General features: G+C 63.9%; 57 protein-coding genes (2 of these 57 cut by a window edge). 23 read left to right on the forward strand and 34 right to left on the reverse strand.

The annotated features are described in order from the left end of the window. The 4 genes from ACX4ZE_RS06030 to ACX4ZE_RS06045 form a co-directional block, all read left to right on the forward strand. Window positions 1–762, forward strand: partial view of a fatty acid desaturase family protein gene (locus ACX4ZE_RS06030; RefSeq protein ID WP_480272309.1) — the 3' portion only. It extends 756 nt beyond the left edge of the window; only the last 762 of its 1,518 coding nucleotides appear in the window; its start codon lies beyond the left edge, outside the window; its stop codon occupies window positions 760–762. Window positions 763–797: 35 nt separating this feature from the next. After that, window positions 798–2,057 carry a fatty acid desaturase family protein gene (locus tag ACX4ZE_RS06035; RefSeq protein ID WP_480272310.1) on the forward strand — a complete coding sequence of 420 codons (1,260 nt, stop codon included), beginning with the start codon at window positions 798–800 and terminating at the stop codon, window positions 2,055–2,057. Window positions 2,058–2,135: 78 nt separating this feature from the next. After that, a complete protein-coding gene (gene bluB / locus ACX4ZE_RS06040; RefSeq protein WP_480272311.1) occupies window positions 2,136–2,771 on the forward strand; it encodes a 5,6-dimethylbenzimidazole synthase in 636 nt (211 codons plus the stop codon). Between the two features lie 150 nt (window positions 2,772–2,921). Further along, entirely contained in the window at window positions 2,922–3,116 is a 195-nt protein-coding gene (locus tag ACX4ZE_RS06045; protein WP_480272312.1) for a hypothetical protein, read from the forward strand. 82 nt (window positions 3,117–3,198) lie between these two features. Here the strand turns inward: ACX4ZE_RS06045 and hpf are convergent, their stop codons facing one another. The 15 genes from hpf to cofD form a co-directional block, all read right to left on the reverse strand. After that, the gene (gene hpf, locus ACX4ZE_RS06050; RefSeq protein WP_480272530.1) at window positions 3,199–3,867 is read right to left on the reverse strand and encodes a ribosome hibernation-promoting factor, HPF/YfiA family; all 669 of its coding nucleotides are present in this window, start codon (window positions 3,865–3,867) and stop codon (window positions 3,199–3,201) included. Window positions 3,868–4,114: 247 nt separating this feature from the next. Further along, the gene (locus ACX4ZE_RS06055; protein WP_480272313.1) at window positions 4,115–4,759 is read right to left on the reverse strand and encodes a ComF family protein; all 645 of its coding nucleotides are present in this window, start codon (window positions 4,757–4,759) and stop codon (window positions 4,115–4,117) included. A gap of 139 nt (window positions 4,760–4,898) precedes the next feature. Further along, window positions 4,899–6,719, reverse strand: a complete 1,821-nt coding sequence (gene lpqB / locus ACX4ZE_RS06060; protein ID WP_480272314.1) for an MtrAB system accessory lipoprotein LpqB — start codon at window positions 6,717–6,719, stop codon at window positions 4,899–4,901. After that, window positions 6,716–8,635: an MtrAB system histidine kinase MtrB gene (gene mtrB, locus ACX4ZE_RS06065; RefSeq protein WP_480272315.1), complete on the reverse strand. Its 1,920-nt coding sequence runs from the start codon at window positions 8,633–8,635 to the stop codon at window positions 6,716–6,718. Before mtrB ends, lpqB begins: the two co-directional genes overlap by 4 nt. Before the next feature lie 120 nt (window positions 8,636–8,755). Next, window positions 8,756–9,433, reverse strand: a complete 678-nt coding sequence (gene mtrA / locus ACX4ZE_RS06070; protein ID WP_039800350.1) for an MtrAB system response regulator MtrA — start codon at window positions 9,431–9,433, stop codon at window positions 8,756–8,758. Between the two features lie 79 nt (window positions 9,434–9,512). Beyond that, entirely contained in the window at window positions 9,513–10,160 is a 648-nt protein-coding gene (locus ACX4ZE_RS06075; RefSeq protein WP_480272316.1) for a dTMP kinase, read from the reverse strand. 170 nt (window positions 10,161–10,330) lie between these two features. Further along, a complete protein-coding gene (ahcY, locus tag ACX4ZE_RS06080) occupies window positions 10,331–11,815 on the reverse strand; it encodes an adenosylhomocysteinase (RefSeq protein WP_480272317.1) in 1,485 nt (494 codons plus the stop codon). A 60-nt stretch (window positions 11,816–11,875) separates the two neighbouring features. Continuing rightward, the gene (locus ACX4ZE_RS06085; protein ID WP_480272318.1) at window positions 11,876–12,958 is read right to left on the reverse strand and encodes an alkane 1-monooxygenase; all 1,083 of its coding nucleotides are present in this window, start codon (window positions 12,956–12,958) and stop codon (window positions 11,876–11,878) included. 247 nt (window positions 12,959–13,205) lie between these two features. After that, window positions 13,206–13,826, reverse strand: a complete 621-nt coding sequence (locus tag ACX4ZE_RS06090) for a TetR/AcrR family transcriptional regulator (protein WP_480272531.1) — start codon at window positions 13,824–13,826, stop codon at window positions 13,206–13,208. Between the two features lie 40 nt (window positions 13,827–13,866). Continuing rightward, entirely contained in the window at window positions 13,867–14,049 is a 183-nt protein-coding gene (locus ACX4ZE_RS06095; protein ID WP_480272319.1) for a rubredoxin, read from the reverse strand. After that, entirely contained in the window at window positions 14,046–14,219 is a 174-nt protein-coding gene (locus ACX4ZE_RS06100) for a rubredoxin (protein ID WP_480272320.1), read from the reverse strand. Before ACX4ZE_RS06100 ends, ACX4ZE_RS06095 begins: the two co-directional genes overlap by 4 nt. 275 nt (window positions 14,220–14,494) lie before the next feature. Beyond that, complete coding sequence (locus ACX4ZE_RS06105) at window positions 14,495–15,808, reverse strand: alkane 1-monooxygenase (protein ID WP_480272321.1); 1,314 nt, start codon at window positions 15,806–15,808, stop codon at window positions 14,495–14,497. A 186-nt stretch (window positions 15,809–15,994) separates the two neighbouring features. Then, a complete protein-coding gene (locus tag ACX4ZE_RS06110; protein ID WP_480272322.1) occupies window positions 15,995–16,513 on the reverse strand; it encodes an NUDIX hydrolase in 519 nt (172 codons plus the stop codon). A 43-nt stretch (window positions 16,514–16,556) separates the two neighbouring features. After that, on the reverse strand, window positions 16,557–17,903 hold the full coding sequence (locus ACX4ZE_RS06115; RefSeq protein WP_480272323.1) for a coenzyme F420-0:L-glutamate ligase: 1,347 nt from the start codon (window positions 17,901–17,903) through the stop codon (window positions 16,557–16,559). Continuing rightward, window positions 17,900–18,898, reverse strand: a complete 999-nt coding sequence (cofD, locus tag ACX4ZE_RS06120; protein WP_480272324.1) for a 2-phospho-L-lactate transferase — start codon at window positions 18,896–18,898, stop codon at window positions 17,900–17,902. The genes ACX4ZE_RS06115 and cofD overlap by 4 nt, the downstream gene beginning before the upstream one ends. 490 nt (window positions 18,899–19,388) lie before the next feature. Between cofD and ACX4ZE_RS06125 the strand changes: the two genes are divergently transcribed. The 7 genes from ACX4ZE_RS06125 to ACX4ZE_RS06155 all read left to right on the forward strand — a co-directional run bounded on the left by ACX4ZE_RS06125 (window position 19,389) and on the right by ACX4ZE_RS06155 (window position 25,665). Further along, entirely contained in the window at window positions 19,389–19,622 is a 234-nt protein-coding gene (locus tag ACX4ZE_RS06125; protein WP_028477295.1) for a WhiB family transcriptional regulator, read from the forward strand. A gap of 201 nt (window positions 19,623–19,823) precedes the next feature. Further along, entirely contained in the window at window positions 19,824–20,228 is a 405-nt protein-coding gene (locus ACX4ZE_RS06130) for a metallopeptidase family protein (RefSeq protein ID WP_480272532.1), read from the forward strand. A 77-nt stretch (window positions 20,229–20,305) separates the two neighbouring features. Further along, complete coding sequence (locus ACX4ZE_RS06135; protein WP_480272533.1) at window positions 20,306–20,683, forward strand: DUF3499 domain-containing protein; 378 nt, start codon at window positions 20,306–20,308, stop codon at window positions 20,681–20,683. Between the two features lie 53 nt (window positions 20,684–20,736). Then, window positions 20,737–22,113 carry a phosphomannomutase/phosphoglucomutase gene (locus ACX4ZE_RS06140; protein WP_480272325.1) on the forward strand — a complete coding sequence of 459 codons (1,377 nt, stop codon included), beginning with the start codon at window positions 20,737–20,739 and terminating at the stop codon, window positions 22,111–22,113. A 121-nt stretch (window positions 22,114–22,234) separates the two neighbouring features. Further along, entirely contained in the window at window positions 22,235–23,428 is a 1,194-nt protein-coding gene (locus tag ACX4ZE_RS06145) for a tobH protein (RefSeq protein WP_480272326.1), read from the forward strand. Further along, complete coding sequence (manA, locus tag ACX4ZE_RS06150) at window positions 23,428–24,648, forward strand: mannose-6-phosphate isomerase, class I (RefSeq protein WP_480272327.1); 1,221 nt, start codon at window positions 23,428–23,430, stop codon at window positions 24,646–24,648. Before ACX4ZE_RS06145 ends, manA begins: the two co-directional genes overlap by 1 nt. 90 nt (window positions 24,649–24,738) lie before the next feature. Next, on the forward strand, window positions 24,739–25,665 hold the full coding sequence (locus ACX4ZE_RS06155; RefSeq protein ID WP_480272328.1) for a cation diffusion facilitator family transporter: 927 nt from the start codon (window positions 24,739–24,741) through the stop codon (window positions 25,663–25,665). A 14-nt stretch (window positions 25,666–25,679) separates the two neighbouring features. Here the strand turns inward: ACX4ZE_RS06155 and ACX4ZE_RS06160 are convergent, their stop codons facing one another. Together ACX4ZE_RS06160 and ACX4ZE_RS06165 are read right to left on the reverse strand one after the other, a co-directional pair. Beyond that, window positions 25,680–27,191, reverse strand: a complete 1,512-nt coding sequence (locus ACX4ZE_RS06160) for a phytoene desaturase family protein (protein WP_480272329.1) — start codon at window positions 27,189–27,191, stop codon at window positions 25,680–25,682. A 9-nt stretch (window positions 27,192–27,200) separates the two neighbouring features. Continuing rightward, window positions 27,201–28,565 carry a cation:dicarboxylate symporter family transporter gene (locus tag ACX4ZE_RS06165; protein WP_480272330.1) on the reverse strand — a complete coding sequence of 455 codons (1,365 nt, stop codon included), beginning with the start codon at window positions 28,563–28,565 and terminating at the stop codon, window positions 27,201–27,203. Window positions 28,566–28,686: 121 nt separating this feature from the next. Between ACX4ZE_RS06165 and ACX4ZE_RS06170 the strand changes: the two genes are divergently transcribed. Beyond that, complete coding sequence (locus tag ACX4ZE_RS06170; protein ID WP_480272331.1) at window positions 28,687–30,267, forward strand: sensor histidine kinase; 1,581 nt, start codon at window positions 28,687–28,689, stop codon at window positions 30,265–30,267. Then, window positions 30,264–30,959, forward strand: a complete 696-nt coding sequence (locus tag ACX4ZE_RS06175; RefSeq protein ID WP_480272332.1) for a response regulator — start codon at window positions 30,264–30,266, stop codon at window positions 30,957–30,959. The genes ACX4ZE_RS06170 and ACX4ZE_RS06175 overlap by 4 nt, the downstream gene beginning before the upstream one ends. Here ACX4ZE_RS06175 and ACX4ZE_RS06180 read toward each other — a convergent pair whose 3' ends face one another. The 3 genes from ACX4ZE_RS06180 to ACX4ZE_RS06190 all read right to left on the reverse strand — a co-directional run bounded on the left by ACX4ZE_RS06180 (window position 30,960) and on the right by ACX4ZE_RS06190 (window position 34,470). Next, window positions 30,960–32,279: a cytochrome P450 gene (locus tag ACX4ZE_RS06180; RefSeq protein ID WP_480272333.1), complete on the reverse strand. Its 1,320-nt coding sequence runs from the start codon at window positions 32,277–32,279 to the stop codon at window positions 30,960–30,962. It lies immediately after the preceding gene. 103 nt (window positions 32,280–32,382) lie between these two features. Continuing rightward, window positions 32,383–33,105 (reverse strand): TIGR03089 family protein, encoded by a 723-nt coding sequence (locus tag ACX4ZE_RS06185; RefSeq protein ID WP_480272334.1) that lies wholly within the window; start codon window positions 33,103–33,105, stop codon window positions 32,383–32,385. 3 nt (window positions 33,106–33,108) lie between these two features. Then, window positions 33,109–34,470, reverse strand: coding sequence for an LCP family protein (locus ACX4ZE_RS06190; RefSeq protein ID WP_480272534.1), 1,362 nt, complete (start codon window positions 34,468–34,470; stop codon window positions 33,109–33,111). A 301-nt stretch (window positions 34,471–34,771) separates the two neighbouring features. Here ACX4ZE_RS06190 and rfbD point away from each other — a divergent pair, with 301 nt between their 5' ends. The 4 genes from rfbD to ACX4ZE_RS06210 all read left to right on the forward strand — a co-directional run bounded on the left by rfbD (window position 34,772) and on the right by ACX4ZE_RS06210 (window position 38,054). Beyond that, window positions 34,772–35,650 carry a dTDP-4-dehydrorhamnose reductase gene (gene rfbD / locus ACX4ZE_RS06195; protein ID WP_480272335.1) on the forward strand — a complete coding sequence of 293 codons (879 nt, stop codon included), beginning with the start codon at window positions 34,772–34,774 and terminating at the stop codon, window positions 35,648–35,650. Between the two features lie 89 nt (window positions 35,651–35,739). After that, window positions 35,740–36,642: a glycosyltransferase family 2 protein gene (locus ACX4ZE_RS06200; protein ID WP_480272535.1), complete on the forward strand. Its 903-nt coding sequence runs from the start codon at window positions 35,740–35,742 to the stop codon at window positions 36,640–36,642. Window positions 36,643–36,687: 45 nt separating this feature from the next. Further along, window positions 36,688–37,767: a mannose-1-phosphate guanylyltransferase gene (gene manB, locus ACX4ZE_RS06205; RefSeq protein WP_480272336.1), complete on the forward strand. Its 1,080-nt coding sequence runs from the start codon at window positions 36,688–36,690 to the stop codon at window positions 37,765–37,767. Window positions 37,768–37,826: 59 nt separating this feature from the next. Further along, complete coding sequence (locus ACX4ZE_RS06210; protein WP_480272337.1) at window positions 37,827–38,054, forward strand: FmdB family zinc ribbon protein; 228 nt, start codon at window positions 37,827–37,829, stop codon at window positions 38,052–38,054. Window positions 38,055–38,076: 22 nt separating this feature from the next. Here the strand turns inward: ACX4ZE_RS06210 and ACX4ZE_RS06215 are convergent, their stop codons facing one another. The 5 genes from ACX4ZE_RS06215 to ACX4ZE_RS06235 form a co-directional block, all read right to left on the reverse strand. After that, entirely contained in the window at window positions 38,077–38,352 is a 276-nt protein-coding gene (locus tag ACX4ZE_RS06215; RefSeq protein ID WP_480272338.1) for an Rdx family protein, read from the reverse strand. Window positions 38,353–38,370: 18 nt separating this feature from the next. Beyond that, complete coding sequence (locus tag ACX4ZE_RS06220) at window positions 38,371–38,697, reverse strand: YchJ family protein (protein WP_480272339.1); 327 nt, start codon at window positions 38,695–38,697, stop codon at window positions 38,371–38,373. A gap of 106 nt (window positions 38,698–38,803) precedes the next feature. Further along, complete coding sequence (locus ACX4ZE_RS06225) at window positions 38,804–39,184, reverse strand: hypothetical protein (protein WP_480272340.1); 381 nt, start codon at window positions 39,182–39,184, stop codon at window positions 38,804–38,806. A gap of 94 nt (window positions 39,185–39,278) precedes the next feature. Next, complete coding sequence (locus tag ACX4ZE_RS06230; RefSeq protein WP_480272341.1) at window positions 39,279–41,723, reverse strand: AAA family ATPase; 2,445 nt, start codon at window positions 41,721–41,723, stop codon at window positions 39,279–39,281. A 102-nt stretch (window positions 41,724–41,825) separates the two neighbouring features. Then, on the reverse strand, window positions 41,826–41,990 hold the full coding sequence (locus ACX4ZE_RS06235) for a hypothetical protein (RefSeq protein WP_480272342.1): 165 nt from the start codon (window positions 41,988–41,990) through the stop codon (window positions 41,826–41,828). Between the two features lie 253 nt (window positions 41,991–42,243). On the opposite strand from ACX4ZE_RS06235, the gene ACX4ZE_RS06240 reads away from it, so the two are divergent. Beyond that, window positions 42,244–42,792, forward strand: a complete 549-nt coding sequence (locus tag ACX4ZE_RS06240) for a DUF5682 family protein (protein ID WP_480272536.1) — start codon at window positions 42,244–42,246, stop codon at window positions 42,790–42,792. A 505-nt stretch (window positions 42,793–43,297) separates the two neighbouring features. Here the strand turns inward: ACX4ZE_RS06240 and ACX4ZE_RS06245 are convergent. The 6 genes from ACX4ZE_RS06245 to ACX4ZE_RS06270 form a co-directional block, all read right to left on the reverse strand. After that, window positions 43,298–45,826, reverse strand: a complete 2,529-nt coding sequence (locus tag ACX4ZE_RS06245) for an ABC transporter permease (protein WP_480272343.1) — start codon at window positions 45,824–45,826, stop codon at window positions 43,298–43,300. Window positions 45,827–45,860: 34 nt separating this feature from the next. After that, window positions 45,861–46,637, reverse strand: a complete 777-nt coding sequence (locus ACX4ZE_RS06250) for an ABC transporter ATP-binding protein (protein WP_480272344.1) — start codon at window positions 46,635–46,637, stop codon at window positions 45,861–45,863. A gap of 73 nt (window positions 46,638–46,710) precedes the next feature. Then, the gene (locus ACX4ZE_RS06255) at window positions 46,711–47,661 is read right to left on the reverse strand and encodes a beta/alpha barrel domain-containing protein (protein ID WP_480272537.1); all 951 of its coding nucleotides are present in this window, start codon (window positions 47,659–47,661) and stop codon (window positions 46,711–46,713) included. Between the two features lie 205 nt (window positions 47,662–47,866). Then, complete coding sequence (locus ACX4ZE_RS06260; protein WP_480272345.1) at window positions 47,867–49,084, reverse strand: CaiB/BaiF CoA transferase family protein; 1,218 nt, start codon at window positions 49,082–49,084, stop codon at window positions 47,867–47,869. A gap of 152 nt (window positions 49,085–49,236) precedes the next feature. Continuing rightward, window positions 49,237–50,004: a deoxyribonuclease IV gene (locus tag ACX4ZE_RS06265; protein ID WP_480272346.1), complete on the reverse strand. Its 768-nt coding sequence runs from the start codon at window positions 50,002–50,004 to the stop codon at window positions 49,237–49,239. Between the two features lie 196 nt (window positions 50,005–50,200). Then, window positions 50,201–50,377 (reverse strand): hypothetical protein, encoded by a 177-nt coding sequence (locus ACX4ZE_RS06270; protein WP_480272347.1) that lies wholly within the window; start codon window positions 50,375–50,377, stop codon window positions 50,201–50,203. Window positions 50,378–50,766: 389 nt separating this feature from the next. On the opposite strand from ACX4ZE_RS06270, the gene ACX4ZE_RS06275 reads away from it, so the two are divergent. Continuing rightward, a complete protein-coding gene (locus ACX4ZE_RS06275; RefSeq protein WP_480272348.1) occupies window positions 50,767–51,105 on the forward strand; it encodes a hypothetical protein in 339 nt (112 codons plus the stop codon). Between the two features lie 107 nt (window positions 51,106–51,212). On the opposite strand, the gene ACX4ZE_RS06280 is transcribed toward ACX4ZE_RS06275, so the two are convergent. Next, complete coding sequence (locus tag ACX4ZE_RS06280) at window positions 51,213–52,337, reverse strand: acyl-CoA dehydrogenase family protein (RefSeq protein ID WP_480272349.1); 1,125 nt, start codon at window positions 52,335–52,337, stop codon at window positions 51,213–51,215. Between the two features lie 9 nt (window positions 52,338–52,346). Then, window positions 52,347–53,519, reverse strand: coding sequence for an acyl-CoA dehydrogenase family protein (locus ACX4ZE_RS06285; RefSeq protein ID WP_480272350.1), 1,173 nt, complete (start codon window positions 53,517–53,519; stop codon window positions 52,347–52,349). Window positions 53,520–53,724: 205 nt separating this feature from the next. On the opposite strand from ACX4ZE_RS06285, the gene ACX4ZE_RS06290 reads away from it, so the two are divergent. Then, window positions 53,725–54,441: a hypothetical protein gene (locus ACX4ZE_RS06290; RefSeq protein ID WP_480272351.1), complete on the forward strand. Its 717-nt coding sequence runs from the start codon at window positions 53,725–53,727 to the stop codon at window positions 54,439–54,441. Window positions 54,442–54,594: 153 nt separating this feature from the next. Here ACX4ZE_RS06290 and ACX4ZE_RS06295 read toward each other — a convergent pair whose 3' ends face one another. Then, window positions 54,595–55,479, reverse strand: a complete 885-nt coding sequence (locus tag ACX4ZE_RS06295) for an SMP-30/gluconolactonase/LRE family protein (protein WP_480272352.1) — start codon at window positions 55,477–55,479, stop codon at window positions 54,595–54,597. A 396-nt stretch (window positions 55,480–55,875) separates the two neighbouring features. Here ACX4ZE_RS06295 and ACX4ZE_RS06300 point away from each other — a divergent pair, with 396 nt between their 5' ends. The 3 genes in view from ACX4ZE_RS06300 to ACX4ZE_RS06310 are tightly spaced (each overlapping or abutting the next) and all read left to right on the forward strand, a layout consistent with a single transcriptional unit that may run on beyond the window. Beyond that, window positions 55,876–56,310: a hypothetical protein gene (locus ACX4ZE_RS06300; protein WP_480272353.1), complete on the forward strand. Its 435-nt coding sequence runs from the start codon at window positions 55,876–55,878 to the stop codon at window positions 56,308–56,310. Next, window positions 56,303–57,643, forward strand: coding sequence for a WXG100 family type VII secretion target (locus ACX4ZE_RS06305; protein ID WP_480272354.1), 1,341 nt, complete (start codon window positions 56,303–56,305; stop codon window positions 57,641–57,643). The genes ACX4ZE_RS06300 and ACX4ZE_RS06305 overlap by 8 nt, the downstream gene beginning before the upstream one ends. Beyond that, window positions 57,640–57,671, forward strand: partial view of an ESX secretion-associated protein EspG gene (locus ACX4ZE_RS06310; protein WP_480272355.1) — the start only. Its footprint extends 814 nt past the window's final position; 32 of the gene's 846 nt are visible here — the first part of the coding sequence; the start codon lies at window positions 57,640–57,642; the stop codon falls past the right edge of the window. The genes ACX4ZE_RS06305 and ACX4ZE_RS06310 overlap by 4 nt, the downstream gene beginning before the upstream one ends.

A 57,671-nucleotide genomic window follows, 5' to 3' on the forward strand; every position in this document is an offset into this window, starting at 1 on the left:
CATTTTCCCGACGGCGCGGAGAAGTTCACTATCGAGCAGCTGGAGAACGAGACTCCTGGCGAGTGGTACTTACGCCAGATGCTCGGCAGCGCCAACTTCGAGGCTGGGCCCGCTATGGCATTCATGAGCGGCAATCTCTGCTACCAGATAGAACATCACCTGTTCCCCGATCTGCCGAGCAACCGATACCCGGAGATCGCAGCACAGGTGCGCGCCTTGTGCGACAAATACGACTTGCCTTACACTACCGGCCCCCTTGGGAAGCAGTATCTGCTCGCCTTCCGCACCATTCACAAGCTGGCACTTCCGGACCGCTTCCTGACCGCAACCGCCGATGACGCCCCGGAGACCTCCTCTGAACACAAGTTCGCAGGCATCACACTGCCGTCACTGAGTGGCGTGACACTTCCTGGCATGGAGTCCAAGCACTGGCTGCGCATCGATCCGGAGACCGGCAAACGGCGTGGGCTGCGTTGGGCACTGCACGAAGCCAAAGTCGCGCTCCAAGAGAAGGCGCGACAAGAGAAAGAGGCGCTGCGCGAGGCAAAGGCGGCACTGAAGGAGAAGGCCGCGCATGAGCGGCGGATGCTACGCACGGCCAAGCTGGCGCTTCAGGAAAAGGCTAGACAGGAACGAGCCGTACTGCGTAAGAAAGCTGGGAAAAACAAGGCATTCCACTTCCGTCAACGTCGGCGTATCGTACCGAGTCAACACCAGGTTAACAATAAGGCGATCAACACATACCTACACTCGAGTTCTTAACCTACGGTCGCGTAACCTACGATAAGGTAACCAACATGGCGATCTCGGATGTCAAAGAATACGCGCATCTCACGGAGGCCGATGTGGCGGCACTCGGCGCGGAGTTCGACGCGATACGACGAGAAATCGAGGCCTCGCGCGGCGAGCGCGACGCGAGGTACATCCGCAATGTCATACGGCTACAACGCGTCCTCGAGATCAGTGGTCGGGCAGTGCTCTTCGCAAGCCCTGTGCGTGCTGCCTGGCTGACAGGCGCAGCCCTGCTCGGTATTTCCAAGATCATCGAGAACATGGAGATCGGGCACAACGTCATGCACGGGCAGTGGGACTGGATGAACGATCCGGAGATCCACTCGAGCGCCTGGGAATGGGACAATACCGACCCGGCCAAACACTGGAAACACACGCACAACTACCTGCACCACAAGTACACCAATGTGCTCGGCATGGACGACGACATCGGCTATGGCCTGCTGCGAGTGACCCGCGACCAGCGCTGGAAGCCATTCAACCTGGGCAATCCGGTCTACAACCTGCTACTGCAGCTGCTCTTCGAATACGGCGTGGCAATCCAGCATCTGGAACTGGGTAAATTAGCGGCAGGCAGATACAAGCCGGGCAGTCCCGAACGCGCCGATTTCGAGCGCAAGCGTGGCGAGGCGCTCGCCAAGATACGCAAGCAAGTCCTCAAGGATTACGTGATCTACCCCGCGCTCACCGGTCCGGCGTTCAAGAAGACCCTGACCGCCAACCTGGTAGCCAATGCGATCCGCAATGTGTGGTCGAATGCGGTCATCTTCTGCGGCCACTTCCCCGACGGCGCGGAGAAGTTCACCAAATCCGATATCGACAATGAAACGCGAAGCCAGTGGTACCTGCGCCAGATGCTGGGCAGCGCCAATATCTCCGGCGGACCGCTCATACACTTCATGTCCGGCAACCTGAGCCATCAGATCGAGCACCACCTGTTCCCGGATCTGCCGAGCAACCGGTATGCCGAGATCGCTGTACGAGTGCGCGAGCTGGCCGATAAATACGATCTTCCCTACACCACCGGCTCACTCCCGGTGCAGTACTTCAAGGCATGGCGGACCATACTCAAACTGTCGCTGCCGAACAAATACTTGAGCGCCACCACCGACGACGCGCCGGAGACCGCCTCGGAACGCAAATTCGGCGGCAGCACCAACCCCACCATCGATCCGGCGACCGGCAAACGCCGTGGTCTACGTACCGCGCTTACCAAAGGGCGGCGGCGGTTCGCGCGGCGGGGTGCCGCCACCACCGTGCGCTGAACTTCGTCGGCTGAGCGCCGCATCCCTCTGAATGGATATGGATGCGGCGCGGCGGCGGTTCTGTGCTTGACTCAGGCGGTGCATGCTGAAGTTCTGAGCGTCTATGAGGCCATCCGACGGCGTCGTGACGTGCGCGCGGAGTTTACCGGCGAGATCATAGACGATGCCACGCTGTGGCGGATACTGGAGGCCGCACACCAAGCGCCGAGCGTCGGGAACTCGCAACCGTGGGACTTCGTGATCGTTCGTGAGCTGACAACGTTGCGTACTTTCGCCGACCACGTTACGCACAAGCGCGGCGCGTTCCTGGATGCGCTGCCGCCTGATCGCGCCGCGACGTTCGAGCCGATCAAAATCGAGGGAATTCTCGAGAGCGGCACCGGCATCGTGGTCTGCTATAATCACAGCCGCGGCGGACCGCACGTACTCGGCCGGGCTACCGTGCCCGAAACAGGTATCTATTCAGCAGTTCTCGCGATTCAGAATCTATGGCTGGCAGCTACGGCCGAGCACATCGGCGTGGGCTGGGTCTCGTTCTACGACCCCGAATACTTGGCCGAGTTGATCGGCCTCCCCGAGGGCATCCGCACGGTCGCCTGGCTCTGTGTCGGCCCGGTCCACGAATTCCAGCACCTCCCCGATCTCGAGCGCTTCGGCTGGCGTGCAGGAAGACCGCTGGCGGAAGCGATCCACCGCGAAACCTATCGCGGATGACGCTCACACCGGTATCACTACCAAAAGCTGGTGGTGTGCTGGGCACGAAGCGGAACATATTGTTCATGGTTCAACCAGGTATCGACTGGGTACGACAAGAACCAAACCGCTTCGAATTGCGGTTTGCTCGTTCTTCAGGAGGTATGTGCCATGGCCGATGTCGATGCTGTTCGATTGTCCAGCGAGCTGGGCATCGATCTGGCACAGGCGGCGTTACGCCTACGCAGAGAGGGCATCCCCGGCGAAACCAAGCACCAGACCTGCCTACGGATCATCGCCCGTGAAGCGCACCAACGGCGACAGACGCTACGACCGAGCCATGAGCCCATGCGCCGCCACCGATAGCCCCTTTCACAGCAACTTCCCCACAGTCTTCCTGACACTCAGCCGACATGCCGAGTGCCAGGAAGGGGCGGGAATCCTGTCGTCAGGCGAGGTGAATGAGCCCGTAGTCGAAGGCATGGCGCCGATAGACTACCGAGGGCCGCTCGGTCTCCTTGTCCTGGAACAGGAAGAAATCATGGCCGACGAGTTCCATCTGATAGAGGGCGTCGTCGACAGTCATCGGAGTCGCCGAGTGCACCTTCGTGCGCACGATATGACCTGGGCCTGCGGCATGATCCAGGTCTTGCGATTCGTCCGGAGCACCCTGCTCGGACATCGGCGCGGCAGGGCGTTCGAACAGGGAATCATCCACCAGAGCAGCCGTGGCTTGTGCGACGGACACCGGCGTCTTCTCCCCGTAATGCACCCTGCGCCTATCCTTGGTGCGGCGCAATCGACTCTCCAGCTTCGCGGTCACCGATTCGAATGCGGCGTAGAAGCTGTCCGCGCGGGCCTCGGCCCGCACGATGGGACCTTTTCCACGCGCGGTGATTTCGACACGCTGACAGCTCTTACGCTGACGACGATTGCGTTCGTGGAACAACTCCACGTCGAAGAGGAAGATCGACGGATCGAAGTGTTCCAAGCGGGAGATTTTCTCCGCGACGTAGATTCGGAAATGATCAGGCACTTCGACATTGCGGCCCTTGACCACGATATCGGCGCGCGGCACCCGTGGTCGTTCCGCAACAGGTTGCTCTGACGTTTCCACGGCACTGGTATCCAGTACCGAAGTAGCGGAATCTTTCGCTGAAGGACGTGAGGAATTCGTCACGCATACCTCCCGGATCTGGCCGCACGAACCGATTCCCATGCGGCGGGATTGAGCTGTGCCGAACGACAATGCGCTCGGCATACGTTGTCCGAGGCGCCACCTCCAAACTCCCGGTTCAGGTGTGTGTCCGCGACGCTAGTACGCCGATGGTCCGACCGCCAGTCTTCACGCAAATTTCCTGGAGTCAAGCAGCACAAGCAACTAGAACGCCACGTGTCCGCAACCCGGATCGGTATAGCGCGCGCACCGACTCTCGAGCCGTCGCGCCAGTGGTCAGCACGTCGTCGACCACCACGACCTCGGCATCTGCCCGTACCTCTCCGACATCGGCACAGCCAGGTGCGATGGTCACTCGCCCGCCCAGATTACGAACCCGCTCAGCAGATGTCAGGCCTACCGAGTCGCGTACCCCTCGCACCCGCAAGACCGGCGATACAGAGCTATCCGGCAGCAGCCGCGCCGCAACGCGAGCCGAGCGCAGCACTGGATCGCCACCTCTGCGCCGCACCGCAACGGCTCTGCTCGGCGCAGGCACCAGCACAAGTGGCAGGTGTGACGACCGTAGCTCAGCGAGTCCGCCGGCCAGCGCCGCTCCCAACGGCTCCGCCAGATCCCGTCGACCTCGCTCTTTCGCCGCCAGCACCGCACGACGTGCAGGTCCAGCGTAGGACGCGAGTGCCCAGCAGGGGATGCCGGGATCGACACGCGGCCATATCCGCACCGGCGGACCGGCCAGCGCCGGAGCGCAACAGGCACACCAACCAACGCCTGGACGTCCGCAGCCCGCACAGTCGACGGGAAGCACCAGATCGAGCAGTGTTCGCATCATCCGAGTGTGCACCTCACCGCTGACAGGTTCGCGTGGCCACCACGGACAGATCACTCGAACACAGGCGATAGTGCACCTTCCAGCGAGCGGTGAGATCCGATCGATTCGCCACCGTACACATCGCCGACGACCCGCGGACTCAGCCGGGAAGCACCGGAACGGCGTTCGCACCGAGGCCGGGCACCTCACGCCAGTAGGGTTGCCCGTAGTCCGGGGCCGGGGCCAATTCGAGCACGGCGCGTGAGTCGGCGACGTACTGATGCTCCGGGCTCGCACTCACCATGCGCACCGGCGCGGTCAGGTTCTGCGATGTCAATGGTGTCGGCTCCGAGCCGTCGACCGATACTGTGCTCACCGGATCGACGGTGCCCTCACGCACGACAATGATCGTATCGGCGTCCAGCCAGTCCACCGACACCGCGGCCGTGCTGAGGCCGATGACCACAGGAAGCGCGGAGGTGAGCGCCAACCCCCCGTTCGGTCTCGGCACCACGACCGCGACATAGACCTTGCCATCGGCGATCAGCGCCGCCCGCACCCCCGAACGGGAGATCCGGAGTTCGGTAATCGGTAACCTGAGTGCTGTGGCCGAGGAAGTCAACGCCAACTCCGAGATGTCGACGTCCTGTACCGAAACAGTCCCGGTGGTCCGGTTGGTGAACGCCCGGATGACACGTCTACCATCGATCACCGCCCACGCCGCACGGCCGTCAGCGGCCCATGACGGACGGGTGATGGTGAAACCTTCGGCCACCGGAAAGGCATTGCCACCGTAGGTACCGACCATCAAGGTGTGCGACGGTTCCGGCGCCGCCCTTCCTGTTTCGGCTACCCCGGCGACCAGTCTTCCGTCCAACGACAGCGCCGCGGACTGCAGGTTGTTCACCCCGCCGAAGTACCCCAGGGTCGGTATGCTGCCACCGGTCTCGCTGACCTGCACCAGCCCACCGCCGCGCAGGGCGTGCAGGCCGGTCTTATTGCGTAAGAATGTGGCCGGATTGAACCGTTGCACATCCCCGACAGTCCACCCGTTCGCAGCGAACCGCTCGTCCAACGGCTTACCATCGGCGAGCAGCATGTAGGGCCCGAGAATATCGGCACCGGACAGCGTGAGCACTATCTGGGCAGCCAACAATTCACGATCGTGCGGACTCAGCATCGACGCACCGGCGAGATCGATTCTGACACCGCCGAGTCCGATACCGACATCGTTAGGATCGCCATTGATCTTGGTAATGGTGTCACGCAGCGATACCGGAACCAGCTCGTTGCGCAACACAGACGCGAGCACGGGCTGCGGCCCCTTGATCAATGCACCGAGCAACCGCTTGGGCAATTCGCTCTTCGCCACCGACATCCAGCGCAGGTCCGGGACGAGGGTGTCTCCACTCGGGTCGACAAAATACAGCACATAACGCCGATAGGACTTGAAAAACGCGGTGGAGTCCATCACAACGCCGTTGGGTAGATCGTCGATGCGCCATTCACCGTCGACCTTGGTCAATTCGATCTTGTTCTCGATCATGACGAGATCGTCGCTGGGCCGATACGCTCCGTCCCCGGCCAGTTCGCCGACCTTGCGTGCCCGGATCCGGTAGGTGGCTTTGTCACCGGAGCGCGATTCACGCAGCGTGTCCGGTTTCTCGACGATCACGATGCCCTCCGCGTCGTTCCACTTGACGGAGGCCGCGGGCGTCATGTACTGGCGAGCAGCTAGATGTCGGTTGGCCGGATCCGCGGTGGCCTGGAGGAAGTCGCGCACCAAGAGGTCGGGATCGCGGTTCTCCAGCGGCTGCGGTGGTCCCTCCGGAGTGGGTTCGGGCTCGATAGTGCCCAGTGCCTCCGGCGCTGAGGACTCGGGCAAGCTGGCACACGCGGTGAGCGCCAGCAGGACCGCCATAGCTGCGGCACCGAGCACAGCCAGTCGCTGCGCCCGCGCAGATCTGACACTTATTTTCATGGTTGTCTGTCACCGGACTCGAGTGCCCCACCGCTATCGGCCTGCGCCGAATCGGACACCTGCGATCCATTCGAACCAGATACAGGCATATCTACGGACGGAGCTTCATCAGAAAGGCCGATCGTATCATCCGGCGAGGCATGTGATGTTACCGAATGGTGCTGCGCTGCCTCGGCCGCACTCGGCTCGGCGGTGTCTGCCCTGACGACATCGAGCTCCGTGGCCGCCGTATCCACCTCCGCCATAGGGGCAGCGGCCGATTCCGGGGCAGTCGGCCGCGTGCCGGAGGGCTCCGTAACGTCCACCGCCGCTACGGCACCCCGGTCAGCGGACGGCTCCTGCTCAACCTTGGGCATCGCCCTACGGGCTGGTTCCAGCGACAATGGGCTCGGGCCGAGTTTCTTACCGCGGACCAACGGTAGCGTCAGACGGAAGCTGGCGCCGACCCCGACCTCGCCCCACGCATCGAGCTTGCCTTCGTGCAGATTCGTATCCTCCGCGCTGATCGACAGGCCGAGGCCGGTACCTCCAGAGCGGCGCATCCTGGACGGATCCGAGCGCCAGAACCGATTGAAGACCAGTTTCTCCTCACCGGGTCTCAAGCCGACACCCTGATCGCGCACGACGACGGCGACCGCATTGGCGGCGGCGTCGCCACGCATCTGGATCAGCACCGGCTTGCCCTCACTGTGATCGATCGCGTTGGCGAGCAGATTGCGCAGCACTCTTTCCACCCGACGCGGGTCGACCTCGGCGACCAGGGGCTCCTCCGGCAGATCTATGATCATCTCTATCTCAGCGTCCTTGGCCAGATGCCGCACGGTGGAGATCGCGGCCCGCGCGCACATTCGCACGTCCAAGGATTCGACCTGGAGCTCGGCGACACCTGCGTCGTGACGGCTGATCTCCAGCAAGTCGTTGAGCAGACTCTCGAACCGGTCCAGCTCGTTGACCAGCAGCTCAGCGCTACGAGCCAACGCGGGATCGAGGTCGTCACTGCTGCTGTGGATCAGATCGGCGGCCATGCGCACCGTGGTGAGCGGGGTGCGCAGTTCATGACTGACATCAGAGGTGAACCGACGTTGCAGATTGCCGAATTCCTCCAGCTGAGTGATCTGGTTGGACAAGCTCTCGGCCATCTCGTTGAAGGCCTGCGCCAGCCGCGCCATATCGTCCTCGCCACGCACCAGCATGCGTTCCTTGAGCCTGCCATCAGCGAACCGGCCTGCGATTCGCGCCGCGGAGCGGATCGGCAGGACCACCTGTCTGGTGACCAGTGCGGTGATCGCGGCCAGCAGCACCAGCAACACGATGCCGCCGACCAGCATGGTGCCGCGCATCAACGACAGGCTGCGCTCCTCACTGGCCAACGGGAAGATCAAATAGATCTCCAAGGTCGGGATCTCAGTGCTCGGGCTGCCGATGATCAGTGCGCGGCCACTGTAGCCATCTGCGTCGACAACCGTGGCGAACTGGTAGCTGACCTGATTGCGCTGAACGAACCGGCGGAGTTGCTCGGGTATCTCGTGGATCGGACCGATGGGGATCTGCTGGGGCGGCATGCCACCGATCACGCTCAACGCCGCATCGAAACTATCCGCGGTGCCGAGAGCTTGACCGGTGGCGCCGCGATTGGACAGCGCGTTGCGAGCGTCCTCCATCCGCTGCGGTTGGGTGCCGATGTCGTGTACGCCGACAAGCTGGCCTTCCACTGTGTTGCGGGCCTGGTCCATCTCCTCGACTGCCGCGTTGATCTTGGCATCGAGTAGCCGATCGGTGATCTGACCGATCAACACCACACCGAGAAACATGATGACGATCAGTGACAGAGTCAGCGTCGACACGATGACGCGTAACTGCAGCGATCGGCGCCAGAGATGCCCCAAGGCAGTGCCGACCGCTTGGAACCAGGTCACCGACGACGTCAGTGATCGACGAAGACGCGCGATCACTCTACCGGTGCCTGATCTCCGGCCGCTACGAGGGCCGTTGTGGTCACGCAAACTACCGCCTCCGGGCCCTCGGCTCAGGCTGGATCATGGCGGTCCGGCCTTGTAACCGACACCACGGACGGTCAACACGATCTCCGGATTCTCGGGATCCTTCTCGACCTTCGCCCGCAGCCGCTGCACATGGACGTTCACCAGCCGGGTATCAGCGGCATGCCGGTAACCCCAGACCTGCTCCAGCAGGACCTCTCGGGTGAACACCTGGCGCGGCTTGCGTGCCAACGCGACGAGCAGATCGAACTCGAGCGGCGTCAGCGAGATCTGCGCGCCGCCACGGCTGACTTTGTGCGCGGGCACATCGATCACGATATCCGCGATCGAGAGCAGTTCGGCGGGCTCTTCCTCGGTACGCCGCAGGCGAGCCCGGACGCGGGCGACGAGTTCCTTAGGCTTGAATGGTTTGACGATGTAATCGTCAGCGCCCGACTCCAGACCCAGCACAACGTCGACCGTGTCGGTCTTGGCTGTGAGCATCACGATCGGAACCCCGGAGTCGGCCCGCAGCACCCGGCATACATCGATGCCGTTCATACCGGGCAGCATCAGGTCCAGCAAAACCAGGTCCGGGCGGATTTCGCGCACCGCGGCCAGGGCCTGTGTGCCGTCGCCGACCACATGCGGGTCGAACCCTTCCCCGCGTAAGACGATCGTTAGCATCTCAGCGAGTGCCATATCGTCGTCGACGACCAGAATCTTCGGCTTCATAACTACTATGTTGTCATCTCCCAGGCCAAGATCGGGCCGCCACGCCAACACTGGTGCCGAACCCAGGACACAGCCAACCTCATCGGCCACCGATTTCGGCGATCCGCGCGGTCAACATGGCTGGATCGTCACCGGATCGGTATATCCACCAGGGTCCGTACCAGCTGCGTTCGGCCAGTTCACGGTACACTTCGCCGGTTCGGCGCTGCAGACCGCCGTTACGTTCGTAAGCATCGAGCGCACGGGCGGGGTCGAGTTCGCCTCGTCTGCGGGCGCGCTCGGTCGCAAGCTCGGTGGGAACATCCAACAGCACCTGCAGCGCGGGCTCGGGCAGGGCGAATCTGCCGAACTCCAATTCGCCTACCCAATTCACGATTCCGCCGTCCGCCGGCTGTCCGAGCCGGGCAGCAGAGTAGGCGGCATTGGAGGCGACATAGCGGTCGAGGAGCACGACGTCGTTGTCAGCCAACAGCTTCGTCAGCTCGTCGCAGGCGTCCGCGCGGTCCAGCGCGAAGAGCAACGCCATACCACTGACCGAATCGGCGAGATCACCGTGCGCACCACGCAGCGCCTCTGCGGCGAGATCGGCGTGCACCGAGACTTGGTAACGCGGGAAAGCCATCGCCGCGACACGCACCCCACGCCCACGAAGTTCGGCGGCGACTCGGTCGATCAATGTCCGTTTGCCCGCGCCGTCGAGGCCTTCGACCGCAATCAGCACTCCCATAGCCAGGCAGAGTACCCTGCGGCCCGTCTACTGCCGACTGGGGCTGACCAGTGCGGATTCCCGGTTCGCCGCGCTATGCGCGCAGACGGGGAACATCAGGCCGCCGTCCCGCCTGCCGGTCGGCCGACGAGACGCCGAAGCCCACAGCCGACGGGACGCCGAAGCCCAGATCAGTAGCGGTAGTGCGGCGGCTTGTACGGGCCCTCCACATCCACACCGATGTACTCGGCCTGGTCCTTGGTGAGCTTGGTCAGCTCGCCACCGAGCGCCTCGACATGAACTCGAGCGACCTTCTCATCCAGGTGCTTCGGCAGACGGTAGACCTCGTTGTCGTACTCGTCCGGCTTGGTCCACAGCTCGATCTGGGCGATCACCTGATTGGAGAAGCTGTTCGACATCACGAACGAAGGGTGCCCGGTCGCATTGCCCAGGTTGAGCAGGCGCCCCTCCGAAAGCACCAGGATCGAACGACCGGTGTCCCCGAAAGTCCACAGGTCGACCTGCGGTTTGATCGCCGATCTCGTTGCACCGGAACGCTCCAGTGCCGCCATATCGATCTCGTTGTCGAAGTGGCCGATATTGCCGAGAATGGCCTGGTCTTTCATCGCTCTCATGTGCTCGAGGGTGATGATGTCCTTGTTTCCGGTCGCGGTGATGACAATATCGGCCGCACCGATCGCCTGCTCCACAGTCACCACGTCGTAGCCGTCCATCAGCGCCTGCAGCGCGTTGATCGGATCGATCTCGGTGATCTGCACCCGAGCGCCCTGCCCGGCGAGCGATTCCGCGCAGCCTTTACCCACATCGCCGTAGCCGCAGATCAATACCTTCTTGCCGCCGATGAGCACATCAGTACCGCGGTTGATGCCGTCGATCAGCGAGTGACGGGTGCCGTACTTGTTGTCGAACTTGCTCTTGGTGACCGAGTCGTTGACGTTGATCGCCGGGAACACCAGCTCGCCCGCCGCCGCGAACTGGTAGAGCCGCAGCACGCCGGTAGTGGTCTCCTCGGTGACACCGCGGACCGAATGAGCGATTTCGTTCCACTTGCCCTTGTCGGTCTCGAGGCGCTCACGCAGCAGGCCGAGGAACACTTTGTACTCGGCCGAGTGCCCCTCTTCCTCCGGCGGCACCACACCGGCCTTCTCGAACTGCGCGCCGCGCAGCACAAGCATGGTGGCGTCGCCACCGTCGTCGAGGATCATATTGGCCGGCTCCTCCGGCCAGGTGAGCATCTGCTCGGCAGCCCACCAATATTCCTCCAGGGTCTCGCCCTTCCAGGCGAACACCGAGACGCCCTCGGGCTCTTCGACAGTGCCATGCGGGCCGACTACTGCCGCGGCTGCCGCATGGTCCTGGGTGGAGAAGATATTGCAGGAGGCCCAGCGCACCTGAGCACCCAACGCCGTCAGCGTCTCGATCAGCACCGCGGTCTGCACGGTCATATGCAGCGAGCCGGAGATACGCGCCCCCTGCAACGGCCGCACCTCGGCGTACTCACGGCGCAGCGCCATCAAACCGGGCATCTCGCGTTCAGCGAGACGGATCTCCTTCCGGCCGAAATCGGCCAACGACAGATCTGCCACCTTATAGTCGATGCTGTTGCGGACATCGGCGGTCAACGATGCGCGTGCGGGAATTTCTGAGGTGGTCATCAGCCTCTCCTGGTTCGGCAAGTACCAAGGCAAGGCTAGTCCCCGCGCAACGGATATGGGCTACGTGGTCACCCCGTGCGCCGCGAGAATCCGGTTCCGTTTACGCGGCTGGATGTTCGCCAACGTCACATCACCGCCATAGTGGGCGAGAACGCGCGCGTCCATCACCCGCCGCCATAACGGTGGGATAACGGCGAGCACGATCATGGCGGAGTATCCCGCGGGCAGTTGCGGCGAACGTTGCGAGGTGCGCAGCGTCTGGTAGCGGCGGCCCGGGTTGGCGTGATGATCGCTGTGGCGCTGCACATGGAACAAGAAGATGTTGGTCACCAGGTGATCGCTGTTCCAGCTTTCGCGCGGAGAGCAGCGTGCATACCTTCCGTTCGGGTGACGCGCCCGCAACAGGCCGTAGTGCTCGATGTAGTTCACTGTCTCCAGCACGCTGAAGCCGACGACAGCCTGCAGCAAGAGCCATGGCAGCACCTGGTAGCCGAATGCCGCGACCAGAGTGCCGTACAGCACCGCGGTCATCGACCACGCCTGCAGAATATGGTTGTCGACGCTCCACCAGCCCTTGCCCTTGCGCGCGAGGCGCCCGCGCTCCAGGGCGATCGCGGAACAGAAGCCCCCGGATACGCTACGCGGCAGGAATTCCCACAGCGACTCCCCCAACCTGGCACTGGCCGGGTCTTCCGGCGTCGCCACCCGCACGTGGTGGCCGCGATTGTGTTCGACGAAGAAGTGCCCGTAACCGGTCTGAGCGAGAGCGATCTTGGACAGCCAGCGCTCCAGCCGCTCGGATCGGTGCCCGAGTTCGTGGGCGGCGTTGATGCCGATGCCGCCTGCGAGTCCGAGCGTGACAGCCAGACCGAGCTTGTCGATCACGCTCAGCTCGTCACCGGCCAGCATGGCGCCTGCGATCGCAAGCCCGAGCAGCAAGACCGGGATCATCAGATAGGTGCACCATCGGTAGTAGCGATCATTGGACAGCAGCTCGTAGTCCTCATCCCTCGGATTGTTGCCGTCCACTCCGATGACCAGGTCCAGCACCGGAATCATGACCAGTACGACGATCGGGCCGATCCACCAGAAGATCTCGACACCGGTCTGGTACACCAGCTGCGACGGTAACAATGCGGACATGGGTGCGAGCAGGCCGAAGGGCCACAAATAACGTTTGGGATCGGGCGTGCCCGTTGATCTGCCAGCCGTTCGCACTCTGCCCCACTAGATAAAGACCTGAACTTTGACGCCTGTGCATACTGGCAGACTTTTGTTCATTTTGTTCTCTGGGCCCCCCTGCACCGCTCAATTGTGACAACGATCATAAACCGTATGGTCGGTTTTCACAATGGGCGCGAACAGCCCCGCGACCAGTGGCCGCGGCGGTTCAATCCCGCGCCCGCTCCGCGAGGATCGCTTCGATATAAGGGCTCAGCAGCACGCTCAGTTCGGTGGATGCGTCCTGATCCGGACCGGGCGGAGTAGGAATGTAGCTGAAGGCGATTCGCACCAGCGCGTGCGCGATCACATTTGCTTCAGCGGCCGTCGTCGCCATCCAGCTGTGCTGAAAAACCTGGGACAATCGCGCGGTCGCATGTTCGTGTAAAGGAGCGGCATCGAGCGTGATCAACCGCAACAAATCCAACTTCGCTTCGCCCGCGATCAGTGACTGGAGCAAAGGGTCAGCGGCCGCGTCGACAAAGAAACTGGCCACACCGTCCCGGAGTGCGACCCGGACGTCACCGACGTTCCCTACGATCCCAGCCGCCACATGGTCGACCAAATCGTCGGCCAAACGCAGAGCATATGCCTGGGTGAGGCCACTACGCGAGCCGAACTCATTGTACAGCGTCTGCCTGCTCACCCCGGCTTTGGCCGCGATATCGCCGAGAGTGATCTTGGACCAGTCCCGTTCGCTGAGTAACTCACGCATCGCGTCCAGAAGTGACGTTCGTAGTAACTCCCGCGCGGCCTCCTGATAGGGAATTCTATTTCCGTTACGCGGCATACCCGCGACATTGTCATGGGCACCGGGAACAGTCAAAATCTCACGACCGCTCGATTTCGACCATATAGAAATCCGCCTTGGCCGCACCACAATCCGGGCAGGTCCAGTCGTCTGGAATATCTTCCCAGCGGGTGCCCGGTGCGATACCGTCCTCCGGCCAACCCATGGCCTCGTCGTATTCGAAGCCGCACTGGATACATTGGTAGAGCTTGTATGGGGTCATCGTCCGAGCTCTATCGGTTCGAAGTCGATCTTCTCCCGCACGCCACAGTCAGGGCAACACCAATCATCCGGCACCGCTCCCCACCGAGTACCCGGAGGAAATCCCTCGCGCGGAGCGCCTTTCTTCTCATCGAAGACGTACTCGCATACCGGGCAGCGGTATGTGCTCACGCTGCGCCCTTTCTCCGTGTGAGCGGAGCTCTGTGGAACCACGCTCCGCTGCCACCTCCAGCCTCGGCCACTCACGCCGCACCCCTTTCCATATGAACTCACTTCACCGCCTCCAAGGCCTAACCGCTCATGCTGCGCTCCATTCAGCATGAGCGGGGCCCTGTGTGACCACGCTTCGCTGCCGCATTCAAGGTCCGACGGCTCATGCTGCGCTCCATTCAGCATGAGCGAGACCTCGCGTGGTCACACGCCGCTGCCTATTCCGGATCCGACTCTCATGCTGTGCCTCTCTCAGCATGGGCGGAGCCCCCTTGGGTGGCAGCGGTGCCATAGTGCGCGAGCACCTTGTCCCGCTTGGCGGGAGCTATGTTCGCGCGGGTGATATCACCGCCATAGTGTGCCAGCACCCGCTTGTCCATGACGCGGCGCCACAAAGGCGGGACATAGGCGAGCAGGACCATGCTGGCGTAGCCGCTCGGCAAACTCGGCGCACCATCCCAGCTACGCAGCGTCTGATAGCGCCGAGTCGGATAGGCGTGGTGGTCGCTGTGCCGTTGCAGGTGGTAGAGGAAGATATTGGTGACGAGATGGTCGCTGTTCCAGCTGTGCACCGGCGCGGGGCGCTCGTAGCGCCCATTCGGCGTGCGCTGCCGCACCAGACCATAGTGTTCCAAATAGTTGACCGCCTCCAACAAGCTGAAAGCGATCACGGCTTGTAGCACCAGATAGGGCAACAGGCCGAGGCCGAATACCGCGAGCAGTGCCACATACAACACCGCCGACATCAGCCACCCGATGAGCACCTCGTTCCGTAAGCTCCACGGTCGCGTTCCGAGCCGCCGCAGGCGAACCTCCTCCAGCCGCCAGGCTGATTTCAGACCGCCCGATACGGTGCGCGGCAAGAAAGCCCAGAACGTCTCACCCATCCGAGAACTGGCCGGATCCTCCGGTGTCGCAACCCTGACGTGGTGGCCGCGGTTGTGCTCGATGTAGAAGTGCCCATAGAACGACTGCGCCAATGCGATGCGCGACAACCACCGTTCCAGGTCCACCTTCTTGTGGCCGAGTTCATGCGCGGCATTGATACCGACACCACCGACGATGCCGACCGAGAGGGTCAAACCGATCTTGTCCACCACATGCAGGCCGTCATCCATACCGAGCCAGCCCACCGCATCGGCGGTGAGCAGATAAGCGGCCATGATCAACGTCGCGTACTGGAACGGCAAGTACAGATAGGTGAGGTAGCGGTAGTACTTGTCGTTCTCCAGATACTCCATCACCTCATCGGGCGGGTTGGAGCCGTCTGGACCGAAGAAGAGGTCGGCCACCGGGATCAACATGTAGACCAGGATCGGACCGAACCAGAACGGCACCTGCGCGAGGCGATGCCAGCCGAGTTCGTTGAATGCCCAGATCAGCGGAAGTCCGATCGTGAACAAGCCGGTCGGCGCGAACAGCGCCCACAGCCATAGGTAACGCTTGCTATCACGCCATGCGGATACCTCGACCTGGCCTGCGGATTCGCCAACCTCCTTCGAGGCTACTGAAGTAACCGCATCTGTCAGGTGCGTTGACTTCGCCGACATTGCCGTCTCCCATCCACAACGCGATGCGTGTGATGCAACATACTTTCCAGATAGACAATATCTGCATATTTGTCGTATGTCTAGACAAAATTATTCGTATGTAAAGCATGGAACGGGCAGAAGGGCCGCCAGGCACCGCACCGAATGGCGCGGTGCCCGATGACGCCTACTCGATTCGGTCGTAACTCAGCGCAAGAGAACGTCGGCGCCCGCAGGCATTGCGTCGACCGGCCACCAACGCAGATCGGTGGACTCACTGCTGCGGACCGGCACTGCCCCCGCCGGCGCGATGATCCGGAACAGCAGGTCCAAATGCCTGGTAGGCGCACCAAGCGAGCAGACGATAGAGTGCGCCTGGGCGCCATACAGTTCGGGCACCAACCGAAGACCCGTGATCCCAGACTCTTCCGTCGCTTCGCGCAATGCCGCATCGACGACCGTGTCGTCATGCTCCTCGCAGTGCCCGCCGAGCTGGATCCACCGGCCCACGCGCGGATGCAAAGTCAGCAATACTTCACGTCCATCATGCGAAAAGACCACTGCCGAGGCGGTGATATGCCCTGGCGCGTGCTCACGCAGGCACCCACGTGGTGCCGAGCCGAGGAATGCCAATATCGCTTCGCGTAACGATTGATCCGCATCGGTGTCCGGACGCCATGTTTCGAGCAAATCCGTCGCCGAGGCATGCAGCGACTCGACGCTCACCGATTGCCTCCCCCCGCAGCGAACGAACCAGAACCGAGCGCCCTCACAGCTCGACCAGCCAGGAACCGGCGTCAGGTACCGGCCTCGGACTCAGCTCTTCCAGCGGATACCCGATGGCGATAGCACCCAAGGGGTTCCAATCACCAGCCAACCCGAGGATCTCTCGGGTGAGTTCCGGCGCGAAGATAGTCGACCCGATCCAACAACTGCCGAGCCCTTCTGTGGCCAGCGCGACGAGCAGACCCTGCACAGCAGCGCCTACCGCGACGGTGAACATGGTGCGCTCGCTGGCACGCCTGCGCTCATCCGGATAGTCGTGTGCGCCGTCCGGCACACAGAACGGGATGACTACTTCTGGGGCATCGAACAGGATTCGGCCGCGAGCCACGCGACGCTCTATCCGTTCCGGCGCAAGCCCGTCAGCGGCGAGATCGGCACGCCACTGCTGCGCCATCGCCTCCAACAGCCGTGTGCGTAAGCCCGGCTCACGTAGCCAAACGAACCGCACCGGCCGGGTGTGGTGCGGTGCGGGCGCGGTCAACGCGACGGACACCGCGGCCCGGATTCGCTCTGGATCCACCGGGGTATCGGCGAACTGTCGGATCGAGCGACGCAACAGGACCGCCTCGCGCCGCCCTTGTTCGATGGCCTCGGCGGTGCCCAGCCAGAACAGGTCCTCAGCGCCACCCCGAAGCAGATCAGTGGCAGTGGACCCATCGTCGACAATCGACAGCCCACGCACCACCGCGACCGGCACGCCACTGAGTTTGCCTTTCACCAGGTCCGCGGCGGCAGCCAGCTCATCGGCCACGGCGACCTGGGTGACATACAGCTCATTACCCTGGGCATCGACTGTGCCAGCGTAATCGTGCAGCACTCGCAACCCCGCCGCACCGACTGCCGCGTCGGTCTGCCCATGACGCCAGGCGCGGCCCATAGTGTCGGTAACGATCACCGCTATTGACACGCCCAACCTTTCGGCCAGCGCGGCGCGCAACGCTTCGGCACTGGCGTCCGGGTCGGTCGGCAGCAGAACCAGTTCGCCCCGTTCGACATTCGAGCCGTCGACTCCGGAAGCCGCCTGCACGATGCCGAGCTTGTTCTCCGTGATCAGGGTGCGGCCCTTGCGCGCGAGCACCCGCACCGACTCCAGATCGACGAGCCTGCGCCGCGCGATATCGCGTTCTTCTGGATCCAGCGGCGCGTGCACGATCCGCCCCTCGGACTTGGCGACGATCTTGCTGGTGATCACGAGCACGTCACCATCAGCCAGCCAGGGCGCACACCGTGCGATGTGTCCGGCGAGATCGTCACCGGGCCGGAATTCCGGAAGTCCGATGACGGGCAGAATGCGCAACTCTTGCGCTGCGTGGTCGTTCGGTATGGTCACAGCTCGGCTCCAGCGAGATCCAATGCCTGACGCACCATTTGAGCGGTGGTCGGCGGGTCGGTCATCAACAGGGGCACGCTACGCACTTCGACGCCGGGCACCTCGGCGGTGTCGGTACTGTGGATCAGCCAGCCATCCAGAATTCCGGTCGCCGAGCGCGCGCCATAGTACCGGCCGATCGCTTCGGCCGAGCTCTCCACCCCGATCACCGACAAGCACTCATCGGCCATGCCACGCAATGGTTTTCCATCGATAACACCGGATACGCCGATTACCTTGGCCGCAGTAGTGCGCAGGGCACCGCGAATGCCGGGCACCGCGAGGATGGCACCGATACTCACGACAGGATTCGACGGCGCGAGCAGGACCACGTCGGCAGATTCTATGATTTCTATCACATTTGGCGCCGGCTTCGCTTCATCAGCACCAATTGTGACGAATCCATAGGTGTCGATGTCTGTGCGATACCTGACCCACCACTCCTCGAAATGGATCGCGCGCCGTTCGCCAGGGTTGTCCGGATCGGACACAACGACGTGGGTTTCACATCGATCATCAGTTGCCGGGATCAGTTTCAGGCCGGGTTGCCACCGATTACACAGCGCCTCGGTGACCACAGAGAGCCGGTAACCGGCACGTAGCATTTCAGTGCGGATCAGATGTGTGGCGATATCACGGTCCCCCAAGCCGAACCAGTCCGGCTGTGCGCGATACTTCACGAGTTCTTCCTTGACGTGCCAGGTCTCACCGGCCCGGCCCCACCCCCGCTCGACATCGATACCGCCACCAAGGGTATACATGCAGGTATCGAGGTCAGGGCAGATCCGGAGGCCGTGCATCCAAATGTCGTCACCGACGTTCACGATCGCCGACACGTCCGCCTCGGGCAGCAGTTCCCGGACACCCTGAAGAAAACGCGCGCCACCGACACCACCGACCAGGACTGCGACCCGGGGTCTGCGCGCGGTCGTGGTGTCCGTTTGTTGTCCAGTCACATCCGTACAGCCTATGCGTTGACACGACAGGTTCGATTCACTAGCAATTTGCCATCAATTTGCTACTACACTGAACAAGATCGGTTCGGAATGTGGCTGCGGATAGTAACGGAATAGCGTCGGCGGCTTGACCATCGACGCGTCCGGCGTGTCTAATCACAGTCATGTCATTCCAGCGTTCGCGCGGAAGGTCAAGGCGCGGGCAGTTTTTCGAACAGATGTTCGCATCGGGATGATGGGCTCGGAGGCGTCCGCGGGACAACGTCGCGGGGTATGGCCGTCGGCGCGCATGTCGGTCCGACGGAAAGAATCATTCTGCGCTAACACACAGTGAGGAGGCGGAGCGATGGCCAACGAGATGGTCTCGCCGACCGATTCCACAGCAGGCGCAGCACGTGGCGTCTGCGCAGACAACGACCAGAAGGGCGAGGAGGGGGGTGACGGAGTCGCGGCCCCTCCGCTCAGCCTGGTCGTGGTCGGCTTCGACGAAATGTTCGACTCCATCGAAGAACAGTGGCAGGAGCGTGCCCTGTGCGCGCAGACCGATCCGGAGGCGTTCTTCCCAGAGAAGGGCGGCTCGACCCGCGAGGCTAAACGGATCTGCATGGGCTGCGAGGTACGCGACGAATGTCTGGAATACGCGCTCGCGCACGATGAACGCTTCGGCATCTGGGGTGGACTCTCCGAACGGGAGCGCCGCAGACTCAAGCGCGGCATCGGCTGACAGACATACGCGTGCGCTCGGAGTCGCCCTGGCGGGGCGGACGGCTCCGAGCGCACGCGACATGACTCGACCGGATCTCCCGACTCGATACGGACAGCTCGGGCGACTTGGCCTAGGTTCTGTGCTGTGGCACGTTCCCGTAAGCGCCGACCACCGACTGCACGATCCGTGACCCGCCGCGGCCACGGGGTACGCGGCCCGATGCTGCCGCCTACCGTGCCGGCATGGCGAACCCGAGGCCAGAAGTTCGATCGACTGGTGCTGGAGGCGTTCGCACCGCTGGACACTCGCTGGCACGACCGGCTCACCAAACTCGATATCGCCGTCGACGATGTGCCTAAGATACGTCCGCTGCACCCGGATTCGGTCACCTGGCCGGACGAGGTGGTCGCCGATGGTCCGGTACCGCTGTCTCGGCTCATCCCGGCCGGCGTCGACCGGCACGGCACAGCTACCCGCGCGCGGGTAGTGCTGTTCCGCAAGCCACTCGAACTGCGTGCGGGCGATCCTGAGGATCTACTCGATCTGCTGCGCGAGGTGCTGGTCCAGCAAGTCGCGACCTACCTCGGCGTGGACCCCGACGTGATCGATCCGGAGGCCGGATGAGCACAGACCGATGATTCTTCGAGCGTGTCTGTCCCCATCGACGCGCCGGGGCGGCTACTCTCATCGGCGTGATCCCCATGCGTCGTTGCTGCCGACCGGGCTGCAAGAATCCGGCTGTCGCGACGCTCACCTATGTGTACTCGGATTCGACAGCGGTGGTCGGACCACTCGCGACAGTCGCCGAACCGCATTCCTGGGATCTCTGCGATACGCACGGCTCACGTATCACCGCACCGAAGGGCTGGGAACTGGTTCGCCACGAAGGCGGATTCTCCTCCAGCACACCGGATGACGACGATCTGACCGCGCTCGCCGAAGCTGTGCGGGAGGCAGGGCTGCGCCGCAGGCCGCCCGAACGCGACCAGCGCGGCTACCGGGACTACGCGCCCCCGCCCCGCACCGGCCGCACCGGCCGTCGCGGCCATCTGCGCGTTCTTCCCGACCCCCCATCCTGATCCGGACCGGGACGGTGTCGGACCGGCCCAGCGCAACCACTAGGGTGTTGGGCATGACAGTCGCCCGCTCCGCCGAGTTCGTAAACGCGGTGATCAAGGCTTACGACGTTCGCGGCGTGGTCGGTGAGCAGATCGACGCGGAATTCGTCGAGGATATCGGTGCGTCCTTCGCCCGGCTGATGGGCGCGGAAGGCGCGGACCGGATCGTCATCGGACACGATATGCGGGACTCCTCACCCGAACTGTCGGCCGCCTTCGCCGACGGCGTGCTCGGTCAGGGGCTCGACGTGGTGCGTATCGGCCTCGCCTCGACCGACCAGTTGTATTTCGCCTCCGGTCATTTGGACTGTCCAGGTGCCATGTTCACCGCGAGCCACAACCCGGCCCGCTATAACGGCATCAAGATGTGCCGGGCCAAAGCTCTTCCTGTCGGCCAGGACACCGGCCTGGCCACCATCAAAAACGAATTGGTCGTAGGCGTGCCCGCGTACACGGGCACGCGCGGTACCGCGACAGAACTCGATCTGCTCGCCGATTACGCGACCTTCCTGCACAGCCTGGTGGATCTCGGCGATATCCGTCCGCTCACCATCGCCGTGGACGCAGGCAACGGCATGGGAGGACACACCGTGCCCGCAGTACTCGGATCACTGCCGCGGGTGACCATCGCTCCACTATATTTCGAGCTGGACGGCAGTTTCCCGAACCATGAGGCCAACCCGCTCGATCCAGCGAACCTGGTGGATCTGCAAAAGCTTGTCCGCGATACAGGCGCAGACATCGGTCTCGCCTTCGACGGTGACGCGGATCGTTGCTTCGTGGTCGACCAGAACGGCGACCCCGTATCACCGTCGGCGATCACCGCCCTGGTCGCCGAGCGAGAGCTCGCCGAAGAGCCCGGCGCGGTGATCATCCACAACCTGATCACGTCGCGCGCGGTACCCGAGCTGGTGCACGAGCTAGGCGGAACTCCGGTGCGCACCCGAGTCGGCCACTCGTTCATCAAGCAGGAGATGGCCGCCACCGGTGCCGTCTTCGGCGGCGAGCATTCCGCGCACTACTACTTCCGAAACTTTTGGGGCGCCGACTCCGGTATGCTCGCGGCGCTGCACGTATTGGCCGCACTCGGCGAGAAAGCCAGGCCGATGTCGGAACTGGTGTCGTCGTATACCACCTACGCGGCCTCCGGCGAGATCAACTCCACCGTGTCCGATCCCCGCGAGCGGATGATGGCCGTGGTCGAAGCGTTTACCGACCGGGCGCACTCGGTGGACCGGTTGGACGGGGTAACGGTACAACTGGCCGACAATGCCTGGTTCAATCTGCGCGCATCGAATACCGAGCCGCTGCTCAGGTTGAACGTCGAGGCGCGATCGGCGGGGGAAGTAGACGCACTCGTGACCGAGATCCTCAGCACCGTGCGCCCCTGACTGGAATAGTGGAATCACAGGCCTTGGATTCACCCGGCTCCGGCACGGTCCGGCAGTCGAACCGGGTGGGCACGGGAGCGGCAGAAACGATACAACGCGATGAGGGGAGGTGGAACGCCCGATGATCGCTGGAACACCGGTGCTCGACCTCGACGATGCCGCTTCACTCGAAGCAGCTGACGCTGGCGGCGCCCTGCGTTCGGCCGCCTCCGGTGGCGCCCAGGTGCGCGCTACCGCGGCAGCCGTCGGTGAGGACGCATTGGCTCATCTGGCCAATCTTCGGCCACGCAGCGTGGTGCTGGTCTCTGGTTCCGGACGCGCCGCTCGTGCTGCCGGACTCCTGGTCGCCGCTCTCAGTGATCAGGCGGGCCTGCCTGTCGTCCCCGTCACCGCGCTGCCGCCCTGGGTGGGCCCGCTGGATGTCGTGCTGGTCTCCGGCGACGACGCGGGCGACCCGAGGCTGATCGACGCCGTGGACCGGGCGCTTCGCCGGGGCGCCGAAGTGGTGGTCGCGGCACCGCATGAAGGGCCGCTGCGTGCTATTACGGCCGGGCGCGCTGCTCTGCTGGAACCCAGAGTGCAGGTACTCGGGCGCAACCGCCTCCTACGTTTTCTGGCCGCCGGAATCGCGGTGTTGCGCGCGGTCGACCCTGTGCGTACCGGCATCGCCGTCCCAGAGCTCACCGAACTGGCCGACATCCTGGATGCGGAGGCACTGCGCGACGGTCCGCGTAACGAGGTCTTCCACAATCCCGCCAAAACGTTGGCCGCGCGTATGCAACAGCGCAGCGTAATACTCGCGGGTGATTCCCCGGCCGCCACCATACTGGCCGGACACGGCACCGAGGTACTGCTACAGTCCGCGGGCAGGGTGGCCACCGCGGTGGACCTCACCGAAGCCATCGCAGCGAAGGATCGCCTTGCTGAGGCGGCAGGCGAATCCGCGCCCGATTTCGATCCGCTGTTCCACGACGAAGAACTCGACGGCCCCGCTCCTGTGGAGCGTGTCCAGGTATTCGTGCTCAGTGCTGATCACGATCGGACCGCCGCACGCCGCCGTATCGCCGTCTTCGACGGGGGCCGGGCCGGGCTGGTGGACGCCGATCTGATCAATGCCGATGTAGATCTGCTGGACACCGAGATCACCGATTCCGCTCCGGCCTCCGGAGCGGAATCCGCACCCGAGCACGGCACCGAGCTCGAACAACTCGCCGTACTCGCGCTGCGACTCGAGATGGCCGCCGCCTATCTGCAGCTGATCGGCTTCGGCGCTACTACAGCTGACAACCAAGGGCAGTACGGGAGAAATTACTAGTGCACGAACTCGTTGGTACGCTGCGCTCGTACGCTTGGGGCTCGCGCACCGCGCTCGCTCAATTGTGCGGCCGACCGGTACCCTCCGCTCATCCCGAAGCCGAGCTTTGGTTCGGTGCCCACCCCGCCGACCCCGCGTATGTGCACATCGGTGACCGCGCCGTCTCCCTCGCGGAGTTGATCGCCGCCGACCCGGAACGTGAACTGGGCGCCACTGCAACGGAATTCGGTGGCAAACTACCCTTCCTACTCAAAATTCTGGCGGCCGAGGAGCCGCTGTCGCTGCAGGCGCACCCGAGCATGGCGCAAGCCGAGGCCGGGTTCGAGCGAGAAGAACATGCCAAGGTGCCCTTGGCATCGCCGCTACGCAATTATCGCGACAGGAACCACAAGCCCGAATTGGTCGTCGCACTGAACCGATTCGAGGCACTGGCCGGTTTCCGCGACCCTCGCCGCACGGTCGAATTGCTCCGCACGCTGGCCGTGGAAAAATTGAGTTCCTACATCGATCTGCTTGCCGCGCAACCCGATTCGGCGGGACTGCGCGCCTTGTTCACCACCTGGATCACGCTGCCGCAGCACGTGCTGGCCACATTGCTGCCCGCGGTACTCGACGGTTGTGTGCGCTATCTGTCCAGGACGAGCACACGTGAGTTCGCTGCCGAGGCCCGCACCACACTCGAACTCGCCGAAGCCTATCCGGGTGACGCGGGTGTGATCGCGTCGCTACTGCTGAACCGGATAACGCTGGAACCGGGACAAGGACTGTTCCTCGCGGCCGGAAACCTCCATGCCTATCTGCACGGGCTCGGTGTAGAGATCATGGCCAACTCCGATAACGTGCTGCGCGGCGGTCTCACCCCGAAACATGTCGATGTGCCGGAACTGCTGCGAGTGCTGGACTTCGAACCGATCGACCTGCCCGTCGCACTGCCGGAGCCCGCAGGTGATGGGTCGGTGCGCTATCGCACTCCGGTGCCGGAATTCACGTTACGTCGCTTCGATCTCGTCGCCGGCTCTGCCCAGGTCCCGCTGACCACAGCAGGACCGGGCATCGTGTTGTGCACCATGGGAACGGTGCGCCTGCTGCGAAACGACTCCTCACTTGTACTCACCCGCGGCGGTGCCGCCTGGCTTTCCGCTGCCGACACCGATATCCGCGCTCGAGCGGTGGATGGCGAAGTCCAGCTGTTCTGTGCCTGTGTCGGTACGGATTTCTGACCGGCGGCGAGATAGCGGGTAGCTCCTCCGACGCCGAGTGCCGCTGCCATACTCTGTTCGCGGTGACTCGAGCAGAGAGGACATACTGCCATGTCGGCTGGTGGTGGCAAGAAGGCGATCATCGCGGCGCTGACCGCGAACGCGGGAATCGCTGTGGCGAAGTTCGTCGGCGCGGCGATCACCGGCTCGGCATCGATGTTCGCCGAGGCGGTGCACTCGGTGGCCGATACCGGCAATCAGGGATTGCTGCTTCTCGGACAGCGTCGCGCCGAAAAGGAGGCGGATGAACTGCACCCGTTCGGGTATGCGCGCAGTCGCTATTTCTATTCGTTCATCGTGGCGCTGGTGTTGTTTACGCTCGGCTCCGGTTATGCCCTCTACGAAGGCTTCCACAAGATCCGACATCCGGCGCAATTGAGTTCCCCCATAATCGCGATCGTCATCCTGGTGATCGCGATCGGATTGGAAACCTACAGCTTCATGACAGCAGTGCGCGAGTCCGCGGCGGTGAAGGGTGACGCGAGCTGGTGGCGGTTCATCCGCAATTCGCGCAGCCCAGAACTTCCGGTGGTACTACTGGAAGACACCGGCGCGCTGATCGGTCTGATCTTCGCGCTCGCGGGCGTCGGGCTGACTATGCTCACCGGTGACCCGGTCTGGGACGGCATCGGCACCCTGGCCATCGGCGGGCTGCTCGGTGTTATCGCCATTGTGTTGATCGTGGAAATGCAGAGTCTACTGATCGGTGAGGGCGCCACGACCGAAGAGAACCAGCTGATTCGCATGAATATGGTCGACGACAACCGCATCGATCGGGTGATCCACCTCAAAACCCAATACCTCGGCCCGGAGGAGCTGCTCGTGGCGGCGAAGGTCGGCGTGGTACCCGGCCTGGATATCGCCGCGATCGCGCGCGCCATCGATGACGCCGAGTCCCGTGTCCGTACTGCCGTCCCCGCCGCGCGTGTCATCTATCTCGAACCCGATCTCTATCGCGTCGAACCCGCCGAGAGTTAGGGCCGTCCCGCCGTTCACGCAAGGACGGTGTCACGCGAGGCCGGCGTCGCGGCCCTTGCGAAGCGCTTCGGCGCAGCCGAACGCAGAAGATCGAACGGATCAGCGGTGATGGCGAAGCGGTCGCGCAAGGCATGGCGAGCCGCGTGCAAGCCACACATACCATGCACACCGGGACCTGGCGGGGTAGCCGAAGAGCACAGGTAGACACCGGGAATCGGAGTGGCATAGGGATTCCAGCGTGCGATGGGACGGAAGGCGAACTGGCGCAGGGTCATCGCACCTGCGGCGATGTCGCCACCGAGGTAGTTGGCATTGTGCGTGGGCATTTCGGCCGCCGTATAGACATTGGCGGCTACGATCACGTCGCGGAAACCCGGCGCGAAGCGCTCCACTTGGGCAACCACGTCCGTACTGACGTCGCGAGTGGAGCCGTTCGGCACGTGGGCGTAGGTGTAGAAGGTGTGACTGCCCGCCGGCGCGCGCGTGGAGTCGACCACACCAGGCTGGATGGCCAGCACATAAGGTCGTATAGCGTGTTGTCCTGCGGCGACGGCGTGTTCGGCCGCCATGGCTTCGGCGCGGGTGCCGATCACATGCACGGTTCCGGCCGCCGCGCACCCATCAGCCTGCCACGGCACCGGTTCGGAGAGCGCGAAATCGACCTTGCATACCGCACCGCCATACTGAAAACGCCGCAGTCGCCGCACATAACGTGTGGGCAATCGGTGCTCGGCGATGCGAAGCAGTTCAGCGGGAGCCAGGTCGAGCAGGACGGCGCGGGCGGTAGTGAACTCGTCCAGCGAGTCGACCCGGTGCCCGGTGTGCACTCGGCCACCGAGGCGCTCCAGTTCGGCGATCAGCGCGTCGGGAATCGCCTGGCTCCCGCCTCTCGGTATGACCCAGCCACCGGCATGGGCGAGCGTGCCGAGCAGCAGCCCAGCGCCCGCGGCTGTGAGCGTACGCGGTGAGACGATCGCGTGGGCGGCGATACCGGTCAGCAGAGCGGGTGCACGCTGTTCGCGAAACCTGACGTCCCACAGCGGCGAGCCCTGCTCGCAGGTGCGCAACCCGAATCGGATCGCGGTCACCGCCCCGGAAGGCAGACGGCGCAGATCCGACATCGCGACCTCGACCACGTCCGGCCAGTGCCGCACCAGCGGTTCGAACAGCGCACGCCAGACCGGGCCGTCGCGGCCGAGGCCCTCGACCGTGCGGTTCAGATCCCGCCAAGCCAGTCCCGCGTCACCGCCATCCAGCGGATGGGCATAGGACATTTGCGGCGCCAGCAGCTCGACACCGTGCGCGGCCAAGTCGAACGCGCGAAAAACAGGTGATGCCGCCGCCATCGGGTGCGCGCCCGCGCATACATCGTGCCGGTATCCCGGCAAAGTCAGTTCGGCTGTACGTGACCCACCCCCAGCCGTCGGCTCGGCCTCGTAGACTTCTACAGCCAACCCCGCCCTGGCCAGAATCACCGCGGCAGTGAGCCCGTTCGGTCCGGAACCGACCACCACCACATCAGCCATACTCCTACGCTACCGACCCGATCGACGCACCGCCGGTTGTGGACTGCTCGGCGCGGACGGCGTCTGGGTCTCGTGGTCGTCGACCATGGTCCGCTCGTCGAAAGGCAGCTTACGATCGAGCACGTCGCGCGCCCGGTCCATATCGATGGTCTTGGTCCAGACGCCGACCAGCATCGTCGCCACCGCATTGCCGGAGAAGTTGGTCAACGCTCTAGCCTCCGACATGAAGCGATCGATACCGACGATCAGACCGACGCCGTCGAGCAATTGAGGCCGGTGACTCTGCAACCCGCCCGCCAAGGTGGCCAATCCCGCGCCGGTGACGCCCGCTGCTCCCTTGGACGCGATGATCATGAACAGCAGCAGGCTGAACTGTTCACCCAAGGCCAGCGGCTGGCCCATCGCATCGGCGATGAACAACGACGCCATGGTCAGATAGATGGCGGTACCGTCCAGGTTGAAGGAATACCCGGTCGGCACGACAACACCCACCGTGGTGCGCGCCACCCCTAGGTGGTCCATCTTGGCGATCAGTCGAGGCAACGCTGATTCCGAGGACGAAGTCGCGACGATCAGCAGGTATTCCCGCGCCAAGTAGCGGACCAGCTTGAGGATCGACACCTGCGCGACTATCCACAGCAGCACGCCGAGCACGCCGAAGACGAACACCAGGCAGGTCAGATAGAACGCGAACATCAGCGCGCCCAATTCCACCACCGCTCTCAGGCCGGTCGTGCCGACCACATTCGCAATCGCACCGAACGCCCCGATCGGCGCCAGCCACAGGATCATCGCCAAAATCCGGAATACGAGTTTCTGTATCAGTGCCACGCCGCGCACGATCGGCTCGCCCGCCGACCCCATGGCCTGTACCGCGAAACCGGTCACCAGCGCGATGAACAGCGCTTGCAGGACGTTGCCTGTGGTGAGCGAAGACAGCAACGTCGAGGGGACGATGTGCTGGATGAAGCTCCAGGTGCCACCCGCACTGTGCGCCGTGGCTGCCAGATCGCGACCGGCTGTGGCGGATGTGGTGATGTGCAGACCGGTACCCGGGTGTAGCAAGTTGCCGACAAGCAGGCCGATCCCGAGCGCAATGGTCGACATGACCATGAAATAACCCACGGCCATACTGCCGACCTTGCCGACCGTGGCCGCGGCACGCACCGAGCCGATCCCGAGCACGATGGTGCAAAAGATGACGGGCGCGATCATCATCTTGATCAAGGAGACGAAGATGGTCCCGAGCGAGCCGAGCCCCTGCCCGATGCCAGGTGCCAGCCAGCCGACCAGGATGCCAGCGAATACTGCCACAAGGACAGCCAGGTAGAGCCAATGCGTGCGGTCACGCCGCACGCTGGTCGAGTCACTCATATTTAGGATTCCCTTCGAAAATATCGGAGTGGGCTGTCGCATGTTTCTCAGGCAGAATGATGTGCGGCCGGGGTGATCCCAGTCACTGTTTGTTGCATAACGTTCAGCGAAGGAAGAGTTTGTGAGAAAGCAGCGACTCTCCCTCGCCACGCAGGCATTCGCCCTTCACTTGGCTGTGCTGGTGGTGATGGTTGTGATCGGTGTGCTGCTGGCAGTCTTGAACGCCAAGCACGACAGTGACCGCGCCACCACCAACGAGGTCATCGACGTCGCGGTGAGCGTGGCCCAAGCGCCCTCCACCATAGAAGCGATCCGCAGCGCTGACCCCTCGGCCGTGCTGCAGCCGATGACCGAACGGATCCGGCATGCGACCGGCATGGACTTCATCGTGATCATGGCACCGGATCGGACCCGCTATACGCACACCGATCCCGCACTGATCGGACTGCCGTTCCGGGGCACTATCGATCGCGCTTTGGCCGGCGAGACGTTCACCGAGACCTATACCGGCCCCCTCGGTCCCTCCATCCGAGCGGTCACTCCGGTCCATGCCGATGGGAAAACCATCGCCTTGGTCTCTGCGGGAGTGACCGGCGCGAAGGTCAGCGATCGAGTCGCCGCCGAGTTTCCGCCGATCCTCGGCGCCGCGGCCGCGGGACTGCTGCTGGCGACCGTGGGTTCGTTTCTGCTGAGTCGCAGGCTGCGGCGACAGACCCACGGCCTGGCGCCCGACGAGCTGCGCGCGATGTACGAGCACCACGACGCCGTGCTGCACTCGATCCAGGAAGGACTGGTGGTGTTCGGATCAACTGGTACCACCGCCGAAGTGGTCAACGACGAGGCACGCCGCCTGCTCGATCTTCCCCCTGGCCCAGTCCAGCACGACGATCTTCCGCCGTCATTGCAACGGAGGAGCACAAACACCGTCCGCGACGAGATGCATGTGACCAACGATCGCATCCTGCTGGTCAATCAGGACACCGTGGTACGTGCCGGCCGACCGATCGGCACAGTGATGACGATTCGCGACCATACCGAATTGCAGGCAGTGCTGGGTGAACTCGATTCGGTACGCAGCTTCGCTGAGTCACTACAAGCACAGGCGCACGAGTCCGCGAACCGACTACACACCGTCATCACCATGGTCGAATTGGGCCGAGTCCAAGAAGCCGTCGAATTCGCCATCGCCGAACTCCAGCTGTCCCAAGCGCTGATCGATCGGCTCTTCGCCGCAGTAGGCGTGCCCGCGCTTGCCGCCTTGCTCCTGGGCAAAGTGAATCAAGCGGCTGAACGCGGTATCGAGCTGACGATCACCGACGACACCGCACTCGACTCGGTAGCTCCGCTGTCCACACGGGAAACCGTAACGCTGGTCGGCAATCTGATCGATAACGCGATCGACGCGGCGTCGAACAACTCCTCCGGTTGGGTGGAAGTCACCCTGCGACATCAACAAGCGAGCGTCGAGACCGCACGCGGAGCCCCGGTGCTGCTCGCCCGAATCGCCGACAGCGGGCCCGGTATGTCGCAGGAGGCGTTCACCCGCGCGATCCAGCGCGGCTATTCCACCAAAGCCGAGCATCAAGGACTCGGTCTCGCATTGGTCCATCGTCTGGTGACCCGCCACGGCGGAACTATCCATACCCGACAGGACCCTGAAAGCACGGTGACCGTGACGATTCCGCAGAAGGGCACACCATGATTCGAGTATTAATCGTCGAGGACGAACCACTGATCGCCGAGGCGCACCGTGCCTACCTGGAGCGAATCGAGGGATTCACTACTATCGGTGTGGCTCATACCGGATGCGCGGCGATACGCGCGGCGACCGAGAACACCCCTGTCGACCTGGTACTGCTGGATATCGGCCTGCCGGACATGAGCGGCCTCGAGCTCGCCGCCTCGCTGTCAGGCCTGACGCCACGACCGGACATCATCGCGATCACTTCCGCACGTGGCCTCACCATGGTGCGCGCTGCTGTATCGCAGGGCGTCATGCTGTATCTGTTGAAACCGTTCACTTTCGCCGCGTTTCGCGACAAGCTGGATCGATACCGCGAGTTCCACACGGCACTCCCGCAGGGCGAGACCGCAGTGTCTCAGCACGATATCGACCGGGCACTGAGCGCACTGCGTACCCCCGACCAGCGCACCGCGACCCCAAAAGGATTTGTGCCGCAAACCCTCGACACGATCGCCCGCACAGTACGCACCGCGCAGTGCACTGGCGTCACTGCTGCCGATACCGCGACATCGATCGGGGTCTCCCGGATCACCGCATGGCGTTACCTGGAGAAACTCGCCGAAGACGGCCTGCTCATCCGGCGCTCGGATTACGGCGGAGCGGGCAGGCCGAAGACCCGCTATCTCTGGAAGAGCACGCTGACCGGCTGATCAGACCGCTACTTGTTGCAACACGGGCGTCTCGGAACCCAGCCGGACCGGCATCCGCTGGTAACCGCGCAGGGTGTATAGCACGCGCCGCTGGAATGGGCCGTCCAGACGCAAGCCAGGGAACCGCTCGAACAGGGCCTGCAACGCATAGCTGCCCTCCATCCTGGCCAGACTAGCACCCAGACACGAGTGCACACCGCTGCTGAAGGACAGATGGTCCTTGGCGTTGCCGCGCTCGACATCGAAGCGCAACGGGTCGGTGAATACCGCGGGATCACGATTGGCGCCGGCCAGCGACAGCACTACCGTGCTGCCTTTGCGTATCCTGGTGCCGCCGATCTCCACGTCGGTCAACGCAGTTCGCGCGGTGGCCTGCACCGGAGAGTCGAAACGCAAGATCTCCTCGATCGCGTTGGGCCACAGCTGCGGCTCGGCGCGCAACCGCGCCAACTGGTCTGGATGCGCCAGCAACTGGCCGACGCCGTTGCCGATCAGGTTGACCGTCGTCTCGAAACCCGCGCCCATGAGCAGGCTTGCGGTGGCTTTGAGCTCGTAGGAGTCCAGCTCGCCCGAGGTGATCAGACTACTGAGGATGTCCTCACCCGGTTCACGGCGTAGCCGTTCGATATGCCGGTCGAGGTATGCGTCCATCGCCTCCATGGACAGCAGCGCCGTGCGGTACGGTCGCCATGGAACACCGATATCCAGCAATCGCGTCATCCGATCACCCCATTCGAGGAACATCGGAGTGTCCTCGTCCGGGAACCCCAACATCTGCGAGATGATCGCGATCGGCATCTGAGCAGCGAAAGATTGGATCAGCTCGGTCGAACCGCCCACAGGTAGCGCACTCAGCAGTTCCTCGGTGACCGTCTCGACGCGATCGCGCAACCTGCGGATGGCGCGCGGAGTGAACGCCGAGGCGACCGGTTTGCGCATCAGCGTATGTTCCGGCGGATCGAGCACCAGCATCGACGGCGGATCGACCGGATTCGGCGGGAGCGGGAACCGCCCAACGAGTCGCCGGAGTGGTTCGGGCGTATTGAAACCATCGATAGTGCGCACGATAGTGCGCACACCGAAACGGTTGTCGCGCAAGATGGCGCGACACAGTTCGTAGTCGAAAGTCGCCCACGCGATCGGGGTACGCAGCAGGTCGGCCTTCCCACGCAACTGCTCGATCAAAGGGTAGGGCGCCATGCAGCCGAGGGGCCCGCCCATCAACTCGGCGAACGGATCGCCGCGGCGGGCCTGGGTACGTAAGAGCAAGCCAGGCGCCCCCTGCGTCAACAACCAGTGAAACCAATAACGTGTCTTCATCGTTGACCCCGTCGTAGCGCGATGCCTCCACGGTACGGAACTTCACCGATCTGTGGAATGCCCTCTGGTCGGATTCGTTTCTCCTACCCAGGTAGGATCCGGCTCAGCCGCGTCGCACAGTCACCCGCTCGGAAGTGATGTGCCGATCACACAGCACTGGATCAGGATTAGCCACCTGTACCAGCGAAGCTCCTGGAGTCAGTACTGCGAGATATCCGTCGATCAACTCGTCGGGAGTGTCCCACGACGTGCTGGACAACACTCGATCGCCCACACTGATGCCTTGGCGCACAGCCGATTTCCTTGCCTCGGCGAGCACAGTGGCGACCGGCATGCCCGCCAGCGCCGCACCGGTGCCGCGCGGCAGGAAGTGATCGCCGTGCATCCGTACCGACGTGGCGAAATCAGTGATGCCCACCGGCAAGTCCCGTACCGGCCCCCCCATGGCGTCCAGCGACAATGCCACGATTTCGCCGACTCCCTCGATCTCGTCCAGCCTGTCGACAGTAGCCAAGTGCACGTCGGCGTCCTGATCGGGATGCAAGACCACCTCGGTCCCCGCCCACCAGCAGCCGAGCAGCACCGCGGCGGTCTGCCAATGCGCGGGTAGCAGCACAGCGACCCGCGCTCCAGGGCTCAGGCCGAACTCGTCACGAAACAGATTGGCGGTCTTGGCTGCCCAGTTCGCCAGCGTCAGGCCGGACAGTTCGATCCTTGCGCCAGTGGCGTCGTCGTAATAGGTGACACGCGGACCTGCGGGCTCCCTGGCGAGGATCGGATCGAGTACCGCTTCGGTGAGTGTGTGTTCCTGGTCGAAGTTACGCATGGTTCAGTTCACGCATTTCGGTCCATTCTGGCCTGCATAGATCGGTGGGGCGGGTGGGACAGGTGTCGCCGAGCTCGCTGAGGCGGAAGAGCCGAACACTCGACCTGCCGCTGAGCCCGGACCAGAATAGTCGCTTGTCAGCACGGCGCTCACCGTATCCGGCGACAACGCCGGATCTGCCAGGATCGGCAACCCACCGAGCGTCTCGGCCACCGCCCGAGCCGAGGGGCCTACGGTATCCGCGGCGAGCACCCGACTGCTCGTGACACGCTGTCCGGTGTAGTTGGCCACCTCGCCACGACGGAACCCCTCGGCACTCAGCATTCGGGCCACTTCAGCCGCGAGCCCGCCGACGCCGCTGGCGTTGTATACGCTAACGGTCACCGTCGCAGGATCGGCGATCCGCGCGGACTCACCGTCGCCTACCAGAGCAGCGATGAAATTCTCGACCGAACTGACGTCGACCTCGACCACCGATTCCCCGCTACTGGTCGAGCCGTTGAGATCGGCGACCGGGATGGTCTCGAATGTCACCTGCCCGGCGGAAAGATCCTTCAACTGTTGCAGGAACGCCAGCACATCCCAGCCCTCGTCGAGCACGACCGCTCGTCCCACCGCATCGCTGAGCTGCCGTAACTTGGCCGGATCGCTCAGCGTCTTCGTGCTGAGCATCTGCTGCACCAACTGTGCCATGAACACCTGCTGGCGCACGATGCGATCGATGTCGCCGCGTGGCAGGCCGTGGCGCTGGCGGATGAAACTCAATGCTCGCGGTCCGTCCAACCGCTGGCGGCCTGCCGGGAAATCAGCGCCGGACATCCATTCCTCGACGGGCCGGTTCAAGCAGACCTCGACTCCACCGACCGCTTCGGTGAGCAACACGAAACCGAGCAGACTCACCTCAGCGTAATGATCGACGGTGATACCGGTGAGGTCGGCCACGGTCTTGATCAGCGCCCGTCTTCCCGCCTGGGTGGATTGTCGCTCCGCGTCGGTGCGCGCGACTCCCTGGTCGAGCATCTTCAACCGCTGGGTCTCTTTGGTCGCGCCGAAGGCAGAGTTGATCTTGCCCATGCCGATACCGGGGATACTGACGTAGGAATCGCGCGGAATCGAGATTGCGGTAGCGGAGCGTCCGTCGTTCGGCACACGTAGCAATACAATGGTGTCGGTATTGGTACCGACCTCATCGCCTGCGTGCAGCATGGCCCGCTCCGCATCCGACAACGGGTTGCCATGCGCGTCGGTCCGGCTGTCCACCCCCACCAACAGGATGTCGACCGCGCCATCACGCCCGCCACCGAGATCCAGGTCGCCGATGCGCTCGATACTGGAGACCAGCGCATCGACGCTGCGCCAAGCCATACCGGTGAACACGAGCACCAAGATCGCCACAGCCGCGACGAACGAACGCAACGGTCCGGGCCACTGTGCGCTGGACCCGGTTCGCCACGCCGACACTGATGTGCCTCTCCGCTGCGACAATTCTGCCTCCTCTCGCCGAAAATCAATGTCCTGAAGACGTCTTGACGACGCATGCCCTACTGCTCCACCACCTACGGTTCCCGCACGGCCGATCGTGCTGATCCACCTGGCACGCCCAGGCAGCGAACAGGTAACGCGAACAATCTCGAGCGGGAGAACAGCGACGTGCCACACTTGCGCCGTGACCGACCCCACCGCACCCGAACTTTTTGCATCCGCCCACCTCGTCGTCACCGGGGCGCACGGACAGGTAGGCCGGGAACTGCTGCGTCTGGTTCCGACTGCCCGCGGCTACGGGCACGCCGAACTCGACATCACCGACCCCGCCGCTGTGCGCTCGGTCCTCGCACCCGGCGATGTGGTGCTGAATTGCGCCGCCTTCACCGCCGTCGACCGGGCCGAAACCGAGATCGAGGCAGCCTACGCGGGTAACGCGACCGGACCGGCCGTACTTGCCGAGGCCTGCGCCGACCTCGGTGCCAGACTGATCCATCTGTCCACAGATTATGTCTTCCCTGGTACTCACGGTACGCACGATCGACCGTATGACACGACCGATCCGACCGGACCGGTCTCCATCTACGGAAAATCCAAGCTGGCGGGCGAACAAGAGGTGCTCGCCCGCTGTCCGGACGCCCATGTGGTCCGTACCGCGTGGGTATACACGGGGTACGGTAGCGATTTCATTGCGAAGATATTGCGCCTGGCAGGAGAGCGCGACACCATCGATGTGGTCGATGACGAGGTCGGCTCACCCACATATGCCGCCGACTTGGCCACCGCGCTAGTGGAATTAGCCGGACAACCTGATGCGCCGCGGTTGCTGCATGCCGCCAATGCCGGACAGGCCAGTCGGTTCGAGCTCGCACGTGCGGCTTTCATCGAGGTCGGCGCCGACCCAGGCCGGATCCACCCGTGCAGCTCGACCACGTTCCCCAGACCCGCACAGCGCCCGGCGTATTCAGTGCTGTCGCCGCGGGCCTGGGAAGAAGCCGAACTGACCCCCCTGCGCAATTGGCGCACGGCACTGGGGGACGCGCTGGCACGACGGTCCGGCTAGGGTTGGCAGACGTGAGTGAGCGCAGCGAGCGAACCCTTGATACAGCAGCTTTCGCTCATGGGGAGGCCGAGCAGCAGCAAGGCCACACCGTGAGCGATTCCGATCCCGATTCCGTTGCGTCCGCCGGCTTCGCCGTCGTCACGGTGACCTATTCGCCTGGTAAGCACTTGGAGCGCTTCATCGCGACCCTCGCCGAGGCGACCGCGGCGAAACCTCAGGTGATTCTCGCCGACAATGGCTCGGCGGACGGCGTGCCCGAACTGGTCGCCGAGGCCGACACCCACGTACGGCTACTGCGCACTGGCGGCAATATCGGCTACGGCGGCGCGATCAACCGAGCAGTCGCGGAGATCGATCCGGAAGTCGAGTTCATCGTGATCGCCAATCCGGACATCCGCTGGGGCACCGACTCTATCGACACGCTGCTCGCCGCTGCGCAGCGCTGGCCGAGGGCTGGAGCGCTCGGTCCCCTGGTGCTGGAGCCGGACGGCAGCGTATACCCCTCGGCCCGCCGCGTACCAGGGCTACTGGATGGCGCCGGCCACGCGCTCCTGGGCACGATATGGAAGTCCAATCCCTGGACCCGCCGGTACCGGCAGGAGAACGAGGAGATCTCGGAGCGGGCGGTCGGCTGGCTATCCGGATCATGCCTGCTGGTGCGTCGCGCGGCATTCGATTCGATCGATGGCTTCGACTCGCGGTACTTCATGTATATGGAGGATGTGGACTTCGGCGACCGCATGGGCAAGGCAGGCTGGCACAATGTGTTCGTGCCTGACGCCGAGGTCACCCACGCCAAGGGGCACGCGGCAGGCCGCAGGCCCGAGACGATGCTGCCCGCCCACCATGCCAGTGCCTACCGCTTCCAAGCCGATCGACATCCGCACTGGTGGCAGGCACCCCTGCGGCTGGTACTACGGGCCGGACTTGCGGTGCGCTCGAAGGTTGCGGTTCGATCTGCCTTGCGCCGACAGGCGCGTGACGCCGGATAGCCGGCCGTCGCGAGCGAGAGACAATGTTGTGGACAGGGGAGCGTGATGGCAGGAAACGCAGGTACCGATGCCGTGATCCTGGTCGGTGGCCAGGGCACTCGACTGCGCCCGCTGACTCTCTCGGCACCGAAGCCCATGTTGCCGACTGCCGGATCACCGTTCCTGACCCATCTGCTCGCCCGCATCGCCGAAGCCGGGATCACCCACGTGGTACTCGGCACCTCGTTCAAGGCCGAGGTGTTCGAAGAACACTTCGGTGACGGCTCCGAACTCGGGCTGGAGCTCGAGTACGTCACCGAGACCGAGCCGCTCGGTACCGGCGGCGGCATCCGTAATGTGCTGCCCAAGCTGCGATCGGACACCGTGCTGGTCTTCAACGGAGATGTACTCGGCGGCACCGACCTCGGCGCGGTGCTCGATACCCACGAGTCGACCCACGCCGATGTGACGCTGCACCTGGTGCGGGTCGGGGACCCGCGTGCGTTCGGCTGCGTGCCGACCGATGAGAACGGCCGGGTCACCGCGTTCCTGGAAAAGACCCAGGACCCGCCGACCGATCAGATCAACGCCGGGTGCTATGTCTTCCGTCGCGAGTACATCGAGAAGATCCCGTCCGGTCGTCCGGTCTCCGTGGAACGGGAAGTGTTCCCCGCCCTGCTAGCCGAAGGCGCCCACATCCAGGGATATGTCGACATCTCCTACTGGCGCGACATGGGTACCCCTGAAGACTTCGTCCGCGGCTCCGCGGATCTGGTCCGCGGCATCGCTCCCTCCCCCGCGCTCCCCGGACAGCGGGGCGAATCGCTGGTTCACCCCGGCGCGGGCGTCGCCCCAGGCGCGGTACTCATCGGCGGCACCGTGGTCGGCCGCGGTGCCGAAATCGGCGCAGGAGCACGACTGGACGGCGCGGTCGTTTTCGACGGCGCCGTGATCGAGGCAGGCGCCACCGTTGAGCGCACCATCATCGGGTTCGGCGCGCGCATCGGCCCACGCGCGCTCGTCCGGGACGGCGTCATCGGCGACGGCGCCGTCATCGGCGCACGGTGCGAACTCCTGCGCGGCGCCAGGGTCTGGCCAGGCGTACAGATTCCCGACGGCGGTATCCGTTTCTCCACTGACATCTGAAGCCGGCGGTTCCAGCGAGAAGGTGCCCATCCCTGAGACACAGACCGTACACTGGCCGCATGCCGAGTTACAGCTATCGGTGCCGCAGCTGCGACGACACGTTCGAGTCGATCCGTCCGATGGCGGAATCATCGGCACCAGCGATCTGCCCCCATGGACACGAAGACACGGTCAAGTTGCTCACCACCTTCGCCGCTGTCACCAAGGGCGGCAGCGCGCCCACGCCGAGCCAGATAGCGCCACCAGCGGGCGGCGGCTGCTGCGGTGGTGGCGGCTGCTGCGGCTGACCGCACTCCACCGGCGCGGGCGTCAGTCACGCCGATCGGTATGGCCCAAGGAGCGTTCAGGCGCGACCCGATCGCGCACTCGCTGCTTGAGCAGCGCGATGTCGGGGAATCCGCCATCAGCCTTGCGTTCCCAGATCTGTTCGTCGTCGACGGTGATCCGGAATATCCCGCCCGAACCAGGGACGAGCGCTACTTCACCCAGATCGGTAGCGAAAGTGCTGAGCAATTCCTGCGCCATCCAGCTCGCGCGCAACAGCCAGCGGCATTGGGTGCAGTACTCGATCGCGACGCGTGCCATGTCCGCTGACGCTACCGGTCAGGTGGGATGGGTACCATCCAGATAGACCCAAGCACCATCGGATCGGACGAATCTGCTGATCTCATGTAGTGCGCCACGGCCTGTCACGTTCCGATAGTGCGCGACGAACTCCACAGTGCCGGTGTCGTCGAACAATCCACCGCGTTCGGTGCGGTTGATTTCCAGCGACAACCAATGGCGCAGTGGATCCAGTGCCAGCGCACTCGGACGCGTCCGCGAATGCCAGGAACGCAGCAGATAGTCGGTGTCGCCCACCACGAACGCGGTATAGCGTGAACGCATCAACGCTTCGGCAGTCGCGGCAGTGCGCTCACCACGCAGCACTAGAGCACAACAGTTATCGAATGCCTCACCGTGGCCGCACGGGCATCTGTGCGATGTGTCCATAACGTCGATCTTGCCGCCGGGCTACCCGGCACGACCGCTTGGGTCATCCACGGTGCACGTCGACAGCCTCCAGTTCCATAGCGAGAGCCAAGGTCTGTTCACACCAACGCCGCAGATCGGTGACGCTCGGCGCAAGCTCGTAGTCATGATGGTGGGCGGCGCGTGACAGCGTCGCCCACAGCACCGCCACCCGTGCCGCCACGTCCGGCCCCACGAAGGCTCGTAACGCGATCAGCTGAGCCCGCATCGGACAGCGGGCCAGCGCCGGTGCCGCGCGCAGCCACAGTTCGTCGACGGACTGTTCCAAGGCGATCCGCAGAATCCACGCCGTAGCCCGCGACCACAACCCACCTGCAACGCTCACCGACCCACCGAGCAACAGCTCAGCAGTTTCCAACCGCTCGGCCACCGAAGGTCTGCGCACGCGCCGCCTGCGTGCGCCATTCCTCGGCCCGCGCGGCCCATTCCGGGCAGCGGGGCTGCCCGGAGCATGTCTGTGCCGCCTGCTCATCGGCCCGTCACTGGGCCAGCCATGCAACGAATTTCTCGGTCTCACTGATCAACTCACGCATATCGCGCCTGATCGGTACGTGCGCACCTGCCGTAGCGTCGCGTAATGCCTCTACTACCCATCGCCCTTCTCGCGCAAGGAGATTCTTGTTCAGATCGTCGACCTTGCTACCGACACCGAACACCGCCAATGCCACCTTCGCCCTGGTCGAATGCGCAGCATCCACATGACGTTCCACTTCGCTATGGTTCATGCCAGCGGCCAGCAACATACGTCTAGCCCTGGCCAAACTGGCCGCCTCCACCGCGGAACGACAGCAGGTGGCCACCAACTCATCAGCGATCGCCGCGGGCAGCTGCGGGGTACGCACCAGTGCCCTGGCGTCGTCGAGGTAGCGGCGGATCGGATCGCTGGACACTCGCACCTCAACCGCTGAACGGTCACGGCGTTGCACTTCTAATACCGTCGCGTCGAGCTGCATACGCCGCACCGCCTCGGCGAGCCGCTCGTCATGCGTGAAAACCACTACCTGCCTGGTCATGGCGACCATGGCCAACACCTGCGCCAAGCCGTCCACCTTGGCCGGGTCCATCGCCTGTACCGGATCATCGATCATGACGAAACGAAAGGGGCTTTCCCGCACAGTAGCCCGCGGCAGGAACAGTGAAAGCCCGAGCGCGTGCAACTCTCCCTGGCTCATCACCCCCAACGCGGCGCCGTCCACCTCGTCCACCGTCACGTCGAGCAGCACACGGCGCGCGGTACCCGCGTTGCCCTGCAGGCGGATTGCACCCAGCTCGACATTGCTTTGCTGCCGCAAAGTACGCCATACCCAGCGGGCAGTCGTCTCCAGCGGGGTCATGCGCTCGCCACGCAGACTCGCGGACGCCGCCTTCAGCCAGTCCTCGGCCTTCCTCACCGTACGCAGTTCGGCCGCGTGCGCGGCGACTTCGCGCGCGTCTTTCAACCATTGCACGATCCGCGCGACCAACGGCGTCCATACCTCGTCCAGGCGGTCGAGTTCCTTACGGGTGCTCTGTTGCAGCAGCTCGAGCTCGTCGACCAACCGCGCATGCGCACCACGCAGCCGGTCCGGCAAGTCTTGGGTGTAGTCGGCGGTGATCAACGCAGCCCAGTCGGCCCAAGCCGCACGCACCGAGGTGGGGTCGACCGACGGGGGATTACGCGGATCGAAATCCAGCTCCCCTGGTACGAGCGCAGCAAGCGACCGCGCATCCCGCACCGCATCGTCGAGTTCCCTGCGCGCAGCGGTAAGCGTGACGACACGTGCTGCGAGCTGCTCGATGACCGAGTCGGTGTCGCGGGCCCATGCCATGTCGAGTACGCCACAGCCACAGACCGGGCACGGACAACTCCCGCTCGCCTCCTGATGCGCCCGTGCCGCGTGCAAGAGCTCCAACACCCGCAGATCGGCCGCTGCGTCGGTGGTGGCACCGCTGGTGATGGCCGCTCCGCAGGCCTCCAACCGGGCCGCGACTGCCTCCACCTCTGTGTCCACAGGCACCGCGAGCCGCACAATGGCCCGCAGGCCATCCACTCCGGCCGGGTCGCCCACTGTGCCGAACACCGCACGACCCACTGCGGCGAGATCCGGCTGAGCCGGACGCAACAGACCAGCCACGCGCACTGCCCGGTCATCAGCTACCTCGTCGAGCGACTCGAGGAGCTCCAGTCGTTCCTGCCGCGAGTTCCGGACGGCACGTTCCAGCTCCAATCGGCGCATGCGGATTCGCTCCTGCGCCACGGTCAACTCATCGAGTCCGAGTAGTTGGTGCAACGCGTCGAAGAGGTCACTCGGCTTGCCGTCGACCAACGCACCGAGTTCACTGTAGGACAGGAAGGGACGGTAGAGTTCCAACTCAGCCGCCCACCGTCGCATATCGAATTCCGTTGGCAAAGCAGGTGGATGCCGCTGGGTCCAGTGCGCGCCGGACAGATCCGCATCGGCGGTCCATTCTTTGGCGATGATCAGCTCAGGGGTTTCACCCGAAGTCAGCAGCTCGAGTTCGATACGCGCGGCCACGCCGTCATGCAGATTGCGCCAGCCTTCCCGCCAAGCTGCCGAACGGCCATCCCAGCGACGGTTTCCACCGGTCAACGCTAATTCGGCAGCCTCGGCAAAGCTGGATTTGCCGCTGCCGTTACGACCGACGACCAGGGTCAGACCCGGTCCTGGCGTCAGGCGCAATGTCGCCTCCGGTCCGATACCCCGGAATCCACGCACTCGAACAGCGCGCAGGTAGATCCCCGAATAGTCGAAAAACTTTGTCGCGGGACCGGATTCGACGGTACCGAGAGCTCGCCGCACAGTACGCGCAACTGAAGGCGGCATTGCCGGGTCCTCGACGAGACGCCGGGCCACCACCTCCGACAGCCGAGGCTCCGGCTCCACGGAAGTACCGGCTTCGGCGGCATCGGGGTCCTGGCGCATGCGAGAAATCCTCCACCATCGAGCAGCTACACGCGCTCCGACCTGGCGCGCAGCACCCATACCGAAGCTGCGCGAAACGCTACCCGATCACGCCGGGGACCGTCACCGCACCAGCGCGAATCTGCCCGCAGGGATGGAAATGGCCATCGAAACACGTACGCCACGCCCGATGTCCACCCCTCGTACCACCCCAGCGGGCAGCCCGATGATGTCAACACCCATCCTGGATGGCTCGGTCGAGCCGAACAGGACAGGATGCCAGAGCATTTCGAAACACGCAATTTCTGGCTGCTCGAGGAACGAACCTCCAGCCACACCTTCTTCTGATTGCGTCGTATCTATCGATTGCGGCGTTTGTCGTTGCGCTGCGGTACGACTCGACCCAGCCGCGCGAAACACCCGGCTGCTCAAAGGACTTCCAAAGATCAAAGCACGGCTCACCTGAGTGCCATGGACGCATTCCCAGCTGTCCGCGGCCTCCGGCTACGGGGTGGGAGTCCCCGCACCGGGCTAACTGTTCATCGCGACCGAGCAGCCGATCGCGCGGTGGCTGACCAAGGTCGCCAGTGTGCTGCGCACCCAAGATCTGCCCGTCTCCAGCACGCACATCATCGAAGCCGTCCGGCTCGCCGATACGCTCGCCTCGCCGCGCGGACACCCGCTGGACGATCTGCCGGAGATCACCGAGGCAGCCAGATCAGTGGTATGCGACGGCGATGAGACAATGCTGCAGTTGTTGGTGCGCGGACTCATCGTCGGCGAGGCGCTCGGCACGGTCCCGGAACAGGCGCCGACCGTGCCGTTGGAAGCAGAACCACGCGCGGCCGCGTCTATTGCACCGGCTGCGGTGCTTAAGAGTGATACGGTCTGCTCGCGCATGGGAACTCACCGAACCAGAACAGCGATAACCAGCTGTTCCGCAGGTTCGCCATCTATTTCGCGATCGGGAAGGCGGAACCGGAACCGCTGGAAGGGCTCTCGGCTCCGCCTGCGTCTCGTCATCGCAATCACCGACCCGGCCTTCTTCGACCGGATAGTGCCCAGCCACAAGATGAAATTCTCACCATGATCACGAACAGGGCCGAGGCCGCAGGGGCCGGTGACTGTGTCTCGGTCGGCCTAGAAGCCGGTGACTTCCTGGATCAGGGAGAAGACCTGTACAGCCAGCAACGCCAGAGTGTTCAGGATGATCGTCGGCTCCATGACAACTCCTTCTTCGAGCTAGCGAATAGGACAGTCTTGCGATAGTACGCGGGGCCGAGCGCTGTTCCCGTGATCGCCGCCTGGCGTGTACGACGATCTCAACGGCTGATCAGGCGGGCTCCCGGGAACAGGACCCCACACGCCCTTTCGCGGTGGACACACCGCGGACCGCCAAGGACTGCAGTACGGCGAACAAAACAGCAACATCATAGCAATCGAAGCGCCTCAATCGGTAGTGATCGCTATCAGTACCTGCGCTGCGCGCCATGATCAGGGCAGCCGACACCGGACCTTGGCAATAGGTCGCGGGCCGTGTGGCGCAAGGTCGCGGGCCGTGCGGCGCACAATGGTTATACGCCGCACAAGTCCCGTCAAAGGTCCGCGATGGCGGCGAGCGGTGGGGTACGTGCCGCACGCACCGCGGGCCAGAGTGCGGCGAGCACCCCGACAACCGCCGAACCGATCAGAACCAACATCAGCTGAGTCCACGGGACGTCGATCTGATCGAGCCCGAAATCACGCAGGGTACGCAAAAAGCCGATACCGAGCCCTAGGCCGAGCACCAAGCCCACGACCGCGCCGAATACCGCGATCAGCATCGACTCCAGATAGATCGTCCGGCGCACCTGGGGGCGCTGCATGCCGACCGCGCGCAGCATGCCGATCTCCCGACGGCGCTCCACCACTGAAAGCGCGAGTGTGTTCACAATGCCCAGGATCGCGATCACCACCGCCAGGGCGAGCAGGCCGTAGAGGATGGCGAGCAGGGTATTGATCTGCGCACCTTGCGCGCCCTTGAACTCCTCGCGGTCCTGTACCTGCACCACCACGAACTTCTCGGTCGCCCGCTCCAAATCGGCACGCATCTCGGTGAGGTTCGCACCCGACTTCGCCTTGATCAACACTAGGAAATCAGTGCGAAAGTTGAGCGGCACCACTTCGTTGTACACCACTTGCGACACCATCATGGGCCCGATCAGCGGGTTCTTCTGATATATGCCTGCCACTGTGAGCGGAATCTTCTTGCCGTCCAAACTCGCCGGAGTCACCTGGTCGCCGACCTTCCACCCCCGTTCGTCGGCCTCGTCCTCGGATACCAGCACATCTCGATCGCCGAGAGTGCTACTACCTCGGACGATCTCGAGGTTCAGCACATCGGCCAGCGACCCGTCCGCCGAGGTGGCGAACACCTGGTCAGCGCCGATCTCGAAACCTGCGGCGCGGATACCGACCGCCTCGGCCACTTCGGGCACCGTGGTGCGGACCGCTTCGGCCGCGCCGAACGGCACCCCGAGAAATTGCGGCCCCGCCAGCACATAATCGGCTCGCACCCCCTTGTCCACCAGCACACCGACGCTGGCTTTCGCCGACGTACCCAGCATGCTGATCGCCGATACCAGCATCAGACCCAGGGTCAGCGCGAATGCGGTCGCGGCAGTACGACGAGGATTACGTGCGGCATTGTTGCGCGCCATGCGGCCGATCGGCCCGAATGGGCGCACCAACACCCCGAGTACGGCTACCAATGGCCGCGACAGCGCGGGCGCGGTGAGCAGTACCGCGAAGATCAGCCCGAGCGCGCCGATCCCAACTGTGGCGGCCGCCGTGCCGCCAGAGCGTTGTGCCCCCAACACGACACACCCGATACCGAGCACCGCGAGCACTGCCCCGAGCATCGTGCGCACCCGCAGCGACTCGCTCACAGTCGCGAACTCCTCCCGCATAGCCTGCACCGGTGGGATCCGCGCAGCGCGACGCGCAGGCGCGTAGGCGCTGATCAAGGTCACCACGAGTCCGACAAGCAAACCGACCACGATGGTGCGCGGCCGCACCGCCATCGAACCGGTCGGCAACCCGAGATCGAAAGCATTCAGCACTGCGGACAGCCCGAACGCCAACCCGACACCACCCGCGAGGCCGATCGTGCTGCCGATCACCCCGATAACGAGCGCTTCGCTTACCACCGACCGGCCGATCTGCTGACGACTCGCACCGACCGCGCGCAGCAGCGCCAGCTCACGTAAGCGCTGCGCGACGATCATCGAGAAGGTGTTGTAGATGATGAACGTGCCGACGATCAATGCGATAGCGCCGAACGCGAGCAGGAAGTAGTTGATGAAGTTCAGCGCGTCGCCAACCTGTTTCTGCAGGTCGTCGCGCACCTGCTTGCCGTTCTGCACCTTGTAGCCGGGCAAGTCCTCGGCCAGGTTGTCCCGTAGTTCATCGCCCGAGATGCCGGTGGCCGTGAGGTCGACGTAGGCGACGTGCGAGCCGTCGGTGAACAATTTGCGCGCCTGCGTGTCTTCGAACAGCACGCTGATGAAGCCACCGGTTTCCGCGGGGAGCTCGTAGATCCCGGTGAGCGTGACGTCGATGGGCTCGGATTGCGACGGGATCAGGATCTTGGTCCGGTCGCCGACCCGCAGCCCAGCCCGCTCGGCCCCGCCGGTATTGAGCGCGATCTCACCGGGACGGGTAGGCGGAACGCCCTGCACAAACCGTTCCGGCTTCTCGACAGCTCGTTCCGGCGGCAGGTAGGACCTGCCGATAGTAGGCGCGCCGCCGGTCTGCACAGCTTTCTCGCCCTTCGGATCGAGCAGCACCACCTGTCCGTTCACGCTTGGCGCTACCCGGCCCACACCGGGGTACTTCGCGAGCTCGTCCACGATGTTGTTCGGCACACCTTGGGCTTGGCGATCTTTCGGACTGATCCTGACATCGACGCCCTCGGCCTCATTGGCGAAGATCCCGTCGAAAGTACGTTGTAGCGTATCGGTGAATACGAACGAGCCTGCGATGAAAGCGGTGCCGAGCACGACAGAAAGCACGGTCAGGACGAGCCGGACCTTATGCGCGGCGAGATTGCGCAGCGCGACCTTACGCATCGGATTGCTTGCCATCACACCCGCCCCCTTTGCTCCGCTGACTGCCCGATCATGCCTGCTCCAGCGCTTTCATCCGGTCCAGCACGGTATCGGCAGTCGGATCGCGCAGCTCGTCCACGATGCGCCCGTCGGCCAGAAACACCACCCGGTCGGCGAAGCCGGCCGCGTGCGGCTCATGCGTGACGATGACAACTGTCTGACCGAACTCGTCCACCGCGGCACGCAGAATCGATAACACCTCCTCCGAGGCCCGTGAGTCCAAGTTGCCGGTCGGCTCGTCACCGAAAATGATCTCCGGCTTGCCCGCCAGCGCCCGCGCACAAGCCACCCGTTGCTGCTGCCCCCCGGACAATTCGCTGGGACGGTGCGTGAGCCGATCAGACAATCCGAGCCGATCGATCACGATGTCCAACCAGTCTTGATCAGATTTGCGCCCGGCGATATCCAGCGGCAACGTGATGTTCTCCAACGCCGTGAGCGTCGGCACCAGATTGAACGCTTGGAAGACAAAGCCGATCCGGTCCCGGCGCAGCCGTGTCATCTTCTTGTCGGACAAAGTGGTGAGGTCGGTGTCGCCGATACAGACGGTGCCCGTATCGGCGCTGTCGAGGCCGGCCAGACAATGCATCAGAGTCGATTTTCCCGAGCCGGACGGGCCCATGATCGCGGTGAATTCTCCCTTCTCGAAGGCGACCGATATGCCATCCAGTGCTCTGACCTGGGTATCGCCCGATCCATAAAGCTTCGTCAGTTCGATGGCGCGAGCTGCGGCATCGGTGGAAAGCGCGGTACCCGAGGTGTCGGCGCTCAAAGCTTGCGAAGTCATGCCGTATAGTCTTACCGCCTTCACGCCCCCACGCCATCGGGAATACCCCTGAATCGCCGGGCTGGCCTGGGGTCTACGGGCTTGGCTTGGGTCTCTGATCGTTGGACTCGACTCCGACCGCCCAGGGGAAGGCCGAGGCCTTCGATCGAGCGCCCTCTGCGGCACGAGAGCGGTTGGGCTCGCCGAGTTCGGCGAGTAAATCCTCTGACAGCGCCACCAGCGCGGCCAGTGTCGCCGGGGTGAACCATGCGGGCCTAGTCGCGAACAAAATATCCTCGGAAGCGGTGTTACCGCTCGCACCTGGCGCGAACGGGCAGCCACCGAGCCCGCCGAGCGCACCGTCGACCATCTGCGCGCCCGCCGCAACAGCGGCGAGAGTATTGGCCACCCCCATCCCCCAGGTATCGTGCCCGTGGAACACGATGCGCCGCCGCGGAGTCTGCTCTCGCACTGCGGTGACCAGCCAGCTCACCTGTCCCGGATCCGCCTGTCCGAGAGTGTCGGCGAGCACGATGTCATCCGCCCCCTCGGTGCGCGGATCGCAAGCGATAGCGAGCACCCGCTTGCGATCCACCGGTCCGTCGAAAGGGCAGCTGAATGCTGTCGCCAGGCAGAGCTGGATCGAGCCGTCCACCTCGCGGGCCAATCGCACCGCCTCCGGCATAGCGGAGACGCTGTCCTCGGTGTCACGCCCGATATTCGCCTGGTTGTGCGCGTCCGAGACCGAGAAGCAGTATTGAAAGTTGCGCACTCCCGCCGCGGCGGCCTTCGCCACATGCCGCGGCGTAGCTACCCACACCCAGCATCGACGCAGTTCATCTGGCGTGAGCGCGGCGATCAGCTCCATAGTGTTCGCCATAGGTGCGACCAGATCCGGGCGCGCCATCGAACCGATCTCCAGCGCGGGCACGCCGAGCGCGAGCAGTCTGCGCACAATATCCACCTTGCGCTGCACCGGCAGCAATTTTCCGGTCAACTGCAGCCCGTCACGCAAGGTGACATCACGCAACACCGGCGAGCGCATCACCTGTCCTGCCGTGTTCATCGCCTGTCCGGTCATGTCCTCTGCCATGTCACTCCACCCACCGGACGTCGGCCACACATCACACCGCCCCATGGCTTGGCACCCGCCCCGGTCGGATTCGGCTGCACGGCGGGCCTGCGGCTGCCCGACACGCGCGGTTCCCGTGCGCCACACCCCGGAGGACACCTGCGGTCCGGTCGCGTGCTCATGGCGCCTCCAGCGCGTTGATAGCGGCTTCACTCATGCCGAGCAAGCCGGACAGCACCTCGCGGGTGTGCTCGCCCAGATCGGGACCGATAGTGCGGATAGGCAAGGACTGCTCACCGAGCACGGGAACAATGCCAGGAAAGCCTACCGTCTTCGGTTCCGGTGCACCGACATCCACGGTGAAGGGCTGGATCATATTGCGGGACCGATACTGTTCGTCAGCCACGATATCCGCCGCCGTATATATCGGACCACATGGAATGGCTGCGGCTTCCAAAAGTTTCAGTGCCTCGGCACGGGTGTGCCGGATCGTCCACTCGCCGATAGCCGAGTCGAGCCGCTCGCGCTGACGCCAACGGCCCGCATTGTCCTGGAGCTCCGGATCGGCGGCAAGATCCGGGCGGTCGATGACCGTCATATAGCGCTGGAAGATCGCATCGCCGTTACCGCCGATGATGACGCTGGTTCCATCGGCGCACAGGTAGGCATTGCTCGGCGCGATGCCCTCCATTCGGCCACCCACTCGTTCGCGTTGGATGCCGTAGGCGAGGTAGTCCGGTACCAGCGACTCCATCACCGACAGAACCGTCTCGTTGAGCGCCACATCGATCACACGTTCCGATAAGGGGATCTGCTGCTCGCCGCTGCGACGTTCCCGCTGAAACAACGCCATCACGGTCCCGAACGCGGCGTAGATACCGGCGATCGAGTCACCGATCGAGACACCGGTGCGCACCGGCGGACGATCGGGGTCGCCGACCAGCTCACGCAGGCCACCGATCGCTTCGGCCACCGCGGCGAATCCGGGCTGCGCCGCCAACGGCCCGGTCTGCCCATAACCGGAGATTCTGGTGATCACCAGTTCCGGGTTCACCTCGTTCAACCGCTCCGCGCCCAAACCCCAGTTCTCCAGCGTTCCTGGCCGGAAATTCTCCAGCAACACATCGCAGTGCCGGATCAGGTCCAACACAACGCTGCGACCTGCCTCGGTACGCAGATTCAGCGTGATCGACTTCTTGTTGCGATTGATCGTCCGGTAGAGCATCGAGGTATCGCCACCGTAGAGTCGCCATTTGCGCAACTCGTCACCTACCCCTGGGCGTTCGACCTTGATCACTTCGGCACCGAAGTCACCGAGGATACGCCCAGCGGTCGGCGCGGCGATGTAATTGCCGAGTTCCAGAACTCGCACACCGTCCAACGGCCGAATGCTCATGCCACCAGTGTGGACCATGCCGCCCGCCGGCCACAGCGCGGATACACCACTCGACCAACCGTGTGGCGCGATCGCAGCAGCGCAACCGAAGCCGAACCGCCCCACTACCGGGTTCGAATCTTACGAATGCGCAGCGCCGCAGGTGCTGTCGATCAACACAGCTCACGCAGATAAGCTAGATCGTCCGCGAGACCGTCGACCGGGGTTTCCAGGATTACCGGCGCGCACGCCGTCGTGCACACCTCGGCGAGCAAATGCGGATCGATGGTGCCGTTGGCGAAATTGGCGTGCCGGTCGGCGCCGGAATCGAAGGCGTCGCGCGAGGAGTTCAGGTGCACCAGGTCGATCCGGCCGGTAATCGCCTTGACCCGGTCCACGACACCGACCAGATCCTCCCCGCCCGCCCACGCGTGGCAGGTGTCCAGGCAGAAACCCGCCCCGTAGTCGCCGACCGCGTCCCATAGTCTGGCGATGGAATCGAAATGCCTGGCCATAGCGTGGTTGCCGCCTGCGGTGTTCTCGATCAGGATCGGTACCGCGAAACCACCTTTGTCCTGCTGGCGCTCGAACAGTTTGCGCCAGTTGTCGATTCCTGTGGTCAACTCGCTGTCGGAGCGCACGTGTCCACCGTGCACCACCAGACCGAACGCACCGAGCTCAGCGGCCGCTCGAGCCTGCTGTGCCACCGCGTTACGCGAAGGTATGCGCAACCGGTTGTTCAGGCTCGCTACATTGATCTGATAGGAAGAGTGCACCACGACCTCGATCGGACTCGCGAGGATCTCCGCGGTCCGGGGGTGCGGGACGGGTTTGTCCCAGCTCTGAGGGTCGACAACGAACATCTGGATGACATCGGCGCCCAATTTCTCACCGAAACCGATCGGATCGCCGTCGAGCCGGACGTGTGCTCCAATACGCATGCGGGTCAGCCTATTGAGTGGCTCCGACAGCAACCGACCGCCTCGGCGGACTCGATGTCCAGGAAGAACATCGGCCTGGTCTCCACTCCCGGTCCGTAGCATCACCCCCGGTGTCACTGCCGTCCCTTGCCCACCCTGACGCGGAGTCGATCAGCGCGGAGGATGCCCGCCTCCCGGATCGGACCGACCAGTGATCTCAGTCGGCTTCGCCACCCCCCGTACGGAGTTTGAGCAGGACCAAACCCGCCGTGCACGCGAGAATGAGACTGGCGACGGTGCTCTCCACGTTCAGTCCGGCGATACCGAGAACAGCCCCGGTGAGCCCGCCGATGAAGATCGGCCAACCCAGCGTCCGTGACACGAGCGCGGACATCGTGAGTGTCCGTTGGTTCGATGTCGGTTGTCGCGCGGTTGCCCCTACCGCGTCTTCCACGGTCTGGGGCGACTCCCGCTGCGACACTGTCGAGTAAACACCCACCATCTACTCCTCGATGACGCCGATCAGGGAACCACTGTCACGTTCTCACGCAACGTGTCTCGCATTTTGACACAGGCGTCTCACACGTAACTTCGCGCACATACGCTACGGCCCCTGGGCGCTGGAGAACAGCGACACGAACCCACGACACACCAAGAGATCAATTCGATATCTGATTCACTGGCATTTTAGATATCTTGCGCGCCTCAGCGACCACTCGGCTCCTGCGTCCACCCCGGCCGCGAGTATGGTTGGACACGCGCGACACACCAGGAGTACCCCCGATGGACAGCAGCAAGGCCAAGATCGCCGGGCCTGCGATCGCAGCAGGAGCGGTTTCCATCGGACTCGTCGTGCTCGGCGCATACGGGGTAGGCCAGCACGACACCTATGTCCCACCGCCACCGCTGGAAACAGGTCAGCCCGCAGACCCGGCCATTCGCGTGAGCACTCCCCCGCTCGGCACATCCCCGGTGATCATCCCGCCCTCACCTTCCTGGAGGATCGCACCCTACCGGCAGCCCCCAGCGCCGTTCGAGGGCTTTATCACTACTACACCGATATCCGCCGAGCCCTCCATGCCGTTTCCATCTGAAGACACTTCACTGAACTCCCTCATCTGATAGACCGGAACTCCGGTCTCCTGCGCGAACGGCAGGCGGTGTGGCGCCGAACGAGGTGACAGGAAGAGGGCTGTGGTGGTGCACGAGGCACGCACCACCACGCGGTCCTAAGGTTCGAGCAGCTCGTAATCGCCAACCCTCGAGCCGAGTATCCGCAGATGCTCCAGCCCACCGCCGAGCGTGCGCTCGATCGCGGTCAGCCTGGCCACATAGTGACCGACCGGGTACTCGGCGGTGACTCCGATGCCACCATGCATCTGGATCGCCTCTTGCCCGATATGCCGTGCCGCGCGCCCGACCTGCAGCCGCGCACGCGAGGCGATCACCGGATCATCGGCCCCCTCAGCAAGCGACGCCGTGAGGTACAGGCTCATACTGCGTGCCAGCTCCAACGAGACATACATGTCGGCCGCTCGATGGGTGAGCGTCTGGAATTTCGACAGTGTGACACCGAATTGCTTACGCTGCTTCAGGTATTCGGTGGTCAGTCGTAGTGCCTCTGCCATGGCGCCGACCGACTCCGCGCACAAGCTCGCCTGCGCATGTGTGAGCACCGACGCGATCACCTCGGTCGCATCCGCATCCCCGAGCCGTTCAGCGGGCGCTTCTGTCAATTCCAGCTGTGCGCCGCGTTGACCGTCCACTGTGCGATAAGTCTTGCGAACTACCCCCGCCGCATCGAGGTCGACCAAGAACAGCCCGATCTCCCCATCTGGTAGCACCGCGCTGACCACCAATTCTTGGGCGCTGTCCCCGTGCGGCACCGGATTCTTGACGCCATTGATCGTGTACGCATCGGCCCCGGCGACAGCAATAGTAGCCAGTTCAGTAGACGGCCAGCGCACCCCTGGCTCGGCATGAGCGAAGGCGAGCAGTTTCGCACCAGAGGCGACCTCGGGCAAGATCCTTTGCCGCTGCTCAGCGCTGCCCGCCGCGGCGATCAAACCACCCGGCACCAGCACTGCGTCCAGAATCGGTTCCGGCGCGAGCCTGCGGCCGAGTTCTTCCAGTACGACCATCGTCTCCACCGGACCCGCGCCACCGCCACCGTCCGCTTCGTCGAAACTCAGGCCGAGTACTCCGAGCTCGGCGAGCTGTCGCCACACATCACGGCTCCAGCCGAGTTCGGAATCGATGACCTTCAGTCGAGATTCGGCATCGTAGTTGTGCGCGAACAGATCGCGAACGGTGTCACGGAGCATGTCCTGTTCATCGGTGAGATCGAAATCCATGGTGTCGCCTCACAATCCAAGGATCGTGGAGGCGATGATGGTGCGCTGCACCTCGCTGGAGCCTCCGTAAATGGTTGTCTTGCGATAGTTCAAGTAGCTCGCCCCGCTGCGCTGCGCCCACTCCGGCGAGGCGATATCCTTCGCGTCCACCGGGATGGCATCCGGGCCTGCGATATCCAGCAGCAGCTCAGTGGCCGCCTGTTGCAACTCCGAGCCACGCAGCTTCAGCACCGAAGAGACCGGATTCGGTTTTCCTTCAGCAGAGTTGGAGACCACTCGCAGCTGGGTGAGCTCCAGCGCCAACAACTCGTTCTCCAGCTCCGCGATCCGCGCCGCGAACACCGGGTCCTCCAGGAGGGTCGCATTGCCTGATCGGGTCTGGGCCGCGTACTGCTTCGCAATGCTGATCTTGACCTTGGTGCGGCCGACGCCAGTAATACCAGTGCGTTCGTTTCCGAGCAGGAATTTCGCATAGGTCCAGCCCATATTCTCCGCACCGACCAACTGATCGGCGGGTACTCGGACATTCTCGAAGAAGACCTCGTTCACCTCGTACCCACCGTCGATCAATTTGATCGGACGAATGGTGACGCCAGGTGAATTCAGATCGAACAACAGGAATGAAATGCCTGCCTGTTTCTTCGACGCATTGGGATCGGTACGCACCAGGCAGAAGATCCAGTCCGCATACTGAGCCAATGTGGTCCAGATCTTCTGGCCGTTGACGATATAGGAATCACCGTCCCGCACTGCGGTGGTGCGCAATGACGCCAGGTCGGAGCCGGCATCCGGCTCAGAGAAGCCCTGGCACCACCAGATATCCAACGCAGCGGTGGGCGGCAGAAACCGTTCCTTGAGTTCTCGAGAGCCGAAATGAGCGATCACCGGGCCGACCATCTGCACATTGAAGGTCAGTGGTTCCGGCACCGAGGCGAGCTGCATCTCGTCTTGCCAGATGTGGCGCTGCATCGGCGTCCAGTCCTTGCCACCCCACTCCACCGGCCAGCCGGGCACTGCGATGCCATGGTCGTTGAGGATTTTGTGCGAGGTGACAACCTCGTCTCGGGACAGCGACCTGCCGTTTCGAACATGTGCGCGGATGTCGTCTGGGATCTCCGTCCGATAGAACGTGCGCAGTTCGTCGCGGAAGGCGACATCGTCGGGGGACAAGGAAAGTTTCATACGCATCTCCCTGTGTGTCTCGTACGTCTGAATTCAAACTACCCTTCGGTAACCCTTCTTTGTCGACTGGATCACAGCAAGAGGCCATACGGCCGTGGTTGTGACATCGCACCCATACATCGCTCTCGGGCGACGAAAGCGACGAGCTGGTACCTTGCTGCTCGTGGGTCGATGACCCTGAAAGGTTCGGTATCGAGGAGAACGAGTGAACGGCAGGACCAGCGCACGCACCGCGGTGATCGCGGCATCTCTCGGCATCGGCGCGATCCTGACCTGTGCGGGTCCAGCTGCCGCCGAGCAGATCAACACCCCGCTGAGCGCGGGTTTGGCACACTTGACCGAGGCCGCAGGTGCCGACTCGTCCGCACGGTCGGGCGTGGGAGCGCTGGTTCGGTACACCACTCTGGTCGATGCCGGGCAGCTACGCGATATCTCCAGTCCGTTCACGCCGTTCTCCTATGCCGCGCCCACCTTCGGCTGTGGCAGCAACGGGCCGATCACCACGATCATCGCCGCCGGGTCCACCCATGGGGCGGGTGGTCCTCAGGATCTGAACGTCCCCTCTGGCGCACTGCGGTTCAGCGCGACACCAGCACACCCCGGCACCCCGCTGGCCTCCGGACTCACGGTCGCGTGGGTGAACGTGAACACTGGCGCCAGCGGCCTGGCACCACTCGACGACATGACAGAGTACGGTCTTCCCTCGCTGTCCAAAACGGTCGACAGCGGTCCCGGCACAGTGCTCGCCTCGATGTGGGGCATCATCGACTACCCGTTTGCCCACTGTGTAATGACCCCGACGGTCGGCGTATTCACCGTCTCGGACCAGCCTGCCGACGCGCCTGCGCCCCACACCCACTCCCTGGCGTCGGGACTGGTCACACCAGGGCCGAACAACACCGAAGCCAAGCCCGCGCCGTAAGCGCGAACCAGCGACGCCCGGCGACCTCGCCACCGCATCGATTTTCGCAGCGATGCTCGCCCGATCGTTCCGATACGTCACACGCATCGCGGCGGCGGATCGGCCGCCGAACAGCTACTCCGCGATCCAAGCGAGAAGATCCGGGTGAACGAGTCAGCTCGACAGGTGAACGCGGAGAATCGCCCCGGCCACAGTGCTCGCGAGCAGTTCCGCCCGCCTGCCGGGAACCGCGACCACCGCGGTCATCGGCTGGCCGTTCAACACGGTGCACACGGCCCCGGTAACAGGGTCGACACGGACCAACCGGCCTGTGAGAGTAGTCACATAAATAATGCCTGTCGGGCCAACCAGCAAATCATCGGCGAAATCAGGCATGCCGGGTAATTTCGCGGACAACTCGGCAACAGTCTCTCGTTCAGCGGGCGCGGCAATCGGAATGCGAATGACCCGGCCGAACGGGCCACCATTGGCGGTCACGTACAGCATGCCCTCGTGCACGGCAATACCATTGGCGGCAGGTACGGTCGCCTGTGTTCCCCACCCGGTGTCGATACTCGCGTCGGGACGGACCCGGATGACACCGAACATGGTAGCCACGAACAAATCACCGCTCGAGTCGAACACGGCACCATTGGGCATGGTGAACCCGGAGACGAACACTTCTGGCGCCGGCAGCGTGGCAGCCGGATCGAAGCGGATCACGCCGCCGGGGCGAACGATGCTACTCGGCGCGTTACCGTAGACAACGTAGAGCAGACCGTCCGGACCGAGTCGCACCGCACCGGGAAGCTCTACCGGCACAGTCGCGGTCAACCTGCCCTCGGCGTCGTAACGCTGCACCTCGTTGCGGTAGATCCGGGAGACCCACAGGTTTCCCTGCGCGTCGTACCCCATGTTCTCCGACCAATCCAACACCGGCACTCCGGTCGGCACAGCCGTAACCGCCACCGCAGGAGCACAGGAAGCGCCAGGAAGTTCGGCAGTGGCGACCGGCGCGAGCACACCGATAACGGCCAGTCCTACGACGGACGAGAGCACAGCACCTCGACGACCAAGGGTTCTCAACAGTGATACCTCGACTCGAGAATGGATGGTTGCCAGGCAGTGTAGCCGCGCAGGGCATCTGTCGGTGGCTGCTCGGCATCGACCCGGATAAGCCCCGGCACCGCAAGGCTTTCCGGCACCAGGGCGTGGCGGAATGGTGTCATATCCACTCATGCGGGACAGCCTGATCCGGGCATAGCGCCATCACGTTCGCGCTCAGCGCGGGAGGGAGTCTGCCTAGAATCATGGAGCATCCCGGTCCGGGGCACGCACCGATGCGCACGTGGTTCACTGCCGACATCACGGATTGGATGCCGGGTGTCGCTATGGGGTAAGCACGATATCCGTGAACCGAATACGCTTTTCGGACGAGAAAGGGGGACGGCAAAGATGTCGGCACAACAGAACGAATTCGACGCGGAATCGCCCACAGAAGCCACCGCGCTCGGTATCGATATCGCCGCGCTCGATCGAGCCGTCGACGACGGAACATTGTGGATCGACAACCTTCTTGTCGCCGATGGTGCGCATGAACGGTGCGCGCGACAGTACGAACAGCTCGCCGATCGGGTGGAGGCGCAGATCCAGACCCTGCGCGCAGCCGCCTCACTGCCCGGTTTCGGCGCATTCGCCTCAGGTGTGGCGCTGCGCGCGGGTTTCGAGCGCAAGACCGACGACGCGATCGCCCGGTTGGGCGAATATGCCATCGCGGCAAGAGAACTAGCGCAGCTTTTTCTGGCCGCGTCGGCCACCTACCAGCAAGCCGACCTCACGTTCGCCGCGGCGGTCGATCGAAACGACGTGACAGGAGCTGTGCATGCGTAGAGTGTCACAGACCGAGACACGAATCACACAGCAGCACAACGATCCTCCTTACGCGCCGAACATCGAAATCTTCGACCACTTCACCCACGCGGAGATCCACGCCAAAGTCCAACTGTTGCATCCCGGAGTGCTCGCGGATGGTGGACGAGCGTGGGCCGTGGCAGCGGAACACCTCGCCGAAGCCATATCCCAGGCACACATCGAGATTCGCGCTGCCATCGCAGACGGCTGGCGCGGCGCCGCGGCCGAGAGCGCGGACGCGATGGTCCGAATATTCGAGCAGAACGGCCAAGACCTCGCCGACGTGTTCGCCATAGTCTCGCAACGACTCAGCCAGGCGAGCGATGCCGCGGAAACAGTGCGCGCCTCGGTGGCCGAGCCCGCAGTCGCGGCACCGGATCTCGGCGCGGCGCTACTGGATCCAGCCCGAGCCACCGACAATGCCTATCTACAGAAGGTGAGCGAACACGCGCGCCACGATGTCGTGCGAGTGATGAACGACGTCTACGCGGGGGTATTTCTCCGGGCCGGCACGGAGGTGCCCGCATTCCCTGATATGGAAGACCACCGGATACCCGGCGCGACAGCTCGCCTGGCACCTGACGACACAGACCGTAGGGGGCACCAAGCAGCCGAAGCCACGCTGGCGAGAAGGGCCGCCGGTAACCCCTCGACAACAGCCGACACGCGAACAGTCCCGCCTGATGCCATCATCCACCGCTCGCACGGGACAACCCCGAGCGGGGTGATACAGCCGAGCGAGAGCGCGACGTGCGCTGGACAGATCACCGACGCCCGCACCGTGTCGACGTCCATCGCCGGTATCACTTCGACCGACACCATGACCGCAGGGCCGATGCCTGCGACAACCGCGACCTCGGTGGTCCCCGCCGCCGAGACGCCGCCCCCGACAGCCGCGACCGCGGCGAGCAGCAGCATGGTTCCCGCCGACCGCCCGTCTCGTTCGCCGACCACAACCGCCGCCGCGACCCCAGGCCCGAACTCCGCGCCTGGCACGGGCGCCGCGCCGTTTGAAAAACAACACCGATATGACGAGCGGCGCGAGAACACCGACGGCGACACGGTGACAGGTCTCGGCGCGGGCATGGCAGGCGGACTGCTCGGCGGTGCACTAGCCACCCCCGACACCACACGGCCCGCGTCGAGCCGGACCGCGACATCCGTACCAGCTGCCTCTCTCCGCGATGAAGAAGAGTTCGACCTGGACGATTCACCCACATTCCTGGAGCCCTCCGAAGGGGGCAACGAGCTCATCGGGCCGCTCGAACCAACCACGCCACCTGTGCTCGGCGAATGGACCGAGGACGAGTGAGCTGGACGCTGACCCCGGACCAATTCGC

This window comes from Nocardia sp. TBRC8007 (assembly GCF_056629435.1).

Bases quoted from the DNA above. Each gene is read 5' to 3' on its own strand.
- ACX4ZE_RS06035 (WP_480272310.1), top strand. From the start codon at position 798: ATGGCGATCTCGGATGTCAAAGAATACGCGCATCTCACGGAGGCCGAT.
- ACX4ZE_RS06045 (WP_480272312.1), top strand. From the start codon at position 2,922: ATGGCCGATGTCGATGCTGTTCGATTGTCCAGCGAGCTGGGCATCGAT.
- ACX4ZE_RS06055 (WP_480272313.1), bottom strand. From the start codon at position 4,759: ATGATGCGAACACTGCTCGATCTGGTGCTTCCCGTCGACTGTGCGGGC.
- lpqB (WP_480272314.1), bottom strand. From the start codon at position 6,719: ATGAAAATAAGTGTCAGATCTGCGCGGGCGCAGCGACTGGCTGTGCTC.
- mtrA (WP_039800350.1), bottom strand. From the start codon at position 9,433: ATGAAGCCGAAGATTCTGGTCGTCGACGACGATATGGCACTCGCTGAG.
- ACX4ZE_RS06075 (WP_480272316.1), bottom strand. From the start codon at position 10,160: ATGGGAGTGCTGATTGCGGTCGAAGGCCTCGACGGCGCGGGCAAACGG.
- ahcY (WP_480272317.1), bottom strand. From the start codon at position 11,815: ATGACCACCTCAGAAATTCCCGCACGCGCATCGTTGACCGCCGATGTC.
- ACX4ZE_RS06085 (WP_480272318.1), bottom strand. From the start codon at position 12,958: ATGTCCGCATTGTTACCGTCGCAGCTGGTGTACCAGACCGGTGTCGAG.
- ACX4ZE_RS06090 (WP_480272531.1), bottom strand. From the start codon at position 13,826: ATGCCGCGTAACGGAAATAGAATTCCCTATCAGGAGGCCGCGCGGGAG.
- ACX4ZE_RS06095 (WP_480272319.1), bottom strand. From the start codon at position 14,049: ATGACCCCATACAAGCTCTACCAATGTATCCAGTGCGGCTTCGAATAC.
- ACX4ZE_RS06105 (WP_480272321.1), bottom strand. From the start codon at position 15,808: ATGTCGGCGAAGTCAACGCACCTGACAGATGCGGTTACTTCAGTAGCC.
- ACX4ZE_RS06125 (WP_028477295.1), top strand. From the start codon at position 19,389: ATGTTCGACTCCATCGAAGAACAGTGGCAGGAGCGTGCCCTGTGCGCG.
- ACX4ZE_RS06130 (WP_480272532.1), top strand. From the start codon at position 19,824: ATGCTGCCGCCTACCGTGCCGGCATGGCGAACCCGAGGCCAGAAGTTC.
- ACX4ZE_RS06135 (WP_480272533.1), top strand. From the start codon at position 20,306: ATGCGTCGTTGCTGCCGACCGGGCTGCAAGAATCCGGCTGTCGCGACG.
- ACX4ZE_RS06140 (WP_480272325.1), top strand. From the start codon at position 20,737: ATGACAGTCGCCCGCTCCGCCGAGTTCGTAAACGCGGTGATCAAGGCT.
- ACX4ZE_RS06145 (WP_480272326.1), top strand. From the start codon at position 22,235: ATGATCGCTGGAACACCGGTGCTCGACCTCGACGATGCCGCTTCACTC.
- ACX4ZE_RS06155 (WP_480272328.1), top strand. From the start codon at position 24,739: ATGTCGGCTGGTGGTGGCAAGAAGGCGATCATCGCGGCGCTGACCGCG.
- ACX4ZE_RS06160 (WP_480272329.1), bottom strand. From the start codon at position 27,191: ATGGCTGATGTGGTGGTGGTCGGTTCCGGACCGAACGGGCTCACTGCC.
- ACX4ZE_RS06165 (WP_480272330.1), bottom strand. From the start codon at position 28,565: ATGAGTGACTCGACCAGCGTGCGGCGTGACCGCACGCATTGGCTCTAC.
- ACX4ZE_RS06175 (WP_480272332.1), top strand. From the start codon at position 30,264: ATGATTCGAGTATTAATCGTCGAGGACGAACCACTGATCGCCGAGGCG.
- ACX4ZE_RS06180 (WP_480272333.1), bottom strand. From the start codon at position 32,279: ATGAAGACACGTTATTGGTTTCACTGGTTGTTGACGCAGGGGGCGCCT.
- ACX4ZE_RS06185 (WP_480272334.1), bottom strand. From the start codon at position 33,105: ATGCGTAACTTCGACCAGGAACACACACTCACCGAAGCGGTACTCGAT.
- ACX4ZE_RS06190 (WP_480272534.1), bottom strand. From the start codon at position 34,470: ATGGCTTGGCGCAGCGTCGATGCGCTGGTCTCCAGTATCGAGCGCATC.
- manB (WP_480272336.1), top strand. From the start codon at position 36,688: ATGGCAGGAAACGCAGGTACCGATGCCGTGATCCTGGTCGGTGGCCAG.
- ACX4ZE_RS06210 (WP_480272337.1), top strand. From the start codon at position 37,827: ATGCCGAGTTACAGCTATCGGTGCCGCAGCTGCGACGACACGTTCGAG.
- ACX4ZE_RS06215 (WP_480272338.1), bottom strand. From the start codon at position 38,352: ATGGCACGCGTCGCGATCGAGTACTGCACCCAATGCCGCTGGCTGTTG.
- ACX4ZE_RS06230 (WP_480272341.1), bottom strand. From the start codon at position 41,723: ATGCGCCAGGACCCCGATGCCGCCGAAGCCGGTACTTCCGTGGAGCCG.
- ACX4ZE_RS06235 (WP_480272342.1), bottom strand. From the start codon at position 41,990: ATGCTCTGGCATCCTGTCCTGTTCGGCTCGACCGAGCCATCCAGGATG.
- ACX4ZE_RS06245 (WP_480272343.1), bottom strand. From the start codon at position 45,826: ATGGCAAGCAATCCGATGCGTAAGGTCGCGCTGCGCAATCTCGCCGCG.
- ACX4ZE_RS06250 (WP_480272344.1), bottom strand. From the start codon at position 46,637: ATGACTTCGCAAGCTTTGAGCGCCGACACCTCGGGTACCGCGCTTTCC.
- ACX4ZE_RS06255 (WP_480272537.1), bottom strand. From the start codon at position 47,661: ATGCGCTCGCCGGTGTTGCGTGATGTCACCTTGCGTGACGGGCTGCAG.
- ACX4ZE_RS06260 (WP_480272345.1), bottom strand. From the start codon at position 49,084: ATGAGCATTCGGCCGTTGGACGGTGTGCGAGTTCTGGAACTCGGCAAT.
- ACX4ZE_RS06265 (WP_480272346.1), bottom strand. From the start codon at position 50,004: ATGCGTATTGGAGCACACGTCCGGCTCGACGGCGATCCGATCGGTTTC.
- ACX4ZE_RS06270 (WP_480272347.1), bottom strand. From the start codon at position 50,377: ATGTCCGCGCTCGTGTCACGGACGCTGGGTTGGCCGATCTTCATCGGC.
- ACX4ZE_RS06275 (WP_480272348.1), top strand. From the start codon at position 50,767: ATGGACAGCAGCAAGGCCAAGATCGCCGGGCCTGCGATCGCAGCAGGA.
- ACX4ZE_RS06280 (WP_480272349.1), bottom strand. From the start codon at position 52,337: ATGGATTTCGATCTCACCGATGAACAGGACATGCTCCGTGACACCGTT.
- ACX4ZE_RS06285 (WP_480272350.1), bottom strand. From the start codon at position 53,519: ATGAAACTTTCCTTGTCCCCCGACGATGTCGCCTTCCGCGACGAACTG.
- ACX4ZE_RS06300 (WP_480272353.1), top strand. From the start codon at position 55,876: ATGTCGGCACAACAGAACGAATTCGACGCGGAATCGCCCACAGAAGCC.
- ACX4ZE_RS06305 (WP_480272354.1), top strand. From the start codon at position 56,303: ATGCGTAGAGTGTCACAGACCGAGACACGAATCACACAGCAGCACAAC.